Source organism: Rhizobium binae, from assembly GCF_017357225.1.
Taxonomy (GTDB): Bacteria; Pseudomonadota; Alphaproteobacteria; order Rhizobiales; family Rhizobiaceae; genus Rhizobium; species Rhizobium binae.
The window spans coordinates 2,031,027-2,086,157 of sequence record NZ_CP071604.1; the positions used below are offsets into that span (position 1 = coordinate 2,031,027).

Here is a 55,131-nt window from a genome sequence, read left to right on the forward strand (position 1 = left end):
TATTCGAAGAAGTCCTTTCAGGATGCGGTGACGCATTTCGAAACGCTGGCCGGCGCCAAGAGCTTCGAGGCCGTGTTCGAACTGCAGACGAGCTACGTCAAGTCCAGCTATGACAGCTTCGTTTCCGAAGCCACCAAGCTCGGCGAAATGTACGCCGATCTCGCCAAGTCCGCCTACAAGCCCTACGAGGCTCCGATCGCCGCTGCCGTCGCCAAGACGGGCAGACAGTCGCAGCCGGCAACGCCCGCCGCCGCTTGAGTTAATTGCGACGGCGCAACCTGCGCGACATATTGAAATACCGGGGCCGGCTACGCATCTGTAGCCGGTCTTTTTTGTTTCCACTTTCGCCACAGCGTCCGCTTGGATCGGCCGGGGACTTTTTTAGTCTTTCCCGTGCATGCCGCCATTTCTTGATTGCAGTGTCTGACAGGGGGCTTAAAATCGGCCTATTATGAACTAAGTTAGTGTTTCAGATATTCGGTGGGAAAAGCACCCTCCCATGCTCCGCCGGATTGATTGAGGAATGAATGACAATGATCGCAAAGCCGATCCGGATGCAGAACGATAGCGAAAGGAACGGGGACAACGGAAATCGCGGAACCTCGGTCATCACGCGCACTAAGCCGAAGACCAAGAAGCCCAACCTCTATCGCGTGCTGCTTTTGAATGACGACTACACACCCATGGAATTCGTCATTCATATTCTGGAGCGTTTTTTTCAGAAGGATCGTGAAAGTGCCACCCGCATCATGCTCCATGTCCACAATCACGGCGTCGGCGAATGCGGAATATTCACATACGAGGTAGCGGAAACGAAGGTCAGCCAGGTGATGGACTTCGCCCGGCAGCACCAGCATCCGCTGCAATGCGTCATGGAAAAGAAGTGAGGATCTGAACGTGCCAACATTTTCGCCTAGTTTAGAGAAGGCGCTCCATCAGGCACTGACCTTTGCCAACGAGCGGCATCACGAATATGCGACGCTCGAGCATCTGCTGCTCGCCCTGATCGACGATGCCGATGCGGCCGCGGTCATGGGTGCCTGCAATGTCGATCTCGACGCGCTGCGCAAGACGCTCGTCGAGTATGTCGATAACGAACTATCCAATCTGATCACCGGATATGACGAGGATTCGAAGCCGACTTCCGGCTTCCAGCGTGTTATCCAGCGCGCTGTCATCCATGTGCAGTCGTCCGGCCGCGAGGAAGTGACCGGCGCCAATGTGCTCGTCGCGATTTTCGCCGAGCGCGAAAGCCACGCCGCCTATTTCCTGCAGGAGCAGGAGATGACCCGCTACGACGCCGTCAACTACATCTCGCACGGCATCGGCAAGCGGCCGGGCGCCTCTGAGGCTCGACCTCCGCGCGGCGCCGAAGAGGAGGCCGAGAGCAAGCCTACCGCACGCGGCAGCGAGGAAGAGGGCGGGCCCAAGAAGCAGCAGGATGCGCTCAAGGCCTATTGCGTCAATCTCAACGAGAAGGCCAAGGGCGGCAAGATCGATCCGCTGATCGGCCGTCATGCCGAGGTGAGCCGTACCATCCAGATCCTGTGCCGCCGTTCGAAGAACAATCCGCTCTATGTCGGTGATCCCGGCGTCGGCAAGACGGCGATCGCCGAAGGCCTTGCCAAGCGCATCGTCGAAGGCAAGGTTCCCGAGGCGCTCGCCGATGCGACGATCTTCTCGCTCGACATGGGCACGCTGCTTGCCGGCACGCGCTACCGCGGCGATTTCGAGGAGCGCCTGAAGCAGGTCGTCAAGGAACTGGAAGAATATCCGGGCGCTGTGCTGTTCATAGACGAGATCCATACGGTGATCGGCGCCGGAGCCACGTCGGGCGGGGCGATGGATGCATCGAACCTTTTGAAGCCGGCGCTGTCATCCGGCGCGATCCGCTGCATCGGTTCGACGACCTACAAGGAGTATCGCCAGTTCTTCGAGAAGGACCGGGCGCTGGTGCGTCGTTTCCAGAAGATCGACGTCAGCGAGCCGTCGATCAGCGATGCAATCGAGATCATGAAGGGTTTGAAGCCCTATTTCGAAGAGTATCATCACCTGCGTTATTCGAACGACGCGATCAAATCGGCCGTCGAACTCTCGGCCCGCTACATTTCCGACCGCAAGCTGCCGGACAAGGCGATCGACGTGATCGACGAAACTGGCGCAGCCCAGATGCTGCTGCCGCCGTCGAAGCGCCGCAAGCTGATCACCGAAAAGGAAATCGAGGCAACGATCGCCACGATGGCGCGCATTCCGCCGAAAACCGTCTCCAAGGATGACGAAGCGGTGCTGGCCAATCTCGAGCAGGAACTGCGCTCGGTCGTCTATGGCCAGGATATCGCCATCGAAGCTCTTTCGACCTCGATCAAGCTGGCGCGTGCCGGCCTGCGCGAGCCGAACAAGCCGATCGGCTCCTATGTTTTCTCTGGTCCGACCGGTGTGGGCAAGACCGAGGTGGCAAAGCAGCTGGCGTCGTCGCTCGGCGTCGAGCTTCTGCGCTTCGACATGTCGGAATATATGGAGCGGCATACGGTCTCGCGTCTGCTCGGTGCACCTCCCGGCTATGTCGGTTTCGATCAGGGCGGTCTTCTCACAGATGGCGTCGACCAGCATCCGCATTGCGTCGTCCTGCTTGACGAAATCGAGAAGGCGCATCCTGATATTTACAACATCCTGCTCCAGGTCATGGATCATGGCACGCTGACCGACCATAACGGCAAGAAGATCGACTTCCGCAACGTCATCCTGATCATGACGACCAATGCGGGCGCGTCCGAAATGGCCAAGGCCGCGATCGGCTTCGGCTCGTCCAAGCGCACCGGCGAGGACGAAGAGGCGCTGACCCGTCTGTTCACGCCGGAGTTCCGCAACCGTCTCGACGCGATCATTCCCTTCGCGGCGCTGCCGACGGCTGTCATTCACAAAGTCGTGCAGAAGTTCATCATGCAGCTGGAGGCCCAGCTTTCCGAACGGAACGTCACCTTCGACCTGCATGAGGACGCAATCGCTTGGCTGGCGGAAAAGGGTTACGACGAGAAGATGGGCGCCCGCCCGCTTGCCCGCGTCATCCAGGACACCATCAAGAAGCCGCTTGCCAACGAAATCCTCTTCGGCAAGCTGAAGAAGGGCGGTGTCGTCAACGTCACCGTCGGTCCGAAGGAAGACGGCAAGCCCGGCATCGTGCTGGAAGCCGTACCGGATACAGCGCCGATCAAGCCGAAGCCGGAAGCCGAGGTTGTGCATCCTGAAGCCGATGACGAGGGCGACGGCGAACTGAAGACGAAGACGGCCCGCAAGACCCGCGCCAAGACGGTGCCGCAGGCAGAGCCAGAAGTTCGCGACGCCCCAAAGAAGGGAAGCACGGTCCCCAAGGTTCCGCGCAAGAAGTGAGATCTTGCCACTGAATTGGAAAAGGCCGCGTCATCCGCGGCCTTTTTGATATTCCGCTCTGTCTTGCTGGCTAAGGGCACAATGTAAGATCGCGTACGAAATCTGCGAAAAAGGCTGAGGCATGAACGAATCTTTTATGCACGGCGATCGTCTGGGGGATTTGGGAGAATGTTCCTTCCACGAGCCGGAAGCCTGATATTCTTTCCGAAGTTTGGATCAGATATTCGGTCAGTCCAGCAGCCGCAGTGCACCGCGACTCGACAAGCAGATTGATGGCCGTTGCAGGGCTATCAGTGTGGGAGACTGAAGCTCTTTGAAGGATTCGTTCGAGCTGCTTCGTATAGGCTGCACTCCTTGCAGAGGCGATCTGGACTCCTTCGACGTCAACATCCTGGACACTCTGGAAGGATGAACTGTCTGGCACCAGATAGGTCGCTTCGACGGAGATGTATGGAGGTGAGAAGGAGAAGCGGTCGACTCTTGATGGATCCGAGGCAATGAAAGCGATGTCCCATTCGTCGCCGTCGGCATTGGCAAGTATGTCGGCAGCCGAGCCATATTGGATTAGAGAGAGGCCGCAATCCAATTGTTCGGCAATCTTGTGGGCTATCTGAGCGCTGGGCCCGACCAACGCGCCCGCCTTATCATCCCATCGGACCAACGCCGCATTTGACATATTGATGGCGGCCCTGATAGCGCCGGTAGGCGCTATCTCAGCCAAAATCTGCTTGCGCGTCGACATCTTCGAACTCCCTAAGATGCGAACCTGGCCGCGAGCGCTTCGGACCCTCTTGCGAGTAGGGCGACATCTACACCGACTGCGGTAAACAGCGTCCCCAGCGAAACGCAGCGGGCCGCGAACTTCTCGTCGGGGGTGAGTATGCCCGTCGGCTTTCCAAGCGCCTTCAAGCGCCGTATCGCGTCCTCGATCGCCACAACCACTTCAGGGTGGCCCGGTTGACCGGGATGGCCAAAGCTCGCCGCGAGATCAGCCGGGCCGATGAAGATGCCGTCCACTCCTTCGACAGCGGCGATGGACTCGAGATGATCGAGCGCTTCCCTGGTCTCGATTTGAAGAAGCAGGCATATCTCCTGCTCCGCCATCTGTGCGTAGTTCGAAACGCGCCCGAAGCGTGTGGCCCGCGTCAAGGCGGAGACACCGCGAATCCCGCGCGGCGGATACCTTATGGCTGCTACGGCGGCCATCGCCTCCTCTTCATTCTGCACATAAGGAACGAGCAGTGTCTGCACGCCGATGTCCAGGAACCGCTTGATCAGCACAGGGTCGTTGAAGGCAGGGCGTACGACGGGAGAAACGCTGTAGGGTGCCACCGCCTGCAATTGGGGCAGGACGGTGAGGACGTCGCTGGGAGAGTGCTCGGTGTCGAACAGCAACCAGTCGAAGCCCGCCGGCGCCACGATTTCGGCTGCGTAGCTTCCCGGAAGGCCGCACCATAGACCGATCTGGCTTTGCCCAGCCATAAGCTTCCGCTTAAAGTGATTGACGGGGAGTTCCATCGCCACCTCACACGAACGAAACGCCGATGGAGCCGACCGGCCCGTAATCAGCCTGGATGACATCGCCCTTGGCGATATCCACGGGGCGGGTGAACGAACCGGCAAGAACGATCTGGCCCTTCTTCAAGCCGCCTCCGACAGCATGGAGCTTGTTCACGAGCCATGCGATCCCGGCGGCTGGATGCCCCATGATGGCTGCGGAAACGCCCGACTCCTCGATGATGCCATTTTTCGAAAGCGTCGCGCCGACCCAGCGGATATCGACATCCATGGGCCGAACGATACGACCACCCACGACGATCGCTCCGAAGGCCGCGTTGTCGGCGATCGTGTCGGTGATCGCTCTTGGCACTTCGGTTCGATAGTCGATGATTTCGAGAGCGGGAACGACAAATTCGGTCGCCCTCATGACGTCATAGATACGGGTGCCTGGGCCTTCAAGATCCTCGCTCATTACGAATGCGAGTTCGACTTCGAGACGAGGCTTGATGAACAGATCCGCTTTGATCTGCGCGCCATCATTGAAGAGAGCGTCGTCGAGAATGACGCCGTAATCGGGCTCCGTCATCTTCGAGGCCATCTGCATTGCCCGCGACGTCAGTCCGATCTTGTGGCCGACGATCCGTGCACCTTTCGCAATCCGCGCCTGCGCCCAGAGCGCTTGTATGATGTAGGCGTCTTCGAGTTCCAGGTTCGGGTATGTCTTGCTTGGCTGGATGATTGGCTTGCGTTCGACTTCGGCCCTCAGCAGCGCGTCGGCTGCCTCCTGGCGTTCCTTTTCCGTGATCATGATTTGGCTCTGCTGGTTCGTTATTTGATCGGAGGGCGCGGCAAGACGGCTTCGCCGGGCTCCATGACATAGGTGTAGTCAAGCGAGAACCACGGTCCTGCGACGTCTGCGTCGGACGGGTGCGGTTGTTCATGCCGGACGAAGTTGCCCGTCAACGCCGCGGTCACGCCAAACTGCACGTCGGAGTCGATATTCGGATCGCTCGGGTCGAAGACCTGGGAGATGAGTGTCTTGTACCCGCGCTTAAAGATGAGAGCGTGCAGATGGGCGGGGCGATAGGGGTGACGGCCTTGCGCCTTGAGCAGGCGACCCACGACCCCGTCGACCGGGATCGGATAACCAACCATCTTGACCGTTCTGAACCAGAAGCGGCCTTCTTCGTTCGTGGTGAGCTTCCCACGGAGATTCATTTCTGCCTGATCGGGATCCTGGTTTTCGTAAAGACCGACAGGCGACGCATGCCACACGTCGACCTCGGCGCCTGCTATAGGCTTGCCGTCCCGATCGACCACCTTCGCATGGACGAACAAGGGCGTGCCTGGCGTCTCGGACCTGATGATGGTTCCGCCGTTCTCGACACGCGGCGAGTTAAGCCGCCAGAATGGTCCGAGCAGCGATTGCGACGTCTCCGTCTGCCCCCTGTCCCCGTTATTGAGCAGGCAGACGAGCGAAGAGACGCCGAGCGAACCTGCCATCAGCACGAACTCGTTGTGACTGTCGGTCTGCAGTTGGCCTATTTCGTTGAGGACCGCCGTGGCCTCGCGGAATTCAGCTTCCGAAAGCCTGACCTCTCGTACGAACGCGTGGAGATGCTTCACCATTGCGACGAGTATTTCACGCAGCCTAGGATCCCTGGTGCGGTTCATCACGGCGAGGACGGCAGGCGTCAACTCGCTCTCAGTTCTGATTGGCATGCTGCCACCTCCTCATGGCGCCCAGTATCAAAATAATCGATTATTTGTCAAGCTGACTGAGTGTATCTCAAGCGCTGTGTTTTGCTTATGCATCTGTTGGATGGTAGTTAAATTGTTAAAAATAAAGAGTAAAGTGGTTTGATGTGATGTGTTTGCTGGAAAATGAGCTGCTTTTTTGCATGGGCAAGTTGACACCAATAATCGTTTATTATATCGATCATCGAAAGTTTGATTGTCCGGGAGGAGAGATGGACTCGAGCGACGACGCCGCCCTTGGCGCACTGGCAGAAGAAGGCGCGCCGTCTGCTGCTTTCGCCGACAATGGAAAAAATACCATCGGCAGCCAGCTCGCATCGCGTCTTCGAGAGGCGATCATTTCCGGGGAACTGGAGGCGGGCAGCAAGATCAATCTCGACAAGGCGCGAAAGACGTTCAACGTCAGCCTGAGTCCGTTGCGCGAAGGCCTGGCCCGACTCATTTCCGACGGCTTGGTTGAGTTTCAGGACAATCGAGGCTATCGCGTCGCCCCGATTTCGCTTGCCAATCTCGAAGAAGTTACGACCCTCCGGGAGGAGCTCGAGGTCTTCGCGCTACGCGAATCCATTCGCGTCGGCGATGTCGAGTGGGAGGGCAACATCATGCGTGCGCTCCATCGTCTGAACCGTACCGAGCGCGATGCCGCCCGTCCCGAAACGCTGGAATATTGGGAAGCGCTGCACCGCGAATTCCACCTCACCTTGATCTCGGGCTGTGGCAAGCCCCTGCTTCTTCACTTCTGCAATCTCCTGCTAAATCTGAACGACCGATACCGTCGCGCCTTCCTTGTCCGCACATCCGGGGACCGCAATGTAGGTCAGGAACACAGCGAGATTGCGCAGGGCGCCGTGGCACGCGACGTTGAATATGCCTGCGAGAAGCTGCGACAGCACATCCACCGCACCGGAACCAATCTTCGAAATCATCTTGCGGCGAAAGGTGTCGTATGATGGCCGCCTCAAGACCAAAATCGGCGCTCCCGATCGGCATCGCGCACTTCTCGTCTATAATGCTGCCCCCCGCGGAGTTCGCGAAGATTGCCGGACGCGCAGGTTTCTCCAGGATCGGCCTCCGGCTCCATCCGGCCTTTCCCGGTGCGCCGTACTATGAACTGCCTGTCGGTAGCGCGGCCGCCGGAGAGTTGAAGTCTGTGCTTGCCGGTGAAGAAGTAGAGGTCTTCGATATCGAGTTCTTCGTCATCGATCCCTCTTTCGACGCGTCGTCGGTGGAGGCGACCCTGGCGGCGGCGGCGAACGTTGGAGCGCGACGGCTCAGCGTCTGTGGCGACGATCCCGATCATGCCAGACTGTTATCGAACTTTTCGGATTTCTGCGTCCTCGCGGAACGGTACGGCTTGGCGGTCGACATCGAAAACATGGGCTGGCGGGTGGTCAAAGCCTTTGAGGATAGCATCGACCTCGTGACAGGGGCGAGGATGGAGAATGCCGGCGTTCTCGTCGATGGCATCCATTTCTTCAGGAACGGCGCGGCCTTGGCAGACTTGCGGGCCAACCTCGACAAAGTGAAACATGTTCAACTATGCGATGTAGCCGGCCCAGCGCCGACAAAGCAGGAGGAAATGATCGCGGAGGCAAGAAGCGGCCGACTGCCTCCGGGCGAGGGGGAGCTGCCGCTGAGGGATTTGGTTGCTGTGGTCGGCACCGCCGCTTCCATCTCGGTGGAGGTGCCGCTGGTCGGATCCATCGCGCCGGAGACCCACCTTAAACATCTTTTCAACTGCGCGGAAAGAATGGTCGGACCGAATCGATAGTCCGGCGCGGGTGCAAATAATCCGCACCGGAAGGAGGAAAATCATCCATGGGTTATACGTTCGATTTTGGTGCGGTCTTTGACCGCGCCCCGGAGTTGCTTTGGGGTTCGCTCGGCACGATAGGGCTGGCGCTCGCGGGAATGCTCCTCGCGCTTTTAATCGGCATTCTTGGCGTTGCCGCCAGAACGTCCAAGATTCCGCTCGTTCGAGCTCCCGTCATCGGGTTCGTCGAAGTCGTCCGGAACACGCCTTTCCTCGTGCAGATTTTCTTCATCTACTTCGCGCTCCCCTTGATGGGGATACGTCTGAACCCGACCGTCACCGCGATCATCGCGCTGGGCATCAACGGCGGTGCCTATGCGATCGAGATCATCCGCGGCGGCGTCGAGAGCGTCAGCAAAGGTCAGATCGAGGCAGGGTTCGCGCTTGGCCTCCATAAGGGCGACGTCTTCCGGTTGATCGTGCTGGAGCCGGCTCTCCGGGCAATCTATCCGTCGCTCACAAGTCAGTTCGTGATGCTGACCCTCACGACCTCCGTCTGCACCTCGATCGCAGCCTACGAGCTGACATCGGCGGCGCAGAGAATCGAATCCGATACGTTCCGCAGCTTCGAGGTCTACTTCACCGTAACCGCCATCTACCTCGTCATTTCGACCCTGATGATGGGTATGTTCGCCCTGATCTCCCGCCACCACTTCAACTACCCAACGCGATAGGAGGGACTTTATGGGTCCCATCGGCGAAAACGAATTTCTATTCATCTTGCAGGGTCTGAAATGGACCGTACTGCTAGCGATCATCGGCTTTGTAGGTGGGGGCCTGTTCGGGATATTGATCGCCCTGGCGCGCACTTCAAGGAACCGAACTGTGCGCGTCGCGACTTCGGGCTACATCGCACTGTTCCAGGGCACGCCGCTCCTGATGCAGCTTTTCGTCGTGTACTACGGCGTGGCGCTGCTCGGTATTGATGTCAATGCCTGGATCGCGGTGGCTATCGCCTTCACTCTTCATGCGAGTGCCTTCCTCGGCGAGATCTGGCGCGGCTCTATCGAAGCCGTTCCGAAAGGTCAGAACGAAGCAGCAAATGCACTCGGCCTGCACTACGTATCGCGGATGAAGGACGTGATCCTTCCGCAGGCCCTGAAAATCTCCATGCCTGCGACCATCGGCTTCCTTGTCCAGCTCATCAAAGGGACGTCGCTCGCCGCGATCGTGGGCTTCATCGAGCTGACCCGAGCTGGTCAGATTATCTCGAACCAGACCTATCGGCCGCTCCTCGTCTTCGGGATCGTCGGCCTGATCTATTTCATCATTTGCTGGCCGCTGTCGCACCTTGGAAGCGGCCTCGAAAAACGGATGGCGAAAGCAGTCCGCTAACTGCTTCGTTCGAAGCAAACCAAAGAGGAGGAGTAAGCAATGCAGATCAACCGTAGGAAATTTCTCGGAATAGCTTTTGCGACGGCCGCTTTCGCGACCATCGGCGCCGCCGCCGCATCGGCCGCCACTGTCGAAGAGATCAAAGCCAAGGGCACTCTCGTCGTCGGCATCCAGGGCGACAACGCACCATGGGGCTTTGTGAATACGAGCGGCAAGCAGGACGGCTTCGACGCCGACATCGCGACGCTGTTCGCCAAGGAACTCGGCGTGAAGGTCGAGTTCCAGCCGCTCGCCGTCGCGAACCGAATTCCGGCGCTGACGACGGGGAAGGTGGATATCCTGTTCGCCACAATGGCCATGACTGAGGAGCGCGCGAAATCGATCCAGTACAGCAAGCCGTATGCGGCGAACACAATCTCTCTCTATGCCGCGAAGGCCGATGCCGTAAAGGCGCCGGCCGATGTGGCCGGCTGGGAGATCGGTGTGCCCAAGTCGAGCTCGCAGGATAAGGCTGTGACGGACGCCGTGGGATCGACTGCAACGATCCGCCGCTTCGACGATGACGCCGCCACTATCCAGGCTCTCATTTCGGGTCAGGTGAGGGCTGTCGGCGGCAACCAGTTCTACGGACAGAGGCTCGATGCGGCCAGCGCCGGGACCTACGAGAGTAAGATTGACTTCCTGAAGACCTACAACGGCGTCGGAACGCGCCTTGGCGAGAAGGACTGGAACGAAGCCGCCAACAGCTTCATCGACAAGATTAAGGCAAGCGGGGAACTGGCGACCATCACCAAGAAGTGGATGGGCATCGACCTCCCGACTTTCCCCGAATCCATCCCCAACATCCCGTTCACCGTCAAGTAAAGATACAGGGAGGGCGCCGTGCTCAATTCTTCAAACGATCAGTCGACATTGATTTCACTTGAGAAGCTGCAGAAATGGTACGGCTCCTTCCACGCTCTGAAGAACATCAGCCTGTCGGTTCGCAAGGGCGAGAAGATTGTCCTTTGCGGCCCGTCAGGTTCTGGCAAATCGACTTTGATCCGCTGCATCAATGCGCTTGAGACGATCCAGGATGGGAAGATCGTCGTCGAGGGACAGCTGCTGGATGGCAGCACCAAGGCTGTGGACACGATCCGACGCGAAGTGGGGATGGTGTTCCAGAGTTTCAATTTGTTCCCTCACATGACCGTGCTTCAGAACTGCACGCTAGCCCCCATGCGCGTTCGCGGCACCGGCCGCGCCGACGCCGAACGACTGGCACGAAAATATCTGGAGCGTGTCAGGATTCTTGATCAGGCGGAGAAATATCCCGCCCAGCTTTCCGGCGGCCAGCAACAGCGCGTCGCAATCGCGCGTGCGCTCTGCATGGAGCCGAAAGTGATGCTGTTCGATGAGCCCACGAGCGCGCTAGACCCGGAGATGGTCAAGGAAGTGCTGGATACAATGATCGGGCTCGCACGCGACGGCATGACCATGATCTGTGTGACCCATGAAATGGGCTTCGCCCGCCAGGTGGCAGACAGGGTCATCTTCATGGCCTCCGGTGAGATTATCGAAGAGGCTAAACCCGAGATTTTCTTCAAGTCTCCGCAGCACGAGCGCACCAAGGCGTTTCTCGGCGAAATACTTGCCCATCACTGATCCGGTAGAGCTATCAAAATGGACAACAGGAAATTTCATGTCGGGCTGGTCGGAGCGGACATTCAGATGTCGAAGTCGCCGGCTCTCCACGAGACCGAGGCATATCATCTTGGACTGGAATATCGGTACGAGCTTCTCGATCTGACCGAGCGTGGTCTGCCTGCATCTGCGCTGCCAGACCTTCTCGACGAGATCGAACGCCGGGGCTTTGCGGGAAGCAACATCACTCACCCGTGCAAGCAGACCGTCATCGCTCACCTTACCGACCTGTCGGAAGATGCCCGGATGCTCGGTGCAGTCAACACGGTCGTGCTTCGCAATGGAAAGCGGATTGGGCACAACACCGACTGGTACGGCTTTTATAAGAACTTCGAGCGCGGATTACCCGAGGTTGCCAAAACACATGCGGTTCTGCTCGGCGCAGGCGGCGCCGGGGTCGCAGTCGCACACGCAGCCATCAAGCTCGGAATCGAGGTGCTTTCGATCTTCGACCAGGACGCAAATCGCGCCGCAATGCTTGCCGATCAGCTCAATCAGCGCTTCTCCAAAAGGTGCGCGCAGCCGATCAGCGATGTCAGCGCCACGCTCGCTTCAGCCGACGGGCTGATCCACGCCACGCCGACGGGTATGCGAAGCCATCCTGGCATTCCAATCGACCCGGAAGCGCTTCAGTCACGTCACTGGGTCGCTGATATTGTCTACATGCCACTCGTGACCGAACTTCTGGCTTTGGCCGAAAAGAAGGGCTGCAGAACACTGCCCGGTGGTGGAATGACGGTATTCCAGGCCGCCGCGGCGTTCGAATTGTTCACGAGCGTGCAGCCGGACGCGGAACGAATGTTGCATCATTTCGAAGAGTTGCCATGAGCCGGAGGACATGCGATGCCGCACATCATCATTGACTATAGCCGGGGCGCTGCCGAGCGCGTCCTTATCGACGAGCTCACCAGAGCAGTGCATCGCCGAGTCCGCGACGCGGGCCTGGTAAAGCCTACTATAGTTCGCACATTCGCCAGAGAAGCGACTTTCTCCTGCGTCGGTGACGAACATGCCGACAATCACTTCATTCAAATAATTGTGCGCCTGGCTCCCGGACGGACGAAGGAGATCAAAAGAGAACTGCTGAGAGCGGTTCTCGACGCCGCGCAGAATGTCGCAGCACCCGCACTGCAGGAAGGTCGGCTTGGGCTTCGCGCCGATCTCTACGAGTCCGATCCGAATTTCGCATTCCAGGAAATAGCACTCGCCTGAACTCGCCGGTGCTTTCACAAGGGTAAATGCAATGAGCCTGATCTATGTTCTTAACGGTCCAAACCTCAACCTCCTGGGCAAGCGCCAGCCTCACATCTACGGCCACGAGACACTGGCCGACGTAGAGACCTCCTGCCGGAAGCTGGCATCCGAACTCGGACACGAGCTCCGCTTCCACCAGAGCAACCGCGAATATGAAATCATCGACTGGATCCATGAAGCGCGTGAGAATGGAGCCGGCATCGTGATCAATCCAGCTGCATTCACGCACACGTCGCTTGCCATCCTCGACGCTCTGAATACGTTCGAAGGTCCCGTCATCGAGATCCATATCTCCAACGTGCATAAGCGCGAAAGCTTCCGCCATCACTCCTTTGTCTCTCATCGGGCAGACGGCGTAATCGCCGGGCTTGGAACGGAAGGCTACCAGCTCGGTATCCGCCGCGTCGCGACAATGCTGAAGACCCCGAAAAACGATTGACGCAAAATGGTCGACCGGGTCAAACTAGCGGTCCTCGGCGCGGGGCTGATTGGAAAGCGTCATATTCGGCATGTCCTGGAAGAACCCGCGGCCGAGCTAGTCGCCGTGGTGGATCCCACGTCGCTTGGGCAGGAGATCGCACGCAACGCCGGCGTCAGATGGTTCCCAAGCTTTGGCGACATGATCAGCGCGCAGCGTCCGGATGGCGTCATTATCGCGACTCCCAACCAGATGCATGTCCGGAACGGCATGGACGCAGTGGCAGCTGGAATCCCGGCTTTGATTGAGAAGCCGATCGTCGACGATGTCACGGCCGGCGAGAAACTGATCAAGATGGCCGAAGCCAAGGGTATCCCGCTTCTGACGGGGCATCATCGCCGACACGCGCCGATGATGCAGAAAGCCAAGCAGATCATTGAAAGCGGAGAGCTCGGTCGGATACTGGTCGTCAATGCAATGTTCTGGCTGTTCAAGCCGGACAATTATTTCGACACGCCCTGGCGGCGCGAGCGGGGCGCAGGGCCGGTCTTCCTAAACCTCATCCACGACATCGACAATCTTCGCTACCTGTTGGGGGATATCGCGGCTGTCCAGGCGCGCGAGTCCAACGCAATGCGCGGATATGCCGTCGAGGAGACAGCTGTGATCCTCATCGAATTCAAGAACGGAATTCTGGGCAGCGCGTCGGTTTCGGATTCTGTTGTGGCGCCATGGAGCTGGGAGATGACGACTGGAGAGAACGCGGCCTATCCGAAGACGGAAGAAGCCTGCTACATGATTGGCGGAACCCGCGGATCACTCGCCGTTCCCTCACTGGACATATGGCGCAACCCGGCGGAGCGGAGCTGGCTGGAGCCCTTCGCCCGGAAGCGCATCGACGTCGAGAACCAGGACCCGCTCGTCCTTCAGATACGGCAGTTCTGCAACGTCATACGAGGTCACGAAGAACCCCTGGTCAGTGGGCGAGAGGGATGGGAAACCCTGAGGGTGATCGATGCCGTTAAACGGTCCGCGGCCACGCTCCAGCGCGTTGCGCTGCCGTGAAGCACGTCGCGTGCTACCTATCCAAGGCTGCCCTGATCTTTTCGGCATTGGTGGCCAGCACCGCCCCGTCCTCCATCTTGCCGGAATGCGGCTTCAGCGCGACGCCTTCATGACGGGGAATGACGTGGAAATGCAGATGGAACACCGTCTGCCCGGCGGCCGGTTCGTTGAACTGGGCGATAAACACACCATCGGCATCGAAGACTTTTTCGAGCGCCTTGGCGACCTTCTGAACGACGGTGATGGCATGGGCGAGGGTGGCGGGATCGGCATCGAGGATATTGCGGGAAGGCGCCTTCGGAACGACGAGCACATGGCCCGGCGCCTGCGGCATCACGTCCATGAAGGCGACCGTATGCTGATCCTCGTAGATCCGGTGCGAGGGGATTTCGCCGCGCAGGATCTTGGCGAAGATATTGTTGTCGTCATAGGCGCTGGTCATCGCGAAATCTCCTCACTTTCCATTTGATCGGGTAGCGCGGCCGGCAGGGCGGCGTCAATCCTCCTGCTGGCGCTCGCCCTTGCGGAAGGGGCTGTGCTCGGCCAGCAGCTCGTTCATCTGTTCGACATCGGCGCGCTCGCGGGCGAGATAATCGCCGATCGCCCGGCGAAGGCCGGCATGGGCGACATAATGGGCCGAGTGCGTCGTCACAGGCAGGTAGCCGCGGGCAAGCTTGTGTTCGCCCTGGGCGCCGGCCTCGACCCGCTTCAACCCTTTGGAAAGGGCAAAATCGATGGCCTGGTGATAGCAGACCTCGAAATGCAGGAAGGGATGATCCTCGGTGCAGCCCCAGTGACGGCCGTAGAGCGTATCGCCGCCGATGAAGTTGATGGCGCCGGCGACATAACGCCCGTCGCGCTTGGCCATGACGAGCAGGATGTCGTCGGCCATGCGCTCGCCGATCAGCGAGTAGAATTTGCGGGTGAGGTAGGGCCGGCCCCATTTGCGCCCACCGGTATCCATGTAGAATTTGAAGAACTGGTCCCAGATGCGTTCCGTCAGGTCGCGGCCGGTCAGCCAGTCGATGCTGAGGCCGTTTTCCAGTGCAGCCCGGCGCTCCTTGCGCAAAGCCTTGCGTTTGCGCGAAGCGAGCGTTTCGAGGAATTCCTCGTGATTGGCATAGCTGTCATTGATGAAATGGAACTGCTGGTCGGTGCGGTGCAGATAGCCGTCCATCTCGAAGACGCCGATCTCCTCGTCGGGCACGAAGGTGACGTGGGCCGAGGAGACGCCGAGCCGGCGCACGACCTCCTTCAGGCTTTCGGCGATCGCGCTCTGGATCGGCAGCCGCTGCAGCCCCTCGGCGACGAGAAGTCGCGGACCCGTCGCCGGAGTGAATGGAATTGAGCATTGAAGTTTGGGATAGTAGCGCCCGCCGGCCCGCTCGAAGGCGTCGGCCCAGCCATGGTCGAAGACATATTCGCCCTGGCTGTGGTTCTTGAGGTAGCCGGGCAGGGCGCCGATCAGCTCGCCGTGATCGGTCTCGAGAAGCAAGTGATGGCCGAGCCAGCCGGTCTCGGCGGTGGCCGAACCGGATTCTTCCAGCGACGACAAAAAGGCGTGCGAGACGAAGGGATTGTAAGCGATCGTGGTGCCGCTCTTCGACGCCCCGGAAAGCCTGGACCAGCTCTCCGGGGAAATCGCTGTGAAGGAGCGTTCTACGCGAATGGTGAGGTCATCGGTCATGGGGCAAATGCGAAGCCTGTGGAGGAATGGTTCGGCTCTCCCTCAATCTGCGCATGATCTTGGCCAAAAAGCGAGCGTCAAACCACCACACGCGGATCGAAGCCTTCGAAGGTCATCTGATCTGCGTGGGCGAAGGTCCGACGGCGCGCCTCTTCGTCGCGCACCGTCCAGGTGATGACGGGAATGCCCTTTTCGTGTTCGCCGGTAATGAAGGCGTTCGGCAGATCATCATAATAATAGGAGATGAAATCGAGACCGATCTCCATCGCTTCGGCGTGCGTTCTAAACTCCTCCGGTGTGTTGCCGTTGGCGGTCAGCCCAAGCGGGTAAGGGGCGCCAAGCGCCTTGAGATCGCGCAGCAGCCAGTGGTCGAAGCTCATCAGCGCCACCTTGCCCTCATAACCCTCAAGCACCTCGAGAACGGCCTCGGCAAACCCCTCGTCATCAGCTTCGCGGCCCTTCAGTTCCAGGACCAGCGGAACCTTGCCCCGGACGAGATCGAGAAGCTGGCTGAGCGTCGGCACCTTGTCGCTCGTGCCGCCGACGGCGATCAGTCCGAGTTCCCTGGAGGTGCGCTCCCTGACGTCGCCGGTGAGACTGCACAGGCGCTGCAGGTCCTCGTCGTGAAAGATGATCGGAACGCCGTCGGAGGCATAATGCAGATCGCATTCGATCGCAAAGCCCGCTTCGACGGCGCGCGAAAAGGCCGAAAGCGTGTTTTCCCAGACGAGGTTATTGAGATCGTGAAAGCCGCGATGGGCGACCGGCACGTCCTTGATCCAGGCCGCATTCGTCATTCTGCGATTTCCATGATAGCATCGATCTCGACGGCGGCGTTCAGCGGCAGGGCGGCCATGCCGACGGCGGCGCGGGCATGTTTGCCGGCCTCGCCGAGCACGCCGGCAATGAGGTTCGACGCGCCGTTGATGACGAGATGCTGCTCGACAAAGTCGGGCGCCGAGGCGACGAAGCCGTTCAGCTTGATGACGCGCCGGATGCGGCCGAGATTGCCGCCAAGTGCAGCCTTCGCCTGGGCGAGGATGTTGATGGCGCAGAGCTCAGCGCCGCGCTGGCCGCTTGCAACGTCAACCGTCTTGCCGAGATGACCGGCGACGGCGATCTTGCCGCCTTCGAGGGGCAGCTGGCCGGAGATGTAGAGAAGATTGCCGCTGATAACGTAGGGAACGTAATTTGCGGCTGGGGCTGCGGCTTCGGGAAGGGTTATCCCCATCTCAGTCAGGCGCGCTGCAATTTCATCGGACATTTTCGTCTCCGCTTTTGTTGTCAATGTTTCAAAAATTATGCATCAAGACTAGAATCTTTAATATGACAGCTTCGAGCCTCGATTTGGCCGAAAGAGTTCATATAACATCGCGGCCGAGTCCAACAGGAGTGAATGAATGTTCCGATCGAGTCTTGCCGCTCTGCTTCTTGCCGGCGTATCCGCCAATGCATGGGCGGGGGCGCCTGCGGCAAGCGCTGCGGCCGCGACCGGCCTCATCGCCCATCGCGCCGTCTACGATCTCGAATTGAAGGACGCTTCGGACCGCTCCGGCATCGCCGGCATGTATGGCCGTATGGTCTATGAGTTCGACGGCAGCTATTGCCAGGGCTTTACCACCAATTTCCGCTTCGTGACGCAAATCGACACCGGCGACAGCGTGCGCGTCAGCGACCAGCAGACGAAGACCTTCGAGAATTTGAAGGACGGCAAGTTCACCTTCGACACAAAATCCTTCACCGACGACCAGCTCGACAAGGAGGTCAACGGTGCCGCTCAGGACCAGCCTGATGGTGTCAGGGTCGATCTCAAGCAGCCGGCCAGCCGCGAACTGCAGCTGGCCGAAAGCCGCTTTCCCACGGAACACATGCTGGACGTGATCCAGAACGCCAAGAACGGCAAGCGCTTCTTCGAGGCGCGCGTTTTCGACGGTTCCGATGACGGCGACAAGGCGCTGGTGACGACGACGATCGTCGGCAAGCAGCAGACGCCGGTTGCCGAAGAAGCCGATGCCGGCAATGCCGGCGCGTTCTCGAAGACCGCGTTCTGGCCGGTGACGATCGCCTATTTCAACGAGAATGCGAAATCGGACGCGCTGCCGGTCTATCGCATGTCCTTCAAGCTCTATGAGAACGGCATCACCCGCGACCTGACGATGGATTACGGCGATTTCGTCCTGACCGGCAAGCTTGCCAAGCTGGAACTGCTCGAGCGCAAGGCCGAGACTTGTCAGTAAGCTGCGGCTTTTTCACTGTCATAAAACTGTATGGCCGACCACCGATGATTGAGTCGCCTTTGTCGTCCTGCGCTTCGGAACGGTGCAATCCCAGCGGCCAGTACGTCGCGACGGGGCCTTTCATTGCAAAATATCTGGCCGGGGGCCTCGGCGGCGAGCCGATGATCGTCGGTTATGAGAATCAGCTGGTCGAATGGATCCTCGCCGATCCCACGCGCTGGGATCGCATCAAGGCGAGCACGGGCGCAAAGCCGGTGGTGCTCTATCCGCGCCCGACCGTCTATTCCGCGCATCCGCTGATCGTCGTCGACGAGAATGCCAACCGGCTGATCGAGGCCCTGACCAGCCCGCGGCTACAGGAACTTGCCTGGACCAAACACGGCTTCCGTGGTCCCTTGGGCACCGCGACCGGTAATGCCCACAGCGCCATCGCCAGCCTGCTGCCGGCCGAGGTCGATGCCATTCTGCCGATGCCGGACGCAGGCGTCATGCTGTCGCTGCTGTCGACGCTGGCCGGCTGAGCGGCGGCACTTGCAGGGCAGGCAGCGTCGGGATGCGCGGCGGAATCCTTGTTTTTATGCCCAATGGAATCTTTTCCTTGCTTTTATGCAGAACGGAATGTATGGGCACCGGCATTCCACACGCAAGGCATGGGATTGTCCGGGAGAAATCCGGGCTGTTCCGCCGGTGGCGTCCTCGAAGAGGATGCTGTTCGCCTTGCGGGGGTTCAACCGGAAAAGGAGTAACAAGGCATGGCATTGCCTGATTTTTCTATGCGTCAGCTTCTTGAAGCAGGCGTTCACTTCGGCCACCAGACGCATCGCTGGAACCCGAAGATGAAGCCGTACATCTTCGGCGATCGTAATAACATTCACATCATCGACCTGGCCCAGACCGTTCCGATGCTGTCGCGCGCCCTTCAGGTCGTCAGCGACACCGTTGCTCGCGGCGGCCGCGTTCTCTTCGTCGGCACCAAGCGCCAGGCCTCCGAGATCATCGCCGACAGCGCCAAGCGCTCGGCCCAGTACTACGTCAACTCGCGCTGGCTCGGCGGCATGATGACGAACTGGAAGACGATCTCCAACTCGATCCAGCGCCTGCGCAAACTCGATGAGATTCTCGGCGGCGAAGCACAGGGCTTCACCAAGAAGGAACGTCTGAACCTCGAGCGCGAGCGTGAAAAGCTCGACAAGGCTCTCGGCGGTATCCGCGATATGGGCGGCACCCCCGACCTGATGTTCATCATCGACACCAACAAGGAAAAGATCGCGATCGACGAAGCCAAGCGCCTCGGCATCCCGGTTGTCGCCATCATAGACTCGAACTGCGATCCCGACATGATCGACTATCCGATTCCGGGCAACGACGACGCATCGCGCGCAATCGCTCTTTACTGCGAGCTGATCTCCCGCGCTGCCATCGACGGCATCGCGCGTCAGCAGAGCTCTTCCGGCCGCGATCTCGGCGCATCCTCCGAAGTTCCGGTCGAGCCGGCTCTCGAAGAAGCAGCCGAAGGCTGATGAAAGCGGGCGGATCGAAAACTCCGCCAAAGCTTGCATAGACTGGGAAGGCCGCTCGCGACTCATCGAAGTTCGGCGGCCTTACCTGTTTCAGGCGGAGGCATCAGCGCTTCGCCAGACAAGTTTTCGTTGTGACGCGTCTTCATCACGCTGTCATACATACAGGTACATTTCGTGCCTCAATCCGGTGCCGCGCCGCGCTTTGCGGTCCACCGTTTGAACCGACAAGAGGAAGATAATGAGCGAGATTACGGCTGCAATGGTGAAGGAACTGCGCGAAAAGACCGGCGCAGGCATGATGGACTGCAAGAAGGCGCTCGCCGAAACCAATGGCGACATGGAAGCGGCGATCGACTGGCTGCGCGCCAAGGGCATCGCCAAGGCCGACAAGAAGTCCGGCCGTACCGCTGCCGAAGGCCTCATCGGCGTTTCGAGCGAAGGCACCAAGGCCGTCGTCGTCGAAGTCAACTCCGAAACCGACTTCGTCGCCCGTAACGACGCCTTCCAGGATCTCGTCCGCGGCATCGCCAAGGTTGCCGTCTCCACCAACGGCAGCGTCGATGCCGTTGCGGCCGCGACCTACCCGGCATCCGGCAAGTCGGTTTCCGACACGATCAAGGATGCGATCGCAACGATCGGCGAGAACATGAACCTGCGCCGTTCGGTCGCTCTCTCCGTCGAGGACGGCGTTGTTGCCACCTATATCCACAATGCCGTTTCCGACGGTCTCGGCAAGCTTGGCGTTCTCGTTGCGCTGAAGTCGACCGGCGACAAGGAAGCCCTGAACGCGATCGGCCGCCAGGTCGCCATGCATATTGCCGCGACCGCGCCGCTGGCGATCCGCCCCGAGGAAGTCGATGCCGCCGTCGCCGAGCGCGAGCGCAACGTCTTCATCGAGCAGTCGCGCGCCTCCGGCAAGCCGGACAACATCATCGAAAAGATGGTGGAAGGCCGCATGCGCAAGTTCTTTGAAGAAGTCGCCCTTCTCTCGCAGGCTTTCGTCATCAATCCCGATCTGACCGTCGCAGCCGCCATCAAGGAAGCTGAAAAGGCTGTCGGCGCTCCGATCGAAGTTGCCGGCATGGCCCGTCTTCTGCTCGGCGAAGGCGTCGAGAAGGAAGAGACCGACTTCGCAGCCGAAGTCGCGGCTGCCGCCAAAGGTTGATCTTCCAGCCATAATTCTGAAAACAAGAAGGGCATCGCGTGACAACGCGGTGCCCTTCGTGTATCGGGCATTCACGGCAATTTACGAGGAGCCAAGATGTCTTTAGAGCCTGTCTATAAACGCGTTCTGCTCAAGGCTTCCGGCGAAGCGCTCATGGGTGCCCAGGGTTTCGGGATCGATGTCGCGGTGGCGGACCGCATTGCATCCGATATCGCCGAGGCAAGGCATATGGGCGTGGAAGTCGGCGTCGTCGTCGGTGGCGGCAATATCTTCCGCGGTGTCGCGGTGGCTTCCAAGGGCGGCGACCGGGTGACCGGCGACCATATGGGCATGCTCGGCACCATCATCAACGCGCTGGCGCTGGCGACCTCGCTGCGCAAGCTCAGCATCGACACGGTGGTCCTTTCGGCCATTTCCATGCCGGAGATCTGCGAGAGCTTTTCGCAGCGCGCGACCCTCTATCATCTGTCGATGGGACGCGTGGTGATCTTTGCAGGCGGCACCGGCAATCCCTTCTTCACCACCGATTCCGCCGCGGCACTCCGCGCCGCCGAAATGGGTGCGCAGGCCATCTTCAAGGGCACACAGGTCGACGGCATCTATACCGCCGACCCGAAGAAATATCCCGACGCGACGCGGTTTGATCGTCTGACGCACCAGGAAGTGCTGGACAGGGGGCTTGCGGTGATGGACGTTGCCGCCGTGGCGCTCGCCAGGGAGAATTCCATTCCGATCATCGTCTTCTCGATCCACGAGAAGGGCGGTTTTGCCGAAATCTTGACGGGCGGTGGCCTCAAAACCATCGTCTCCGACAATTGATAATAGTTAGAGCATGATGGTGTCCGAAAGCGCTGACGCTTTTTCGGCATCATGCTTTGAGACGGGAGCATCGACATGAGTGAAGGTATCGATATCAAGGAATTGAAGCGCCGCATGGATGGCGCGGTTTCCGCATTCAAGAGCGACATCGCATCGCTGCGCACCGGCCGTGCCTCGGCCAACATCCTCGATCCGGTGACGATCGAGGCCTATGGTTCGCGCGTGCCGCTGAACCAGGTCGCTAACATCACCGTGCCCGAGCCGCGCATGCTGACTGTCTCCGTCTGGGACAAGTCGATGGTCAGCGCCGTCGAGCGCGGCATTCGCGAATCCAATCTCGGTCTCAACCCGATCGTCGACGGCCAGAGCCTGCGCATCCCGCTGCCGGAGTTGAACGAGGAGCGTCGCAAATCGCTCGTCAAGGTGGCTCACGACTATGCCGAAAAGAGCAAGGTCGCGATTCGCCATGTCCGCCGCGACGGCATGGACGGCCTCAAGAAAGCCGAAAAGGATGGCGTAATCGGACAGGACGAGAGCCGTGCACAGTCGGAACGCGTCCAGAAGATGACGGACGAGACGATTTCCGAAATCGACCGCTTGCTTGGCGAGAAGGAAAAGGAAATCATGCAGGTCTAGTGTATCTGTGCCTTTGCCTGGAAAGACCGGACGGGAAATGTCGGAATCTGTATTTTTGACTGTGCCAGAGCATGTTGCCATCATCATGGATGGCAACGGCCGCTGGGCCAAGCAGCGTGGCCTGCCGCGCACGATGGGCCATCGCAAGGGCGTCGAGGCAGTGCGCGAGACAGTGCGCGCGGCTGGCGCGGCCGGCATAAAATATCTGACCCTCTTTGCCTTCTCCTCGGAGAACTGGCGCCGGCCCGAGGCTGAGGTCTCCGATCTGCTGGGTCTGCTCAAGGCTTTCATCCGACGCGACCTGGCCGAGCTTCATCGCCAGAATGTCCGCATCAGGGTGATCGGCGATCGCCACAGCCTGCGCAGCGACATCCTCGGCCTGCTGCTCGAGGCGGAGGAGACGACCAAGGACAATACGGCACTGACGCTGGTCATCGCCTTCAATTACGGCTCGCGCGATGAAATCTCCCGCGCTGTGGTGAGCTTGGCCAAGGACGTCGAGGCCGGTCGCCTCAGGGCGCAGGACATCACGCCTGCGCTGATCGACGCCCGTCTCGACACGGCCGGCATCCCCGATCCGGATCTGATCATCCGGACCAGCGGCGAGGAGCGGCTTTCCAATTTCCTGCTGTGGCAGGCCGCCTATTCGGAATTCATCTTCGTTCCGGAATATTGGCCGGATTTCAGCCCCGAGATTTTCCGCTCGGCGCTTGAGAAATTCGCCTCCCGCGACCGGCGCTTCGGCGGCCTGTCGTCGCAGGCAGCCGCGGTCGGCACCTGATGCAGCAGGAACTGAAACTGCGCATCGCTTCAGGGCTGATTCTCGCGGTCATGGTTCTTGCCGCCACCTGGTATGGCGGCCTTGCCTTCCGCATCCTGGCGGTCGTGATCGGTCTGCTGATCTATTATGAATGGTCGAACATCACCGGCGTCGCGCGTGACTGGGTTGCCAATGTCGTTGGCTGGACCGGCGAGGCGGCGATTGCTTTCCTGGTGCTTGCCGGCAATTTCGAATTCGCCGCCGGCATGCTGGCCGGCGTGACGGCCGTCGGCATCGCCCTGATCATCCTGCACGGCACCAGCCGCTGGTTCCCGGCGGGTCTGTTTTATGCCGGTGCCACTGGCGTGGCGCTCGCCGCGATCAGGGGCGGCGATCTGCCTGGCCTTTATGCCATGCTCTTCGTCTTTGCCGTCGTCTGGGCAACCGATATCCTGGCCTATTTCGTCGGCAGGGCTCTTCGCGGGCCGAAGCTTGCCCCGTCGATCTCGCCCGGAAAGACGTGGTCCGGCGCTATCGGTGGCGCCGTTTCGGCGGTCGCAGCCGGCGTCGTTCTTGTCCATTTTCTTGTTCCGGGCGCGGAAGTCGTTGCCGCCGGCGTGGCGCTCGTTCTGTCGGTTTGCAGTCAGTCGGGCGATCTATTCGAATCTTTCATCAAGCGAAAATTCGGCGTCAAAGATTCAAGCCATCTCATCCCGGGTCATGGCGGCGTCATGGATCGTGTCGACGGACTGATTTTCGCCTGTTTTTCGGCGTTATTGCTTGCAGGGCTTTTTTCGCTGATAAAGGGGACAGGAATGGCGTCTCTTGGCGCGGCACTGTTCGCCCTCTGATGACCCGGCAGGCTGACGGAAGGAACTTAAGGAAGTGATGAGCGGCCTATATACCTTTCTGATGGGGAATGTCGTCACCTTCATCCTCGTGCTCTCGCTGCTCGTCTTCGTGCATGAGATGGGGCATTATCTGGTCGGGCGCTGGAGCGGCATTCGCATTCTCGCCTTTTCGGTCGGTTTCGGCCCGGAGATATTCGGCTTCAACGACCGCCACGGAACACGCTGGAAGATTTCGGCAATCCCGCTTGGCGGTTACGTTCGCTTCTTCGGCGACGAGGACGCCTCGAGCAAGCCCGACAGCGAGAAGATAGCCGCCATGTCGGAGGAGGACAGGGCGCGCTCCTTTGCCGGCGCCAAGCTGTGGAAACGTGCGGCGACTGTCGCCGCCGGCCCGATCGCCAACTTCCTGCTGGCAATCGCGATTTTCGCCGTTCTTTTCTCGGTTTACGGCCGCATGATCGCCGATCCCGTCGTGGCCGAGGTCACGCCGGACGGAGCGGCGGCGGCCGCCGGGATTCTTCCCGGCGATCTGCTGGTTGCCATCGACGGCAGCAAGGTTGAGACCTTCGACGATGTGCGCCGCTATGTCGCCATTCGCCCGAGCCAGAAAATCGTTGTGACGATCGAGCGCGGCCGCCAGAAGCTCGATGTGCCAATGGTGCCGCAGCGGACCGACCGGACAGACCAATTCGGCAACAAGATCGAACTCGGCCAGATCGGCATCATCACCAACAAGGAAGCGGGCAATTTCCGCCTGCGGACCTACACGCCGCTTGAGGCGGTGCGTGAAGGGGTGATCGAAAGCGCAAGCATCGTCACCGGCACCTTCAAATATATCGCCAATATCTTCGCCGGATCGATGCGGGCCGATCAATTGGGTGGGCCAATCCGCGTGGCGCAGGCGTCCGGCCAGATGGCAAGCCTTGGCATCGGCGCGGTGCTGCAGCTTGCTGCGACACTTTCAGTTTCGATAGGATTGCTTAACCTGATGCCGGTTCCGGTACTTGATGGCGGCCACCTGATGTTCTATGCGGTGGAGGCGGTGAGGGGCAGACCGCTGGGCGCCAAGGCTCAGGAAATTGCGTTTCGCATCGGCTTGGCAATGATACTGACATTGATGGTATTTACGACCTGGAACGACATAAGCCTGAGCTCAGGGTAAACGCGCGAGGCAAGGGAATTACTATTTATTTACGATGTTTCAAGGCTGTAGTGGCGAATGGGTCACGCTTCGAAATGAAGTAAACAGAAATTAACGCCCTCCCTTGCTTGTATGTCAAAAGCGGGTAAAACGACACACGTGACCGGAATCGGGTTCTCCCGGGGACGGGTACGAGGGAAAAAAGGTAATAGGTGAAATGAAGGCTGGTTCAAAGTTTTTGAACGCAGTATCGGCGGTTGCGCTGTCTGCTAGTGTTGTTGCTTCGGGCGCAGGCGCTTTGACGTTCGTTTCCGCTACGGCTGCCGAGGCCGCGGTCATCCAGCGCATCGATGTGCGCGGCGCCAGCCGCGTCGGCGCGGAAGCCGTCCGGTCGAACCTGACGATCACGCCCGGCAAAAGCTTTTCGAACGCCGACATTGATAACTCGGTCAAGCAGCTCTATGGCACCGGTTACTTCTCCGACGTCAAGATTTCCGTCTCGGGCGGCACGCTCGTCGTCAACGTCCAGGAGGCCCAGCTCGTCAATCAGGTGGTCTTCAACGGCAACCGCAAGATCAAGGACGACAAGCTCGCGGCGATCGTCCAGACCCACGCTGCCGGTCCCTACAGCGACACGCAGATCCAATCAGACATCCAGGCGATCAAGGACGCTTACGCCGCTACCGGCCGCAGCGAAGTCGAAGTGACGACGCAGGTGGTGCCGCTCGGTGAAGGTCGCGTCAATCTCGCCTTCGTCATCAACGAAGGTGACCGCACCAAGATCGATTCGATCAATTTCGTCGGCAACAATGCATACAGCGCCGGCCGTCTGGCTGCCGTCATCCAGACCAAGCGTTCGAATTTCCTTTCGTTCCTGACCCGCAAGGACGTCTATAACGAAGACAAGCTTCACGCCGACGAAGAAGCGCTGCGCCAGTTCTATTACAACCGCGGCTATGCCGATATGCGCATCGTCTCTTCGGATGCGAGCTTCGACGAGGCAACCAACAAGTACACGCTCACTTTCAACATCGAGGAAGGTCAGCGTTACGACTTCGGACCGGTAACCGTCCAGTCGACCGTCGAAGGCGTCGGCTCGGATCAGTTGCTGCCGCTGGTGCGCACGAAGGAAGGCCATATCTACAGCGCCAAGGAGGTGCAGAAGTCGATCGAAGCGATCTCCGATCAGGTGGCCTCTGCCGGTTATCCCTTCGCGCGCGTCACGCCGCGCGGGAACCGCGACCTCAACAACAACACGATCGGTGTCGAATATCTGGTCGACCAGGGCGAGCGCGCCTATGTCGAGCGCATCGAAATCCGCGGCAACAGCCGCACGCGCGATTACGTCATTCGCCGCGAATTCGACATGAGCGAAGGCGATGCCTTCAACCAGCAGATGATCACCAAGGCCAAGCGCCGCCTTGAAGCGCTCGGCTATTTCTCCTCCGTCAATATCTCCACCCAGCCGGGCAGTTCGCCGGATCGCGTAGTGGTGGTCGTTGACGTGCAGGATCAGTCCACCGGTTCGTTCGGCGTCGGTGCAGGTTATGCCGCCGGCGGTGATGGTCTGTTGCTCGAAGCGTCTATCGAAGAGAAGAACTTCCTCGGTCGCGGCCAGTACATCCGCGTCTCGGCCGGCGGCGGTCAGGAAGGTTCGCGCGCCTACGGCGTCAGCTTCACCGAACCCTATTTTCTCGGCTATCGTCTTGCGGCGGGCTTCGACGTCAACCACAGCGAGACGTCGAGCAATGACAATTACGATTACCAGGAAACCAGCGTCGTCCTGCGCGTCACCGCGCCGATCACCGAGGATCTGGCGACGACCTTCCGTTATAACTACAAGCAGATGAAGTATGATGCTGATAACAACGATCTTTCCGATCTGTCGGCTCCTTATCAGCACCTCGTCGAGGACAGCCCCTGGACGCGGTCGTCCATCTCGCAGACGCTGACCTACAACACGCTCGACGACACCGTCCTGCCGCGCGAAGGCATCTACGCGACGGCGACGCAGGAAATTGCCGGTCTCGGCGGTGACTCGCAGTTCTACAAGATATACGGCAAGGCCCGTTACTATCACCTGCTCGCTGACGATGCCGATATCATCGGCTCGGTTTCGGCCTCGGCCGGTTATGTCGTCGGCTTCGGCGAGCATCTGAACGTCTTCGACCAGTTCACGCTGACCAACGGCGACATACGCGGTTTCGAAAACAAGGGTATCGGCCCGCGCGTTGCAGGCACCAACGACGATCCGCTGGGTGGTACGACCTATTTCACCGCATCGGCCGAAGCAACCTTCCCGATGCCTGGCTTCCCGCGTGACTTCAATCTGCGCGGCGCGGTCTTCGCCGATGCAGGCACGTTGTTCGGCAACGACGTCGACCTCAGGGGCGACGGCATCGAGGGCGAAGACGCCTCGCTTCGCGCTTCCGTCGGTGTCGGTGTGGTCTGGCAGTCTCCTTTCGGTTCATTGCGTCTGGATTACGCAATCCCGGTCCTCAAGGAAGACTTCGACAAGACGCAGAACTTCAAGTTTGGCATCAACAACCAATTCTGATATCGGCAGTCCGGAACTGTAAGACTCAATTCCGTTCTGGAGCATTGCCGATGGAGCAAAACGTTTTTTTTCTGCCCCATGAAGGTCTGAAGCTCGCTGAGCTGGCAGAGTTTCTTGGGGCGGAACTTGCCAATTCCGACCATGCCGATGTCATCGTTCGTTCCGTCGCTCCCATCAACCGGGCGCGGACGGGCGACGTCTGTTACATCCTGTCGCGCCGCAGCCGGGATGAGTTACTCACCTGCCAGGCTTCAGCGGTGATCTGCGACAAGGCGCTCGCCGACCTCGTACCTCCGCATATCCCGATCATCCTGTCGTCCAATCCGCATGCGGCTTTCGCCATGGCAGGCGGCCTGTTCTACCCCGCAGCTCTGCGTCCGGTCGCGATTTCGCCGAGTGAAGACGGGATCGCGCCGAGCGCGGTGATCGATCCGAGCGCCAGGCTGGAAAAGGGCGTGATCGTCGAGCCGCTGGCGGTTATCGGCGCGCATGTCGAAATCGGCGAGGGCACCCGTATCGGTGCGCACAGCATCATTGGCCCCGGCGTCAAGATCGGCCGGGATTGTTCGATTGCCGCCGGCGCCAGCATTCTATGTGCGCTGATCGGCAACGGCGTCATCATCCACAACGGCGTTCGCATAGGCCAAGACGGTTTCGGGTATGCGCCCGGTCCGCGCGGCATGATCAAGATCGTCCAGATCGGCCGGGTGATCATCCAGGATAATGTCGAGATCGGTGCCAATACCACGATCGATCGCGGCGCCATGGACGATACGGTGATCGGTGAGGGCACCAAGATCGACAACCAGGTTCAGATCGGCCACAACGTCCAGATGGGCCGCCATTGCGCCATTGTCGCGCAGGTCGGCATCGCCGGCAGCACGAAGATCGGCAACGGCGTGCAGATCGGCGGCCAGGCCGGCATCAAGGGTCATGTGACGATCGGCGACGGCGTGCAGATCGCCGCCAAAAGCGGTATCATGACCGATCTTGCCGCCGGCGGGCAATATGGCGGCGTACCGGCTCGTCCGCTGAAAGACTATCTGAGAGAGGCGGCGCAACAAGTCTCGAAGGCCAAGTTGCGCGGGCGGAACCCTGGAGGCAAGGAAAATGACTGAGGAAGCCACGACGACGCTTTCTTCGGCTGACATCATCGAGATCATGAAGCTGTTGCCGCATCGCTATCCGTTTCTGATGGTCGACAAGATCATTGAGATCGATGGCGACAACACGGCGATCGGCATCAAGAACGTCACCGTGAACGAGCCGCATTTCACCGGCCATTTTCCGGAATCGCCGATCATGCCGGGCGTGCTGCTGATCGAAGGCATGGCGCAGACCGCGGGTGCGATCTGTGCCAAGAAGGAAGGCCAGCCCGGCAACCTTGTCTACTTCATGACCATTGAGAATGCGCGCTTCCGCAAGCCGGTTGTGCCCGGCGATCGCGTCGAATTCCACGTCAAGAAGCATAAGCAGCGCGGCAATATCTGGAAATTTCATTGCGACGCCAAGGTGGATGGCACGCTGGTCGCCGAGGCCGATATCGGCGCGATGATCGTTCGTAAGGATCAGGCATGAGCACGATTGCCGAAAGCGCCCGCATTCATCCGATGGCCGTCGTCGAAGACGGGGCAACCATTGGTGAGGGCGTCAAGATCGGTCCCTTCTGCCATGTTGGGCCGCACGTCGTCCTGCATGAAAATGTCGAGCTCCTGGCGCATGCGGTCGTCACCGGCCGGACGGTAATCGGCAAGGGCACGCGCATCTTCCCGATGGCGGTGGTCGGCGGCGATCCGCAGAGCGTTCATCACGCCGGCGAAGAGACGACGCTTTCGGTCGGCGCCAACTGCACGATCCGCGAAGGCGTGACAATGAACACCGGCACGGCCGATTTCGGCGGCCAGACCATCGTCGGCGACAACAATCTGTTCCTGGCCAATTCGCATGTGGCGCATGACTGCCGGGTCGGCAACCACGTGATCATGTCGAACAATGTCATGCTCGCCGGCCACGTCGTCATCGAGGATCGCGTCATTCTCGGCGGCGGTTCGGCCGTTCACCAGTTCACCCGCGTCGGCCGCCAGGCCTTCGTCGGTGGCCTGTCGGCAGTAAGCTACGATGTCATTCCCTACGGTATGCTGAACGGCAACCCCGGTCTGCTGAGCGGCCTCAATGTCGTCGGCATGACGCGCGCCGGCATCGACCGCGCCGTCATCCATAGGGTACGCCGCGCCTACAAGGCGATCTTCGAGGGAACGGCCTCCGTGCGTGAAAACGCTGCCGCCATCCGCGAGGAATATGGTGATTGCGCAGAGGTGATGCAGATCCTGGATTTCATCGCGGCCGAAAGCGACCGCGCCCTGTCCTCGCCGACCCGGGGTCAGAAGGGCTAGTCCGTGGCTTTCTCCGGCGACAGCGCAGCAGGCCGGCTGGCGATCATCGCCGGCGGCGGCCTTCTGCCTTCCTATGTCGCGGAAGCCGCACGCGCAGCGGGCGAAAATCCTGTTATCGTTGCCCTGAAGGACGAAAGCGACCGGCGTTGGGAAGGCTACGACCACGCCATCATCGGTATCGGTGATTTTGCCGCCCTCGATGGTCTTCTCAACCGTTATGGCATCGGCCGCGTGGTGATGTCGGGCAGCGTGCGCCGCCGGCCGGAATGGCGCGAGGTGCGCCCGACACTGCGCATCCTGATGAAGGTGCCGGCCGCGATCCGCACCTTGCTCTCCGGTGGCGACGATACTGTCCTGCAGATGGTGATTCGGTTGATCGAGGGAAATGGCCGGCGCGTCGTCGGCGCCCACGAGATCGCTCCCGACCTGCTGGCTTCCGTCGGTCCGCTTGGTGCCGTGGCGCCCGGCGAGGAAGATCGGCGCGATATCAGCCGCGCTGCCGAAGCCGCCGAAACGCTCGGTCGGCTGGATGTCGGGCAGGGCGCCGTCAGCATCGGTGGGCGCCTTGTCGCGCTGGAAGGTCTTGAGGGCACCGATGACATGCTTGACCGTGTCGCCGGCCTCAGAGCCGCCGGGCGCATCTCGACGCGCCGCCGCGGCGTGCTCGTCAAGCTCTGCAAGCCGCAGCAGGACATTCGCGCCGACCTGCCGGCGATCGGCTTATCCACTGTGCTGAACGCCGGCAAAGCCGGCCTTGCCGGCATCGCCGTCGAAGCCGGGCGCTCGCTGGTGCTCGATCGTGCTGCCGTCATCCGCGCCGCCGACGAGGCCGGGCTTTTCGTCTGCGGCCTTGATCGCGGCCTGCCGGGATGGGGGCTGGAATGAACAGTGCGCCGCTGAAGATTGCGGTTATTGCCGGTGAGGTGTCGGGCGATCTCCTCGGTGCCGACCTCATCGCCGCGCTGAAGCGGATCCATGGCGGGCCGGTGGAACTTGTCGGCGTCGGCGGCGAGGGTCTGCAGGCGCAGGGCCTGATATCCCTGTTCGATTTTTCCGAACTGTCGATTATGGGAATCACCCAGGTGCTGAGCCGGCTGCCGAAGCTGTTTGGCCTGATCCGCCGGACAACGGCTGAGATCATCGCCGCAAGGCCGGATATTCTCGTCATCATCGACAGCCCGGATTTCACCCATCGCGTGGCAAAGCGCGTCCGCACGGCGCTGCCAGATTTGCCTGTCGTCAATTATGTCTGTCCGAGCGTCTGGGCCTGGAAGGAGTATCGCGCCAAGCGCATGCTTGCCTATGTCGATCATGTACTCGCCGTCCTCCCTTTCGAACCGGCGACGATGCAGCGCCTCGAGGGACCGGCAACGACCTATGTGGGGCATCGCCTGACCGCCGACCCTGCGCTCCTGGAGACCCGACGCCTGCGCGCCGGACGACGGCCCGGCAACGGCGCAATTCTGCTTCTGCCCGGTTCACGCTCCTCGGAAATCCGGAAGCTGCTGCCGTATTTCGAGGTGGCGGTGAACGAACTTGTCGCCCGCAATGGACCGATGCGCTTCATCCTGCCGACGATGAGACACAAGGAAGTGCTTGTGCGCGGCTTGACGGCGAATTGGGCGGTAAAGCCGGAGATCGTTGTCGGCGCGGAAGCAAAGTGGCAGGCGTTCGTTGAGGCCGATGCAGCCATGGCGGCATCCGGAACGGTTATTCTCGAACTTGCGCTTGCCGACGTTCCCGTCGTCTCTGCCTACAAGGTCGACTGGATCATGCGGCTGCTGACATCGGGCATCAAGACCTGGACAGGGGCGCTGCCAAACCTGATTGCCGATTACGCGGTCGTGCCGGAGTATCTGAACGATGTCGTTCGCGGGGCAAGCCTCGCACGCTGGATGGAGAGGCTGTCAGCCGACACTTACCAGCTCAAGGCGATGAAGGAGGGTTATGAGCTGGTCTGGCAGCGCATGCAGACCGAAAAGCCGCCGGGCGAACATGCTGCCGAAATCCTTCTCGACGTGCTGAGAAAGAAAAAACCCGGTCGTTTCTGACCGGGTTTTCTTTTGAGCCGATTGGCCTGAAGCGATCAGCGCTTCGAAACCGGGATGTAGTCGCGCTTCGGTTCGCCGACATAGAGCTGGCGCGGACGGCCGATGCGCTGCTCCGGATCCTCGATCATCTCGTTCCACTGCGCGATCCAGCCAACGGTGCGGGCGAGCGCGAAGAGTACGGTAAACATGGTCGTGGGGAAGCCGAGCGCCTTCAGCGTGATGCCGGAATAGAAGTCGATGTTCGGATAGAGCTTCTTTTCGATGAAATATTCGTCGGTGAGCGCGATGCGCTCCAGCTCCATCGCCACTTCGAGCAGCGGATCGTCCTTGATGCCGAGCTCGCCGAGCACTTCATGCGTCGTCTTCTGCATGATCTTGGCGCGCGGATCGTAATTCTTGTAAACCCGGTGACCGAAGCCCATCAGGCGGAACGGATCGTTCTTGTCCTTGGCGCGGGCAATATATTCCGGAATGTGATCGACAGTGCCGATTTCTGTCAGCATGTTGAGCGCCGCTTCGTTGGCGCCGCCATGTGCCGGGCCCCAGAGGCAGGCAATGCCGGCCGCGATGCAGGCGAAGGGGTTGGCGCCCGACGAACCGGCGAGGCGGACGGTCGAGGTCGACGCGTTCTGCTCGTGGTCGGCGTGCAGGATGAAGATGCGGTCCATGGCGCGGGCAAGCACCGGGTTGACCACGTATTCCTCGCAGGGAACGGCAAAGCACATGCGCAGGAAGTTCGACGCATAGTCGAGGTCGTTCTTCGGGTAAACGAAGGGCTGGCCGATATGGTACTTGTAGGCCATGGCGGCCAGCGTCGGCATCTTGGCGATCATCCGCAGGCTGGCGACCATGCGCTGGTGCGGATCGGTGATATCGGTCGAGTCGTGATAGAAGGCCGATAGCGCGCCGACGCAGCCGCACATGACGGCCATCGGATGCGCATCGCGGCGGAAGCCGGTGAAGAAGCGGCTCATTTGCTCGTGCACCATGGTGTGATGCGTGACGCGATAGTCGAAGTCCTTCTTCTGCGCTGCCGTCGGCAGCTCGCCGTAAAGCAGGAGGTAGCAGACCTCGAGGAAGTCGCCATGTTCGGCGAGCTGCTCGATCGGGTAGCCGCGGTGCAGCAGCACACCTTCGTCGCCATCGATATAGGTGATTTTCGATTCACAGGATGCGGTCGAGGTGAAGCCCGGATCATAAGTGAAGGAAGCGGTGTTCTTGTAGAGGGCACCGATATCGATGACGCTTGGACCGATCGTGCCGCTTTTGACCGCGAGGTCGACCGATTTGTCACCGATTTTTATTGTTGCGCTTTGATCCGTCATGCTGATCCTCCGAAATGTCGGTGGCGCCACAAAAGCGCCATAGGGGTTAAGCGTCCTCACCGATAGCTATATGATCGCGAGGCTAATGCCAAGTTACCGTGACGGCATTTTGTGCATTGCGGCATCACCTTTTAGGCACTGCAGCGATGAGCCGCACGCATAGCGGAAACCGATGATTCGACTGACATTTCGCATTTGCGATTTTCTCTCGCATTTCAATCGATTATGCTTGCCGGAATTGCCCGAAGGTTGCATTCTGGTGCCTGGGCAAGGTGACTTCGGGCGGCGCATGCAGGAATTGACGACAGTCGAATTGCGGCCACAAGGCGTCGGTCTTGCCGATCCCGCGGAAGGTCCTGCCCCTGCCGCGGCAATGCGGCCGTCAAGAACCCAGTCCGCGATGTCGGTGCGCCACCGGCTGCCGGCGGCAATGGGACAATCGCTGCGTGCCGGCGGCCGGATGCTGAGCGAGGAGTTCGATCACGGCCGCCTGCTCCTGTTCTCGCCGGTCTTCCTCGGCGCCGGCGCGGCGTTCTGGTTTCTTGCTGCAACGGATGTTCCTCTCGTTCCATCGTTGCTCTGCCTGTCGGTGTCGATGCTTGCGGGGCTTGTCGCCGGCCGCAGCCGGCCGGCCTTGCGGGCAACGCTTCTGGCGCTTTCCCTGGTCGCATGCGGCATGCTCTGCGCGCAGTTCGAAAGCTGGCGGGCCTCGACGGTCATCCTCGATTCATCCGTGACGACAACGGTGACCGGCCGCGTCGAGCGGCGCGAAGGCGATGATCGCGGGCGGTGGCGCTATATTCTTGCCGTCACCGGCACCGAGGCGCCAGAGGTGAAGCGGCCGCCGCGGCGCATCACCGTGATCGCGCGCGGTGCCGATGCGCCTTTCGAGATCGGTGACATCATCACCGGCCGCGCGCGGTTGACGCCGCCGGCAGGGCCGGCGCTTCCTGGCCTCAACGACTTCTCCTTCGGTGCCTATTTCGATGGCATCGGCGCCAACGGCTTCTTCTACGGTGCTCCGGAGAAAGTCGATTTGCCCGCGGGCCCGCAAGCTGCGACATCGACGCCCGAAGCTCTGCTCGAATGGCTTTACCGGTTGCGCAGCGGCATCGGCGATCGCATACGCTCTATTCTGCCCGGTGACACAGGCGCTTTTGCCGCCGCTCTGGTGACTGACGAGCGGCGCGCCATCTCGAAGGAAACGACGGAGGCGCTGCGCCAGTCCGGCCTTGCTCATATCGTGGCGATCTCAGGCCTCAACATGGCGCTGTCGGCCGGCATCTTCTTCGTCGGCTTCCGGATGCTGCTCAGCCTCTTTCCCGGTGTCGCCCAAGCCTATCCGACAAAGAAGATCGCCGCCGCCGGCGCACTCATCGCCGTCACCGCCTACTTCCTGATCTCAGGATTCGGGGTTTCGGCCGAACGCGCTTTCATCATGATGGCGATCATGCTGATTGCCGTCTTCTTCGATCGGCCGTCGATCAGCCTGCGCAATGTCGTGCTCTCGGCGCTCGTCATCATCACCATTTCACCCTCCGAGGTCCTGGGTCCGAGCTTCCAGATGTCCTTTGCTGCGACTTTGGCACTGGTATCGGGCTATCAGCTGTGGAAGGACCGGCGCGTCCGGGAAAGCCCGTTGCCGAAGCTGCCGTTCCTGCGGCCGGTCGCGGCCGTCGCCGGTTTCTTCGGCGGCATCTTCCTGACTTCGCTGATCGGCGGCTTCTCCACGGCGCTGTTTTCGATCGAGCATTTTCATCGCCTGACCGCTTATGGCCTGCCGGCAAACCTTGCGACGATGCCGATCATCTCCTTCATCGTCATGCCGGCCGGGTTGCTGGCCATGTTGCTCATGCCGTTCGGTCTGGACGCTCCGCTCTGGACGGTGGTCGGCTTTGGCCTCGATCTGGTGATTGCAGTCGCCAAGACGGTGTCCGGCTGGGGTGGCGATATCGGTTTCGGCCGCTTGCCCGGCTGGTATTTCATCATGGCTGTGGCAGGCTTTCTGCTGCTGATGCTGCTCCGCACCCGGTTGCGCCATGCCGGCACATCGATCCTCGCTGTCGCAACGCTCATCCTGCTCACTCTGCCGGGGTCCCGGCCGCCGGATCTGGTGATTTCCGAAGATGGTGGTCTAGTCGCGCTCGTCGCGTCGACGGCAATGGCTTCTAACCGCGAAAACCCGCCGGACTTCATCTTCGACCAGTGGCAGAGAGCGCTGGTGTCGCCGACGCACCAGCCGCCGAAGATGCTGGATGGCCCTGCCATTCCGCCCCAGGGTGAGGACCGCCGCCTCAGGCTTTCCGGCGACCAGCAGAATGAAGCGAGGACGGCAATGGTGGCCGCAGCAGCTGGCGGTGAGGCAAATCGGTTTTCCTGCGTCAAGAAAGCCTGGTGCATAGCCAGGCTCGGCAATGGCCATGTCGTCGCGGTCATCGACAATGCCGCCTATCTCGGCCCGGCCTGCGACGCCGGCGAGATCGTCGTGACCGCGGTGCGCCTGCGTTTCGACCGTTGCCGCTCCGGTGCGACACTCTTCACCGGCGAGACGCTGCGCAGGACCGGTTCCATTGAATTGCGCTTTGTGCAGACGGGACTCGAGATCGCAACCGCATTCGATGCCTGGTCACGTCCATGGATGCGCCATCGCGCCTATGATTGGCGCAAAGGCGGTTTCGCCGAATCCGGCCCGTCTGCTGTCAGTGATAACGGCGAATGAGGCCGACCAGCTTGCCCTGCACCTTGACCCGGTCGGGCCCGAAGATACGAGTCTCATAAGCCGGGTTGGCGGCTTCGAGCGCGATCGAGGCACCCTTGCGGCGAAAGCGCTTCAGCGTCGCTTCCTCGTCGTCGACGAGCGCAACGACGATATCGCCGGGACTTGCGGTGCTGCCATTGCGGATGATCACCGTGTCGCCGTCGAAGATCCCGGCGTCGATCATCGAATCGCCCTTGACCTCCAGCGCGTAATGTTCGCCCGAACCGAGCATATCCGCGGGAACGACGATGTCGTGTGTATTGTTCTGGATTGCCGAGATCGGAACACCGGCGGCGATCCGGCCCATGACCGGCACGGAGACGGAGTTGCCGTTGTCGGCGATCGGCCTTGCGGCAGCGGGGGCGGCGACCGGCTGGGGCTTGCCGAGGCTGCCTTCGATAACACTCGGGGAAAACCCGCGGCGCGGCTGAAGGCTGGGGCTATAGGCCTCCGGCAGCTTGATCACCTCCAGCGCCCGGGCCCGGTTCGGTAGGCGGCGAATGAAACCGCGTTCCTCGAGCGCCGTGATCAAGCGATGAATGCCGGATTTCGAGGCGAGATCCAGGGCGTCCTTCATCTCGTCGAAAGAGGGAGGAACGCCGGATTCCTTCATGCGCTCATGAATGAAAAGGAGAAGCTCCTGTTGTTTGCGCGTGAGCATCGACGTCAGACCCCGTGATTGAAACAAATCCAGAACAGACACTATATGTTCCATATGTGTTCCGCAAGTAGCTAAATTTCCGTAAAAATTCACGCCAACTCGTCGAGATTTTTATTTTCATTTGCCGGATCGGCACACACGTCTTGCATTGGGGGTGGTGCTGTCGCACATCTCTTGGCGTGTCAGGAGGGATCTCATGATCGCACATTCCGCCAAGCCGCACCCGCTGGATCATGTCGTGCTGCCCGTCGTCAATATCGACCTGGCGCGCGAAAGGCTCGGCAAGCTCGGCTTCACCGTCGCCGCCGATGCGCGCCATCCGTTCGGAACGGAAAATGCCTGCGTCTTTTTCGCCGACAAGACCTACATCGAGCCGCTGGGGGTGGCGAGCGTCGAGGAAAGCGAGATAGCGGCCCGCCAGGGGAATGTCTTCATCGCCCGCAATCGCGCCTTCCGCTTCCGCTGCGGCGAGGAGGGACTTTCGGCGCTGGCCTTCCGCACCGAAGATGCCGGCCTCGATCATCGGCGATTCTTCGGCAACGGTGCGAGTGCCGGCGAGATGTTGCAGTTCAGCAGGCCGATACGGATGCCGGACGGTTCGGAAAGCGTCGGCAATTTCAAACTGGCCTTTTCAGGAGATCTGCGCGCGCCCGACTTCTTCCTATTCACCTGTCAGCGCATCAATGCCTTCCCCGCCGATCGCGCCGCGCTGGAGACACATGCCAACGGCGTGACCGGCATTTCCGAGATCGCGCTTTGTACGCCGGAGCCGGCTGCGTTTGCCGCCTTCGTCGGTCTTGCGGTCGGGCAAACGGCGGTGGAGAAAACTGGTTTCGGCATGAAGATCGCAGCCTCGAATGCCAAGATCAGCCTGATGACGCCGGAAGGGCTAGAGGCCTATTTCGAGCTTGCCGTTTCCGCCGCCGATCGTGGCCTGCGCGGCCAGGCAATCCTCTTCACCGTCACCGATCTTGCCGTGACAGAAGCGCATTTGGCTGCTAACGGAGTGACATATACACGCAAGAACAATCGCATTCTGGTGAAGCCCACGCCCGGGCAGGGCGCGCTTTTTGCCTTCGAGGAAACACGATGAGCACTGATACCAATTCCGAGGTCAAGATCGGCGAAGGCGAAGGCCAGGTCACCTTTTCCAATACCGGCCGCCTGTCGCTGATTGCCGGCCCCTGCCAGATGGAGAGCCGTGATCACGCGTTCATGGTCGCCGGCACGCTGAAGGAGCTCTGCGCAAAGCTCGGCATCGGCCTCGTCTACAAGAGTTCCTTCGACAAGGCGAACCGCACTTCGCTTTCGGCCGAGCGCGGCATCGGGCTTGAAAAAGGCATGGAGGTCTTCGCCGACCTGAAGAGGGAATTCGGCTTTCCCGTCCTGACCGACGTCCACACCGCCGAGCAATGCGCCGAGGTGGCGGAGGTGATCGACGTTCTGCAAATTCCCGCCTTCCTCTGCCGGCAGACGGACCTTCTGATCGCCGCCGCCCGGACCGGCCGCGTCGTCAACGTCAAGAAGGGGCAGTTCCTCGCCCCCTGGGATATGAAGAACGTCCTGAAGAAGCTCAATGCCAGCGGTAATCCGAACGTGCTGCTATGCGAGCGCGGCGCCTCCTTCGGCTACAATACGCTGGTTTCCGACATGCGCTCGCTGCCGATCATGGCGGCGATGGGCGCGCCCGTCATTTTCGATGCGACCCATTCCGTCGCCCAGCCGGGCGGGCAGGGCGAATCCTCGGGCGGTCAGCGCGAATTCGTCGAGACGCTGGCGCGCGCAGCCGTGGCGACAGGCATTGCCGGCGTGTTCCTCGAAACCCACCAAGACCCTGACAACGCACCGTCCGACGGCCCGAACATGGTCTATCTCAAGGACATGCCGCGGCTGCTTGAGAAATTACTTGCGTTTGATGCGGTCGCCAAGGCCTGACGTTCAACAGGTTGACATGATGGTGGTTTAGGCCACGTCGGAACGCCGGTTCGAAGGCTGGAAATTGCGGCTTTGTAATTTGCACGCCTTCGATTATGACAGGCTTCGAACGATTGATCACCCACCGAGCAGGAAGAACCCATGACTGCAATCACCGATATCATCGCCCGCGAGATTCTCGATAGCCGTGGCAACCCCACCGTCGAAGTCGATGTCTATCTCGAAGACGGCAGCATGGGCCGCGCGGCCGTTCCCTCGGGCGCTTCGACGGGCGCTCATGAGGCGGTCGAGCTGCGCGACGGCGGCAAGCGCTACCTCGGCAAGGGCGTCGAGAAGGCGGTCGAGGCGGCCAACACCGAGATCTTCGACGCTATCGGCGGTATCGACGCCGAAAACCAGATCCAGATCGACAACATCATGATCGAACTGGACGGAACGCCGAACAAGTCGCGTCTCGGCGCCAACGCCATTCTCGGCGTGTCGCTGGCCGTCGCTAAGGCGGCCGCCCAGGCCTCCGGCCTGCCGCTCTACCGTTATGTCGGCGGCGCTTCGGCCAGCCTGCTGCCGGTGCCGATGATGAACATAATCAACGGCGGCGCGCACGCCGACAATCCGATCGACTTCCAGGAATTCATGATCCTGCCGGTCGGCGCCGATACAATCGCCGAAGCCGTTCGCATGGGTTCGGAAGTCTTCCATACGCTGCGCAAGGAGCTTGCAGCCCAGGGCCACAACACCAATGTCGGTGACGAAGGCGGTTTCGCACCGGGCCTGAAGAGCGCTTCAGAGGCCCTCGACTTCATCGTCAAGTCGGTTGAGAAAGCCGGCTACAAACCGGGTGAGGACATCTACCTCGGCCTCGACTGCGCCTCGACGGAATTCTTCAAGGACGGCAAATACGTACTCGAAGGTGAAGGTCGCACGCTCGAATCGGGCGCCATGGCCGAATATCTGGCCGAGCTGGCCGCCAAGTACCCGATCATCTCGATCGAAGACGGTATGGCCGAAGACGACTGGGACGGCTGGAAGGCGTTGACCGATCTGGCCGGCAAGAACATTCAGCTCGTCGGCGACGATCTCTTCGTCACCAACTCCGCCCGTCTTCGCGACGGCATCCGCATGGGTGTCGCCAACTCGATCCTGGTCAAGGTCAACCAGATCGGCTCGCTGACGGAAACGCTCGATGCGGTCAATACGGCGCATAAGGCCGCCTACACCGCCGTCATGTCCCACCGCTCCGGCGAAACCGAGGATTCGACCATCGCCGATCTCGCGGTTGCCACCAACTGCGGCCAGATCAAGACCGGCTCGCTGTCGCGTTCCGACCGTCTCGCGAAGTACAACCAGCTGATCCGCATCGAGGAAGGCCTCGGGCCCCAGGCCCAGTATGCCGGCCGCTCGATCATCCGCGGCTGATCGAATTTGATGTCAATGGCTTAACCCGCGCCCTCCCGGCGCGGGTTTTTTATTGCCTGATTTTTACGGTCAACGAACGGTTAATCTCTGCGCATTATGCTGAACGAATTGGTAATGCGTTCAAGAGCATACGTGTATGTGGACAAGGCATCATAAAAAGAGAAAGCTTGGCCGCTTCGTCATTCCGGCCATGACGGTCGCCTTCCTTTCCTATTTCGGCTATCATTGCATCCATGGCGATTACGGCTTGCGGGCGACGGAGACGTTCGAGCGTCAGCGCGTCGCGCGCGAAAAAGAGCTTGCGGTTTTGAAGGCGAAGCGCGAACATCTGGAAAGTCAGGTCGCGCTCCTCAGTGACGGCTCGCTCGACAAGGATATGCTGGACGAAAAGGCGCGCTATCAGCTGAATATGTCGCGCGCGGACGAGATCGTCATATTCAACCATTATTCCAATTAACCCAAATTCGGTTAATTGGAATTTATGACGTATTTCCAACGGTTTAGTGCCGAATACTAGCCATGCAATTATGGCATTGCTGTGGTCATATTTCTTCCCTATGGTACGCGCCATCGAGAAACGACAAACCCATAGGGAGGGTTGAATGGCGCCGCGAAAGACCGCGACCGTTTCCAGCCGCAAAACTGCAGCAAAACCAGCAGCCAAATCATCGAATGGAGGCCCGGTAGCCGACTTCGATCGGGATGAGGAACTCAAGGCCTATCGCGAGATGCTTCTGATCCGCCGCTTCGAGGAGAAGGCCGGTCAGCTTTACGGCATGGGCTTCATCGGCGGCTTTTGCCATCTCTACATCGGTCAGGAAGCTGTCGTCGTCGGCATGCAGATGGCGCAGAAGGAAGGCGACCAGGTCATTACCGCCTATCGTGACCACGGCCACATGCTGGCAACGGGCATGGAAGCGCGCGGCGTCATGGCGGAGCTGACCGGGCGCCGCAGCGGCTATTCCCACGGGAAGGGCGGCTCGATGCATATGTTCTCGAAAGAGAAGCATTTCTACGGCGGTCATGGCATCGTCGGTGCCCAGGTCTCGCTCGGAACCGGTCTCGCCTTCGCCAATCATTACCGCGGCAATGGCAATGTCGCGATCGCCTATTTCGGCGACGGTGCCGCTAACCAGGGCCAGGTCTACGAGAGCTTCAACATGGCCGCTCTCTGGAAGCTGCCGATCGTCTATATCGTCGAGAACAACCGCTACGCCATGGGCACGTCGACGGCCCGCGCCACCGCTCAGTCGAACTACTCGCTGCGCGGCTCCGGCTTCGGCATCCCCGGCATCCAGGTCGACGGCATGGACGTGCGCGCCGTCAAGGCGGCGGCCGATGAGGCGCTCGAACATTGTCGCTCCGGCAAGGGCCCGATCATCCTGGAAATGCTGACCTACCGCTACCGCGGCCACTCGATGTCCGACCCGGCGAAGTACCGCACGAAGGAAGAAGTGCAGAAGATGCGCTCCGAGCAGGATCCGATCGAGCAGGTCAAGGCGCGCCTCATCGAAAAGGGCTGGGCCTCCGAAGACGATCTGAAGGCGATCGACAAGGATGTCCGCGATATCGTCGCCGACAGCGCCGATTTTGCCCAGGCCGACCCGGAGCCGGATGCATCCGAGCTCTACACCGACATTCTGCTCTAATCGGGGGAGGGAACCCATGCCTATCGATATCCTCATGCCCGCCCTCTCTCCGACGATGGAAGAAGGCACGCTGTCCAAATGGCTGAAGCAGGAAGGTGACAAGGTCACCTCCGGCGACGTGATTGCCGAAATCGAAACCGACAAGGCGACGATGGAAGTCGAAGCCGTCGACGAAGGCATCATCGGCAAGCTGCTCGTCGATGCCGGCACCGAAGGCGTCAAGGTCAACACCAAGATCGCCGTGCTGTTGCAGGACGGCGAATCGGCCGACGCGATTTCCGCCGCTCCTGCTGCTGCTCAGCCGGCTCCGGTCGCCGCTCCGCAGGTTGCTCAAGAGGAAAAGCCGACAAATTCCGGTTCGGCTGCTGCTCCCGTTCCCGCCGAGCCCAAGGCCGTCATTCCGAACGATCCGGAAATCCCGGCCGGCACCGAAATGGTGTCGATGACGGTGCGCGAGGCGCTCCGCGACGCCATGGCCGAAGAAATGCGCGCCAGTGACGACGTCTTCGTCATGGGCGAGGAAGTCGCCGAATATCAGGGCGCCTACAAGGTCACTCAAGGCCTGCTGCAGGAATTCGGCCCCCGCCGCGTCATCGATACGCCGATCACCGAACACGGCTTCGCCGGTGTCGGCGTCGGCGCCGCCATGGCCGGCCTTCGCCCGATCGTCGAATTCATGACCTTCAACTTCGCCATGCAGGCGATCGACCACATCATCAACTCGGCTGCCAAGACGCTCTATATGTCCGGCGGCCAGATGGGCGCTCCGATCGTCTTCCGCGGCCCCAACGGTGCCGCCGCCCGCGTCGGCGCCCAGCACAGCCAGGATTATGCAGCCTGGTACAGCGCGATCCCCGGCCTGAAGGTCGTCATGCCCTACACGGCGTCCGACGCAAAGGGCCTGCTGAAAGCGGCGATCCGCGATCCGAACCCGGTGATCTTCCTCGAAAACGAAATTCTCTACGGCCAGCACTTCGACGTGCCGAAGCTCGATAATTTCGTTCTGCCGATCGGCAAGGCCCGCATCCATCGTCAGGGCAAGGACGCCACGGTCGTCTCCTTCGGCATCGGCATGACCTATGCGACGAAGGCGGTTGCCGAACTCGAAAAGATCGGCATTGACGTCGAACTGATCGACCTTCGCACCATCCGTCCGATGGATCTTCCGACGGTCATCGAATCGGTCAAGAAGACCGGCCGCCTGGTCACCGTCGAGGAAGGTTATCCGCAGTCATCCGTCGGCACCGAAATCGCCACCCGCGTCATGCAGCAGGCCTTCGACTATCTCGATGCGCCGATCCTGACGATTGCGGGCAAGGACGTGCCGATGCCTTACGCCGCCAATCTCGAAAAGCTGGCGCTTCCGAACGTCGGCGAAGTCGTCGATGCGGTGAAGGCTGTTTGCTACAAATAAGGGGAGGGTATCTCGATGCCGATCAATATCACGATGCCCGCCCTCTCTCCGACCATGGAAGAAGGCAATCTGGCCAAGTGGCTGGTCAAGGAAGGCGACAAGGTCAAGTCTGGCGATGTGATCGCCGAGATCGAGACCGACAAGGCGACGATGGAAGTCGAAGCCGTCGATGAAGGCACGGTTGCCAAGCTCGTTGTTGCCGCCGGCACCGAAGGCGTCAAGGTGAACGCCCTGATCGCCGTTCTCGCGGCCGATGGCGAGGATGTCGCTGCTGCGGCGAGCGGCGCGGCTTCCGCTGCTCCTGCAAAGGCTGAAGCCGCGCCGGCGCCGAAGGCCGAGGCTGCGCCGGTGAAGTCTGAGTCCGCTCCGGCTGCTGCGCCCGCCGCCGCACCCGCGGCAGCTTCAGCAGGCGGCAACCGCACCTTCTCTTCGCCGCTTGCCCGCCGCCTCGCCAAGGAGGCCGGCATCGATCTTTCGGCGGTCGCAGGCTCGGGCCCGCATGGCCGCGTCGTCAAGAGCGACATCGAAGCCGCCGTTGCCGGCGGTGGCGCCAAGGCTGCCGCCGCTGCTCCGCAGGCAGCCGCAGCTCCGGCCCCGGCCGCTGTGCCGAAGGGCACTTCCGATGACGCCGTGCTAAAGCTGTTCGAGCCGGGCTCCTACGAGCTTGTGCCGCATGACGGCATGCGCAAGACGATCGCCAGGCGCCTGGTCGAATCCAAGCAGACGATCCCGCATTTCTACGTCAGCGTCGATTGCGAACTCGACGCGCTGATGGCGCTGCGCGCCCAGCTGAACGATGCGGCGCCGCGCAAGGACAACGCTCCGGCCTACAAGCTTTCGGTCAACGACATGGTGATCAAGGCCATGGCGCTGGCGTTGCGCGATGTTCCCGACGCCAACGTCTCCTGGACCGACAGCAACATGGTCAAGCACAAGTACGCCGATGTCGGCGTCGCCGTCTCGATTCCCGGCGGTCTGATTACCCCGATCATCCGCAAGGCCGAGCAGAAGACGCTGTCTGTCATCTCCAACGAGATGCGCGATCTCGGCAAACGGGCCAAGGACCGCAAGCTGAAGCCCGAGGAATATCAGGGCGGCACCAGCTCGGTCTCGAATATGGGCATGATGGGCGTCAAGAACTTCGCAGCCGTCGTGAACCCGCCGCATGCGACGATCCTCGCGGTCGGCGCCGGCGAGCAGCGGGTCGTCGTCAAGAACGGAGAAATGGCGATCGCCACGGTCATGAGCGTCACACTGTCGACCGACCATCGCTGCGTCGACGGTGCGCTCGGCGCCGAGCTGCTCCAGGCCTTCAAGGGCTACATCGAAAACCCGATGGGCATGCTTGTCTGATAGCGAAGCGGAGGCGGAAATGACCAAGACCGTTCTTTGCTATGGCGACTCGCTGACCTGGGGGTATGACGCCGAGACGATCGGCCGTCATGAGTACAAGAATCGCTGGCCGAGCGTGCTTCAGGCAGCGCTCGGCAGCGAGGCGCGCGTCATCGCCGAAGGCCTGAACGGTCGCACGACCGCTTTCGACGATCACCTCGCCGATTGCGACCGCAACGGGGCGCGGGTTCTGCCGACGATCCTGCAGACGCATGCGCCGCTCGATCTCGTCATCCTCCTGCTCGGCACCAACGACATGAAGCCGGTCGTGGCGGGTTCGGCCTTTGCCGCCTGCCAGGGCATCAGCCGCCTCGTGCGGCTGATCCGCAATCATGCGTGGCCCTTCGAGTTCGACGGGCCAGAGATTCTGATCGTGGCACCGCCGGCGATCTGCGCGACGGGCAATGTGCCTTTCGCCGCCTCCTTTCCCGGCGGCATCGAAGAATCGGCCAAGCTTGCGACACTCTATCGTGACCTTGCCGACGAACTCGGCTGCGGCTTTTTCGACGGCAACTCCGTCGCCAAGACCACGCCGATCGACGGCATTCATCTCGATGCGGAGAACACGCGTGCGCTGGGGCGCGGCCTGGAATCGATCGTGCGGATGATGCTGGGGATCTGAGGATATGACCGCCTTCATCGCTCTGCGGCAGGCCTCACGGCGGGATGCCTCGGAGCTGGCGATTCTGGCGGATATCGCATCGCATGGGTTTGCCTCCTGGCTCTGGTTTGCCGATGTGGCGAATGGTGTCAGCGACACGCCGTTGGAGCGGGGGCGGCTGAAAATGAGCGAGGAGGAGGCTGTTGGCGGCTGGCGGGATGCTGTGATCGCCGAGGCTTACGGCGAAGTTGCAGGTGTGGCCATCGGCCATGCGCTCGATGAAGGCATAGGCGATATTGAGGCGACGATCCCGGCGACAGAGCCGATGCTCGCCTTGCAGAAGACGGTGGTGGGAAGCTGGTTCATCGGCAGTCTCGGCGTCTATCGCCATCTGCGCGGCATCGGCATCGGACGCAGGTTGCTGGAGGATCAGATCGACAGGGCCGATCGCCGGCCTGTCAGTCTCATTACCGCAAGCGATAACGAAGCGGCTTTGTCGCTTTATGGAAGAAACGGATTTTTGGAGGCTGCGCGCGCCGATGCCGTGCCGCTCTTCGACAACAGCAAGAGCCACGCGTGGGTGCTCATGACCCGCAGCGCAGCGTAACAAAGGGCAGAACACACATGGCTGAATCCTACGACGTCATCATCATCGGCTCGGGCCCTGGCGGCTATGTCGCCGCCATCCGCGCCAGCCAGCTCGGCCTCAAGACCGCTATCGTCGAGCGCGAGCATATGGGCGGCATCTGCCTGAACTGGGGCTGCATCCCCACCAAGGCGCTGCTGCGCTCGGCCGAAGTGCTCGATCACGCCAATCACTTCAAGGATTTCGGTCTCGTTCTCGAAGGCACGGTCAAGCCGGACGCCAAGGCCGTCGTCGGCCGCTCGCGCGCCGTCTCCGCCCGTCTCAATGCCGGCGTCGGCTTCCTGATGAAGAAGAACAAGATCGATATCATCTGGGGCGAAGCGAAGTTGACGAAGCCCGGCGAGATCGTCGTCGGCAAATCGTCGAAGCCTGTCGTCGAGCCGCAGCATCCGCTGCCGAAGAACGTCAAGGGCGGGGGCACCTATAATGCCAAGCACATCATCATCGCGACCGGCGCCCGCCCGCGCGCGCTGCCGGGCATCGAGCCAGATGGCAAGCTGATCTGGACCTATTTCGAGGCGCTGAAGCCCGACGCGCTGCCGAAGTCGCTGATCGTCATGGGCTCGGGCGCGATCGGCATCGAATTCGCTAGCTTCTACCGCTCGATGGGCGTCGATGTGACGGTTGTCGAAGTCATGCCGACCATCATGCCGGTCGAGGATGCCGAAATCACCGCCATAGCCCGCAAGCAGCTGGAAAAGCGCGGCCTGAAGATCTTCACCAGCGCCAAGGTGACGAAGGTCGAGAAGGGTGCGGGCAGCATCACCGCCCATGTCGAGACGTCAGACGGCAAGGTCCAGCAGATCACCGCTGACCGGATGATCTCCGCCGTCGGCGTCCAGGGCAACGTCGAAAATCTCGGCCTGGAAGCGCTCGGCATCAAGACCGACCGCGGCTGCGTCGTCGCCGACGGTTACGGCAGGACCAATGTCGCCGGCATCTATGCGATCGGCGACGTCGCCGGCCCGCCGATGCTGGCGCACAAGGCCGAGCATGAAGGCGTGGTCTGCGTCGAAAAGATCGCCGGCCTGCCGAACGTGCATCCGACCGACAAGGGCAAGGTTCCCGGCTGCACCTATTGCAACCCGCAGGTCGCCTCCGTCGGTCTCACCGAGGCCAAGGCCAAGGAGCTCGGCCGCGACATCCGCGTCGGCCGTTTCTCTTTTGCGGCCAACGGCAAGGCGATCGCGCTCGGCGAAGACCAGGGCATGGTGAAAGTGATCTTCGACAAGAAGACCGGCGAGCTGCTCGGCGCCCACATGGTGGGCGCCGAGGTCACCGAACTCATCCAGGGCTTCGTCGTCGCGATGAACCTAGAGACGACAGAGGAAGAGCTGATGCACACGATCTTCCCGCATCCGACCGTCTCCGAAACGATGAAGGAAGCGGTACTCGATGCCTACGGCCGTGTGCTGAACGCTTGATAATTTCCAGGGCTGCCCTCTATCCCGAGGCGGCGAGCCCGTCCTCCGAGGCGGCGAGCCCGTCCTCCGAGGCGGCAAGCCGTCCTCCAGGAGTGGCGTGAGCCGCACGGGGTAGAAAAAACGAAAGGAAATCCTCATGTCTATGGAGACGCAGGCGTTGCTGGTGTTTTTGCTGATCGGACTGGTGGCAGGCTTCCTTGCAAGTCTGGTCGTCGGTGGCGGCGGCTTGATCCGATGCCTGCTCAGCGGCATCATCGGCGCCTTCGTCGGCGGTTATCTGTTCAGCGCGCTCGGCATTTCGCTGGGCATTGACAATGCGTTGGTCGTACAGATCATCCACGCCACCGTCGGCGCCATTATCGTGGTTCTGATCGCCAGAGCGGTCGCTTGAGGGTAAGGGCAGGCATGGAAGGCGTGGGCTGGATTTCGGCAATCATCATCGGCGGGCTTGCGGGCTGGCTCGCCGGCAAGCTGATGGAGGCGCGGTACGGGATTTTCCTGAACATCGTGCTCGGCATTGTCGGTTCGGTCGTCGCCACCGCCATCCTCGCCCAGTTCCATGTCCAGCTCGCCGGCGGACGGCTCGGTTATTTCGTGACGGGTTTCCTCGGCGCCTGCCTGCTGATATTCCTTGCGCGGCTGGTGCGGCGCTAGATCAAGAGATGATGCCGCTTGAAGGGCGGCGGAAAGCTGAAACTGCAATGGTGACCATTCTCGACACGATCAATCCCGACGCCAAGCGCGTGCGCCATCCCGAGAAGGCGCATCGGCCGGATACGGAAGTCATGCGCAAGCCGGACTGGATCCGCGTCAAGGCGCCGACCTCAAAGGGCTATGTCGAGACGCGCGCGATCGTGAAGGAGCACAAGCTCGTCACCGTCTGCGAGGAGGCCGGCTGCCCCAATATCGGCGAATGCTGGGACAAGAAACACGCCACGTTCATGATCATGGGCGAGATCTGTACCCGCGCCTGCGCCTTCTGCAATGTCGCCACCGGCAAGCCGAACGCGCTCGACATGGCCGAGCCGGAGAATGTCGCCAAGGCGGTCAAGGAAATGGGCCTCAGCCACGTCGTCATCACCTCGGTCGACCGCGACGACCTCGAGGACGGCGGCGCCGAACATTTCGAAAAGGTGATCTGGGCGATCCGCGCCGCCTCGCCGGCAACGACGATCGAGATCCTGACGCCGGACTTCCTGAAGAAGCCGGGGGCGCTGGAGCGTGTTGTCGCCGCCAAGCCCGACGTCTTCAATCACAACATGGAAACCGTTGCCGGCAACTATCTGACGGTTCGCCCTGGCGCCCGCTACTTCCATTCCATCCGTCTCTTGCAGCGGGTGAAGGAACTGGATCCCACCATGTTCACCAAATCGGGCATCATGGTTGGCCTCGGTGAGGAGCGCAACGAAGTGCTGCAGCTGATGGACGACCTGCGCACCGCCGATGTCGACTTCCTGACGATCGGCCAGTACCTGCAGCCGACCCGCAAGCATCACAAGGTCGAAAGCTTCGTCACCCCCGACGAGTTCAAGTCCTACGAGACGGTCGCCTACAGCAAGGGCTTCCTGATGGTCGCCTCCAGCCCGCTGACCCGCTCCTCCCACCATGCCGGCGACGACTTCGCGCGGCTACGTGCGGCGCGTGAGAAGAAGCTGCTAATGGCAGCTGAGTAAGGCTTGGGTGCTGCGACGGGAGGATATCCTCGCCCCCCTCCGAGATCGCAGTATGCCCCTCATCCGCCGGCACCTTCTCCCCGCTGCGGGGCGAAGCGGGTATGCCGCACCCGCCTCTTCAATCTTAACGTTGCGTTTGGCACGTCCCCTCTACCCGTTTACGGGGAGAGGGTTAGGGTGAGGGGCAGTCTTCGGCGCAATCAAACGTCGTGGCACAGTGTCGAGGATGACACGATGGACCAGAGAGCAGAGCTGCCGCCGTGCCAGCAGATCACCCACCTCGAGCAGGCGGCGGAGCATATCCGAAGAGCCCGACGCATTCTCGTCGGCCTGCTCCGGCGGCGGCAAGTCCACTCTGTCGCTGTAAGTTGTCAAGCGCTTCGGGCTTCCCTACATTTCGCTCGACCGGGACGTTTTCTGGCTTCCCGGCTGGGTGGCGCGCGAGAGGGCGGAGCAGCGAAGCATCATCGCCAGCCGGATCCTCGAAGACCGCTGGGTCATGGACGGCACCAACCCGTCGTCGCTGGACATCAGGCTGCCGCGGACCGATTTCGTCATATGGGTCCGGATGACGCGACTTCTCTGCATCAGGGGTGCTATCAGCCGATGGGCGAAATGGATTGGCCGCACACGCCCGGAAATGGCCCCAGGTTGAATCGAGAGGATCGATTTAGAATTCCTGCGCTTCATCTGGACCTTCAAGGAGAAATTTTCCCCGCGCATCGCCGCCGGCATCGCCGAACATGGCCCCGCTGTGCCGGTTCTTCAGCTAAAATCCCGCCGCCAGACGCGCGAGCTTCTTGATCTTCTCGGCCGGCCCGCTTAATTGCCGGCTATGCCGCAATTCGAAACCCACCGTTCCGTTCCGCACACGCCCGATCAGATGTTCGATCTCGTTGCCGATGTCGAACACTATCCCGAGTTCTTGCCGCTTTGCGAGGCGCTGTCGGTCAGGAGCCGCAAGGAGCGTGACGGCAAGATACTGCTCGTGGCGGACATGACTGTCGGCTACAAGGCGATCCGCGAAACTTTCACGACCCAGGTGCTCTTGAACCGGGCCGAGAGGGTGATCGAAGTCAAATATATCGACGGCCCGTTCAAATATCTCGAGAATCGCTGGCATTTTGCCGAGACGCCGTCTGGCGGCTGCACGATCGATTTCTTCATCGATTACGAGTTCAAGAGCCGCATTCTCGGCGCGCTGATGGGCTCGATGTTCGACCGTGCCTTCCGCATGTTCACCGAAGCCTTCGAAACGCGCGCCGGCAAGATCTACGCTCCGGTCTGACGGCTGGTTGCAGGCGTGATCAACGCGTGAGCAGCGAACGCACCATCTCCAGCGCCGTCCGGACCGTTGCCAGCCGCACCTCAGCGCGGCCGATGTCACCGTAAAGCATTTTCCGATGGATGAGCGCGCCGCTGCGCGATTTGACGGTAAGATGCACCAGGCCGACCGGTTTTTCGGCCGATCCGCCGCCGGGGCCGGCAATGCCGGTGACGGCGACGGCGATGTCGGCGCGCGAGCGGAAGAGGGCGCCGTGCACCATTTGCCGAGCGGTCTCCTCGGAGACTGCGCCGAAACGCAGCAGCGTTTGCTCCTGCACCCCGAGCAACTCTGTCTTGGCGCTATTCGTGTAGGTGACGAAGCCGCGGTCGACGACGGCGGATGAGCCGGATATCTCCGTCAGCGCGCCTGATATCAGCCCGCCGGTGCAGGATTCGGCGGTTGACACCATCAGCCCTGCCGCGGTGAAGTCACGGATGATCGCCTCTGCCGCCGAAAGGATATCGGAAGGGAAAAGGCCCATCATTTCCTCCCGCGATAGACGACGGTCGCGGTGGCGATCGCCGCGATGCCTTCGCGCCGGCCGACGAAGCCGATCGTCTCGTTGGTTGTCGCCTTGACCGAGCAGCGATCGAGATCGATCCCGAGATATTCCGACAGGTTCGCCCGCATGGCCTCGCGATGCGGACCGACCCTCGGCGCCTCGGCGATCAGCGAGACATCGGCATTCATGATCGTGCCGCCGCGTTCGCGCACGATCCGGGCGGCATGCTCGATGAAGATGCGCGAAGCCGCTCCCTTCCATTGCGGGTCGGATGGCGGGAAATGATCGCCGATATCGCCGGCGCCGCAGGTGGCGAGCAGCGCGTCGGTCAGCGCATGCAGCGCAACGTCGGCATCCGAATGGCCTTTCAGCTTCTGGTCGTGCGGAATGAATACGCCGCAGAGCGTCACGCCGTCGCCCGCTTCGAGCTGGTGCACGTCGTAGCCGTTGCCGGTGCGCACATCAGGAAGCAGCGAGGCCGACAGCTTGTCATCGGCCATGGCGATATCCTTCTTGACCGTCAGCTTGACGTTGTCGCCCGTGCCCTCGACGATCGTCACCGGAATGCCCAGCCATTCGGCGATCGAGGCGTCGTCGGTGAAATCGCTGCGGCCGCTCGCCGCCGCCTTTTCATGGGCGTCGAGAATGGTTTCGAAGGCGAAGGATTGCGGCGTCTGCGCCGCATAAAGCTGCTCGCGCGATACCGTCGTCAGCACTGTGCCGGCGCCGTCGGCGCGTTTCAGCGTATCGGTTACCGGCATCGCCGGCAGCACTGCCGCCGCGCCGTTGCCAAGGCTTTCGGCAATGCGGTCGAGAAGCGCGTGGTCGAAAAAGGGCCGCACCGCATCGTGGATCAGCACATGGCTGACATGCTTGTCCTTGAGGTATCGAAGGCCGGCCAGCACCGATTGCTGCCGGGTCGGGCCGCCATGCACCGTTGCGATCGGCGTTGTAGAAATGATATGGCGGAATGCCTCGGCAAACAGCGCCTCGTCATGGGGATGAATGACGACAACGATCGCAGTCGCCGGCTCCCATGTCATGAAGTTTTCAAGCGTATGGACGATAACCGGCTTGCCGCCGATCGGGCGATATTGCTTGGGGCCTTCCTTGGGGGATCCGGCACGTTCGCCGCGGCCGGCGGCAACGATGACAATTCCAGCCGATATCGGTTGCTTGGACGGCATTTGCAGCATAAATCCCCTAAAATATGCGGAATTGACCGGAGTGCTCTAACCTCTTGCTCGGGCCTTTTCCAGCATCTGCCCAAAAAATATCGATTCCGATACGAGCCCCCTTGGCAAAGCCATGGATCTATGGCTAAAAATAATGCAGTTACATGGTGTGCCTGAAAGATAATCATTTGATTTGCAACGACCTCGCAGCGCCTTTCCGAATCGGATCCGTATCCGTGCGGAACCGCGTTGTGCTGGCGCCGATGTCCGGCGTCACGGACATGCCCTTCCGCGAACTGGCATGGCGATTCGGCGCTGGGCTCGTCGTCACCGAAATGGTGGCGAGCCGCGAACTGGTCAATGATACTGCAGAATCCTGGTCGCGGCTCAAGACCGCCGGCTTCCGGCCGCACATGGTTCAGCTCGCCGGCCGCGAGGCGCACTGGATGGCGGAGGCAGCCAAGATCGCTGCCGATCATGGCGCCGACATCATCGACATCAATATGGGTTGCCCGGCAAAAAAAGTGATCGGCGGTTATTCCGGCTCGGCGCTGATGCGCGATCCCGATCACGCGCTCGGCCTCATCGAGGCGACGGTCAAGTCCGTCGATATTCCTGTGACGCTGAAGATGCGTCTCGGCTGGGATGAAAACTCGATCAATGCGCCCGACATTGCCCGCCGCGCTGAGGCGGCTGGCATCCAGCTCGTCACCATCCATGGGCGCACCCGCATGCAATTCTACGAAGGCCGCGCCGATTGGGATGCGATCCGTGCCGTTCGCGACGCCATCTCTCTCCCGCTGATCGCCAATGGCGATGTCGAGACCGCGGAAGATGCACAGGAAATATTACGCCGTTCCGGCGCCGATGCCGTCATGATCGGCAGGGGCTGCCAGGGCAGGCCGTGGCATGCCGGCGTGCTTGCCGGTGCGGCGGAGCCGCGACGGGAAGACATTGCCGATATCGCCGTCGAACATTACCGGATGATGCTCGATTTCTACGGCGAGGCGGTGGCGATCCGCCATGCCCGCAAGCATCTCGGCTGGTATCTCGAGCGTTTTGCCCCAGCACTACCCGGTAGCGAGAAGGCTGCGATCATGACCTCGCGGGATCCGGGCGAGGTGGCCGCACGCCTTTACGATGCGCTTGATGCAGCTGTCGTCGACAGCAGGGAGGCGGCATGACGAAGGATACGATATCTCCGCCCGATCAGACCGGCGGAACCGTTGCCATGGCCGTGCTGAACGCCATCCAGAACCCGGTCGTCATGGTCGACGAGTCCGGCTTCGTCGCCTTCGCCAATTGGGAAGCGGAGGCATTTTTCGGCGCCAGCGCCTCGCATCTGGCGCGTTACCGGATCTCGACCTTCATCCCCTTCGGCAGCCCGCTGCTCGCCCTGATCGACCAGGTGCGCGAGCGCAAGGCGCCGGTCAATGAATACCGCGTCGATCTGAGCTCGCCCCGGCTCGGTCAAGACAAGCTGGTCGACCTCTACGTCGCCCCCGTGATCAGCGAGCCCGGCGCCGTCGTCATCGTCTTTCAGGAGCGATCGATGGCTGACAAGATCGACCGGCAATTGACACATCGCGCCGCCGCCCGCTCGGTGACTGGTCTTGCCTCGATGCTGGCGCATGAGATCAAGAATCCGCTCTCCGGCATCCGCGGCGCCGCCCAGCTGCTCGAACAGTCTGCGGTCGACGACGACCGGGCGTTGACCCGGCTGATTTGCGACGAAACCGACCGCATCGTCTCGCTGGTCGATCGCATGGAAGTCTTTTCCGACGAACGCCCGGTCGATCGCATGCCGGTCAATATCCATTCCGTGCTCGATCATGTGAAGGCCGTCGCCAAGGCCGGTTTTGCCCGCAACATCCGCGTCACTGAGAGCTACGACCCGTCGCTGCCGGCCGTCTATGCCAATCGCGACCAGCTCGTCCAGGTCTTCCTCAATCTGGTGAAAAACGCCGCCGAAGCGGTCGGCGATCGGCCGGACGGCGAGATCATGCTGACGACCGCCTATCGCCCGGGCATCCGTCTTTCCGTCGCCGGCACCCGTGAAAAGATCTCGCTGCCCTTGGAATTCTGCGTTCACGACAACGGCCCCGGCGTTCCCGCCGATCTGCTGCCGCATCTCTTCGACCCCTTCATCACCACCAAGACGAACGGCAGCGGCCTCGGCCTGGCGCTGGTCGCCAAGATCATTGGTGATCATGGCGGCATCATCGAATGCGACAGCCAGAACAGCCGCACGACTTTCCGCGTTCTCATGCCGGCGTCGAAGGACGTTTCGCTCGAGGATGCTTCTTCCGTAAGCTCGACAGGACCTTCTCGATGACAGCCACGATCCTCGTTGCAGATGATGATGCGGCCATCCGGACCGTGCTCAACCAGGCTTTGAGCCGCGCCGGCTACGACGTTCGCATCACTTCCAACGCCGCTACCCTCTGGCGCTGGATTTCGGCGGGCGAGGGTGATCTGGTCGTCACCGACGTGGTGATGCCCGACGAAAACGCCTTCGACCTGCTGCCGCGCATCAAGAAGGCGCGTCCCGATTTGCCGGTCCTCGTCATGAGCGCGCAGAACACCTTCATGACCGCCATCAAGGCTTCCGAGAAGGGCGCCTACGACTATCTGCCGAAGCCTTTTGACTTGACCGAGCTGATCGGCATCATCGGCCGGGCGCTCGCCGAGCCGAAGCGCAAGCCTGCCAAGCTCGAGGAGGATATGCAGGACGGCATGCCGCTCGTCGGCCGGTCGGCGGCGATGCAGGAAATCTACCGCGTGCTCGCCCGCCTGATGCAGACGGATCTGACGCTGATGATCACCGGCGAATCCGGCACCGGCAAGGAGCTTGTCGCCCGCGCGCTGCATGATTACGGCAAGCGCCGCAACGGCCCCTTCGTGGCGATCAACATGGCGGCCATTCCGCGCGATCTGATCGAATCCGAGCTCTTCGGCCATGAGAAGGGCGCTTTCACCGGCGCGCAGACCCGCTCGACCGGCCGCTTCGAGCAGGCCGAAGGCGGCACGCTGTTTCTCGATGAAATCGGCGACATGCCGATGGATGCCCAGACCCGTCTGCTACGCGTGCTGCAGCAGGGCGAATACACCACCGTCGGCGGCCGCACGCCGATCCGCACCGATGTGCGCATCGTCGCCGCCACCAACAAGGATCTGAAGCAGGCGATCAATCAGGGGCTCTT

The 55,131-nt window shown here is 61.0% G+C and carries 57 protein-coding genes and 2 pseudogenes (2 of these 59 running past the window's edge); 47 read left to right on the forward strand and 12 right to left on the reverse strand.

Annotated features, from left to right (window positions below; translation table 11 throughout):
• The 3 genes from J2J99_RS09900 to clpA all read left to right on the forward strand — a co-directional run.
• Window positions 1-258, forward strand: the 3' portion of a protein-coding gene (locus tag J2J99_RS09900) for a phasin family protein (protein WP_168294809.1). It extends 114 nt beyond the left edge of the window; only the last 258 of its 372 coding nucleotides appear in the window; the start codon falls outside the window, past its left edge; its stop codon occupies window positions 256-258.
• A 275-nt stretch (window positions 259-533) separates the two neighbouring features.
• Complete coding sequence (gene clpS, locus J2J99_RS09905; RefSeq protein ID WP_008526939.1) at window positions 534-887, forward strand: ATP-dependent Clp protease adapter ClpS; 354 nt, start codon at window positions 534-536, stop codon at window positions 885-887.
• A 10-nt stretch (window positions 888-897) separates the two neighbouring features.
• Window positions 898-3,387, forward strand: coding sequence for an ATP-dependent Clp protease ATP-binding subunit ClpA (gene clpA, locus J2J99_RS09910; protein WP_168294808.1), 2,490 nt, complete (start codon window positions 898-900; stop codon window positions 3,385-3,387).
• Between the two features lie 70 nt (window positions 3,388-3,457).
• Here the strand turns inward: clpA and J2J99_RS09915 are convergent, their stop codons facing one another.
• From J2J99_RS09915 to J2J99_RS09930, 4 genes are read right to left on the reverse strand one after another with little or no spacing between them, the layout of a single operon-like run.
• A complete protein-coding gene (locus J2J99_RS09915) occupies window positions 3,458-4,129 on the reverse strand; it encodes a transporter substrate-binding domain-containing protein (RefSeq protein WP_168294807.1) in 672 nt (223 codons plus the stop codon).
• Window positions 4,130-4,140: 11 nt separating this feature from the next.
• The gene (gene hpaI / locus J2J99_RS09920) at window positions 4,141-4,905 is read right to left on the reverse strand and encodes a 4-hydroxy-2-oxoheptanedioate aldolase (protein WP_168294806.1); all 765 of its coding nucleotides are present in this window, start codon (window positions 4,903-4,905) and stop codon (window positions 4,141-4,143) included.
• A gap of 7 nt (window positions 4,906-4,912) precedes the next feature.
• On the reverse strand, window positions 4,913-5,695 hold the full coding sequence (hpaH, locus tag J2J99_RS09925) for a 2-oxo-hept-4-ene-1,7-dioate hydratase (protein ID WP_168294805.1): 783 nt from the start codon (window positions 5,693-5,695) through the stop codon (window positions 4,913-4,915).
• Window positions 5,696-5,715: 20 nt separating this feature from the next.
• Window positions 5,716-6,609, reverse strand: coding sequence for an intradiol ring-cleavage dioxygenase (locus J2J99_RS09930; protein WP_168294804.1), 894 nt, complete (start codon window positions 6,607-6,609; stop codon window positions 5,716-5,718).
• A 248-nt stretch (window positions 6,610-6,857) separates the two neighbouring features.
• Here J2J99_RS09930 and J2J99_RS09935 point away from each other — a divergent pair, with 248 nt between their 5' ends.
• From J2J99_RS09935 to J2J99_RS09980, 10 genes are read left to right on the forward strand one after another with little or no spacing between them, the layout of a single operon-like run.
• Window positions 6,858-7,595, forward strand: coding sequence for a GntR family transcriptional regulator (locus J2J99_RS09935; RefSeq protein ID WP_168294953.1), 738 nt, complete (start codon window positions 6,858-6,860; stop codon window positions 7,593-7,595).
• Window positions 7,595-8,416: a sugar phosphate isomerase/epimerase family protein gene (locus J2J99_RS09940; RefSeq protein WP_168294952.1), complete on the forward strand. Its 822-nt coding sequence runs from the start codon at window positions 7,595-7,597 to the stop codon at window positions 8,414-8,416. The genes J2J99_RS09935 and J2J99_RS09940 overlap by 1 nt, the downstream gene beginning before the upstream one ends.
• A gap of 47 nt (window positions 8,417-8,463) precedes the next feature.
• Complete coding sequence (locus J2J99_RS09945; RefSeq protein ID WP_168294803.1) at window positions 8,464-9,132, forward strand: amino acid ABC transporter permease; 669 nt, start codon at window positions 8,464-8,466, stop codon at window positions 9,130-9,132.
• 10 nt (window positions 9,133-9,142) lie between these two features.
• Window positions 9,143-9,793, forward strand: a complete 651-nt coding sequence (locus J2J99_RS09950) for an amino acid ABC transporter permease (RefSeq protein WP_168294802.1) — start codon at window positions 9,143-9,145, stop codon at window positions 9,791-9,793.
• Window positions 9,794-9,832: 39 nt separating this feature from the next.
• Window positions 9,833-10,657, forward strand: a complete 825-nt coding sequence (locus tag J2J99_RS09955) for a transporter substrate-binding domain-containing protein (RefSeq protein ID WP_168294801.1) — start codon at window positions 9,833-9,835, stop codon at window positions 10,655-10,657.
• Window positions 10,658-10,675: 18 nt separating this feature from the next.
• The gene (locus J2J99_RS09960; protein WP_281438370.1) at window positions 10,676-11,437 is read left to right on the forward strand and encodes an amino acid ABC transporter ATP-binding protein; all 762 of its coding nucleotides are present in this window, start codon (window positions 10,676-10,678) and stop codon (window positions 11,435-11,437) included.
• An 18-nt stretch (window positions 11,438-11,455) separates the two neighbouring features.
• Window positions 11,456-12,304 (forward strand): shikimate dehydrogenase, encoded by an 849-nt coding sequence (locus J2J99_RS09965; RefSeq protein ID WP_168294800.1) that lies wholly within the window; start codon window positions 11,456-11,458, stop codon window positions 12,302-12,304.
• Window positions 12,305-12,319: 15 nt separating this feature from the next.
• The gene (locus tag J2J99_RS09970) at window positions 12,320-12,688 is read left to right on the forward strand and encodes a 5-carboxymethyl-2-hydroxymuconate Delta-isomerase (RefSeq protein ID WP_168294799.1); all 369 of its coding nucleotides are present in this window, start codon (window positions 12,320-12,322) and stop codon (window positions 12,686-12,688) included.
• Between the two features lie 31 nt (window positions 12,689-12,719).
• Entirely contained in the window at window positions 12,720-13,169 is a 450-nt protein-coding gene (aroQ, locus tag J2J99_RS09975; protein ID WP_168294798.1) for a type II 3-dehydroquinate dehydratase, read from the forward strand.
• 6 nt (window positions 13,170-13,175) lie between these two features.
• Window positions 13,176-14,213, forward strand: coding sequence for a Gfo/Idh/MocA family protein (locus J2J99_RS09980; RefSeq protein WP_168294797.1), 1,038 nt, complete (start codon window positions 13,176-13,178; stop codon window positions 14,211-14,213).
• A 13-nt stretch (window positions 14,214-14,226) separates the two neighbouring features.
• On the opposite strand, the gene J2J99_RS09985 is transcribed toward J2J99_RS09980, so the two are convergent.
• The 4 genes from J2J99_RS09985 to J2J99_RS10000 all read right to left on the reverse strand — a co-directional run bounded on the left by J2J99_RS09985 (window position 14,227) and on the right by J2J99_RS10000 (window position 17,164).
• Window positions 14,227-14,655, reverse strand: a complete 429-nt coding sequence (locus J2J99_RS09985; RefSeq protein WP_168294796.1) for an HIT family protein — start codon at window positions 14,653-14,655, stop codon at window positions 14,227-14,229.
• A gap of 54 nt (window positions 14,656-14,709) precedes the next feature.
• Complete coding sequence (locus J2J99_RS09990) at window positions 14,710-15,900, reverse strand: GNAT family N-acetyltransferase (RefSeq protein WP_168294795.1); 1,191 nt, start codon at window positions 15,898-15,900, stop codon at window positions 14,710-14,712.
• Between the two features lie 77 nt (window positions 15,901-15,977).
• On the reverse strand, window positions 15,978-16,697 hold the full coding sequence (locus J2J99_RS09995) for a glycerophosphodiester phosphodiesterase (protein WP_168294794.1): 720 nt from the start codon (window positions 16,695-16,697) through the stop codon (window positions 15,978-15,980).
• Entirely contained in the window at window positions 16,694-17,164 is a 471-nt protein-coding gene (locus tag J2J99_RS10000) for a RidA family protein (RefSeq protein WP_168294793.1), read from the reverse strand. The genes J2J99_RS09995 and J2J99_RS10000 overlap by 4 nt, the downstream gene beginning before the upstream one ends.
• A gap of 136 nt (window positions 17,165-17,300) precedes the next feature.
• Here J2J99_RS10000 and J2J99_RS10005 point away from each other — a divergent pair, with 136 nt between their 5' ends.
• The 15 genes and pseudogenes from J2J99_RS10005 (at window position 17,301) to lpxB (ending at window position 32,030) form a co-directional block, all read left to right on the forward strand.
• Window positions 17,301-18,137 carry a cell envelope integrity EipB family protein gene (locus J2J99_RS10005; RefSeq protein WP_168294792.1) on the forward strand — a complete coding sequence of 279 codons (837 nt, stop codon included), beginning with the start codon at window positions 17,301-17,303 and terminating at the stop codon, window positions 18,135-18,137.
• A gap of 128 nt (window positions 18,138-18,265) precedes the next feature.
• Window positions 18,266-18,658: pseudogene (locus tag J2J99_RS10010) on the forward strand (hypothetical protein); the annotation flags it as partial.
• Window positions 18,659-18,889: 231 nt separating this feature from the next.
• Window positions 18,890-19,657, forward strand: coding sequence for a 30S ribosomal protein S2 (rpsB, locus tag J2J99_RS10015; protein WP_168294791.1), 768 nt, complete (start codon window positions 18,890-18,892; stop codon window positions 19,655-19,657).
• A 238-nt stretch (window positions 19,658-19,895) separates the two neighbouring features.
• Complete coding sequence (gene tsf / locus J2J99_RS10020; RefSeq protein WP_168294790.1) at window positions 19,896-20,822, forward strand: translation elongation factor Ts; 927 nt, start codon at window positions 19,896-19,898, stop codon at window positions 20,820-20,822.
• A 96-nt stretch (window positions 20,823-20,918) separates the two neighbouring features.
• On the forward strand, window positions 20,919-21,641 hold the full coding sequence (pyrH, locus tag J2J99_RS10025) for a UMP kinase (RefSeq protein ID WP_168294789.1): 723 nt from the start codon (window positions 20,919-20,921) through the stop codon (window positions 21,639-21,641).
• 75 nt (window positions 21,642-21,716) lie between these two features.
• Complete coding sequence (gene frr / locus J2J99_RS10030) at window positions 21,717-22,277, forward strand: ribosome recycling factor (RefSeq protein WP_004678618.1); 561 nt, start codon at window positions 21,717-21,719, stop codon at window positions 22,275-22,277.
• A 37-nt stretch (window positions 22,278-22,314) separates the two neighbouring features.
• The gene (locus J2J99_RS10035; RefSeq protein WP_097667402.1) at window positions 22,315-23,058 is read left to right on the forward strand and encodes an isoprenyl transferase; all 744 of its coding nucleotides are present in this window, start codon (window positions 22,315-22,317) and stop codon (window positions 23,056-23,058) included.
• The gene (locus J2J99_RS10040; protein WP_168294788.1) at window positions 23,058-23,888 is read left to right on the forward strand and encodes a phosphatidate cytidylyltransferase; all 831 of its coding nucleotides are present in this window, start codon (window positions 23,058-23,060) and stop codon (window positions 23,886-23,888) included. The genes J2J99_RS10035 and J2J99_RS10040 overlap by 1 nt, the downstream gene beginning before the upstream one ends.
• Before the next feature lie 37 nt (window positions 23,889-23,925).
• Complete coding sequence (rseP, locus tag J2J99_RS10045; protein ID WP_168294787.1) at window positions 23,926-25,050, forward strand: RIP metalloprotease RseP; 1,125 nt, start codon at window positions 23,926-23,928, stop codon at window positions 25,048-25,050.
• A gap of 196 nt (window positions 25,051-25,246) precedes the next feature.
• A complete protein-coding gene (gene bamA, locus J2J99_RS10050) occupies window positions 25,247-27,586 on the forward strand; it encodes an outer membrane protein assembly factor BamA (RefSeq protein WP_168294786.1) in 2,340 nt (779 codons plus the stop codon).
• Between the two features lie 50 nt (window positions 27,587-27,636).
• Window positions 27,637-28,704 (forward strand): UDP-3-O-(3-hydroxymyristoyl)glucosamine N-acyltransferase, encoded by a 1,068-nt coding sequence (gene lpxD, locus J2J99_RS10055; protein WP_168294785.1) that lies wholly within the window; start codon window positions 27,637-27,639, stop codon window positions 28,702-28,704.
• Window positions 28,697-29,164, forward strand: a complete 468-nt coding sequence (gene fabZ, locus J2J99_RS10060) for a 3-hydroxyacyl-ACP dehydratase FabZ (protein WP_168294784.1) — start codon at window positions 28,697-28,699, stop codon at window positions 29,162-29,164. The genes lpxD and fabZ overlap by 8 nt, the downstream gene beginning before the upstream one ends.
• On the forward strand, window positions 29,161-29,979 hold the full coding sequence (gene lpxA, locus J2J99_RS10065; RefSeq protein ID WP_168294783.1) for an acyl-ACP--UDP-N-acetylglucosamine O-acyltransferase: 819 nt from the start codon (window positions 29,161-29,163) through the stop codon (window positions 29,977-29,979). The genes fabZ and lpxA overlap by 4 nt, the downstream gene beginning before the upstream one ends.
• Before the next feature lie 3 nt (window positions 29,980-29,982).
• Window positions 29,983-30,864 (forward strand): LpxI family protein, encoded by an 882-nt coding sequence (locus tag J2J99_RS10070; protein ID WP_168294782.1) that lies wholly within the window; start codon window positions 29,983-29,985, stop codon window positions 30,862-30,864.
• Window positions 30,861-32,030: a lipid-A-disaccharide synthase gene (lpxB, locus tag J2J99_RS10075; RefSeq protein WP_168294781.1), complete on the forward strand. Its 1,170-nt coding sequence runs from the start codon at window positions 30,861-30,863 to the stop codon at window positions 32,028-32,030. Before J2J99_RS10070 ends, lpxB begins: the two co-directional genes overlap by 4 nt.
• Before the next feature lie 35 nt (window positions 32,031-32,065).
• On the opposite strand, the gene gltA is transcribed toward lpxB, so the two are convergent.
• The gene (gene gltA / locus J2J99_RS10080; RefSeq protein WP_004678636.1) at window positions 32,066-33,355 is read right to left on the reverse strand and encodes a citrate synthase; all 1,290 of its coding nucleotides are present in this window, start codon (window positions 33,353-33,355) and stop codon (window positions 32,066-32,068) included.
• A 289-nt stretch (window positions 33,356-33,644) separates the two neighbouring features.
• Between gltA and J2J99_RS10085 the strand changes: the two genes are divergently transcribed.
• Window positions 33,645-36,074: a ComEC/Rec2 family competence protein gene (locus tag J2J99_RS10085; RefSeq protein ID WP_168294780.1), complete on the forward strand. Its 2,430-nt coding sequence runs from the start codon at window positions 33,645-33,647 to the stop codon at window positions 36,072-36,074.
• On the opposite strand, the gene lexA is transcribed toward J2J99_RS10085, so the two are convergent.
• A complete protein-coding gene (gene lexA / locus J2J99_RS10090) occupies window positions 36,055-36,774 on the reverse strand; it encodes a transcriptional repressor LexA (RefSeq protein WP_168294779.1) in 720 nt (239 codons plus the stop codon). The genes J2J99_RS10085 and lexA overlap by 20 nt on opposite strands.
• 196 nt (window positions 36,775-36,970) lie before the next feature.
• Between lexA and J2J99_RS10095 the strand changes: the two genes are divergently transcribed.
• The 15 genes and pseudogenes from J2J99_RS10095 (at window position 36,971) to J2J99_RS10160 (ending at window position 50,212) form a co-directional block, all read left to right on the forward strand.
• Window positions 36,971-37,867, forward strand: a complete 897-nt coding sequence (locus J2J99_RS10095) for a VOC family protein (protein ID WP_168294778.1) — start codon at window positions 36,971-36,973, stop codon at window positions 37,865-37,867.
• Window positions 37,864-38,709 carry a 3-deoxy-8-phosphooctulonate synthase gene (gene kdsA / locus J2J99_RS10100; protein ID WP_168294777.1) on the forward strand — a complete coding sequence of 282 codons (846 nt, stop codon included), beginning with the start codon at window positions 37,864-37,866 and terminating at the stop codon, window positions 38,707-38,709. The genes J2J99_RS10095 and kdsA overlap by 4 nt, the downstream gene beginning before the upstream one ends.
• A gap of 141 nt (window positions 38,710-38,850) precedes the next feature.
• Entirely contained in the window at window positions 38,851-40,125 is a 1,275-nt protein-coding gene (gene eno / locus J2J99_RS10105; RefSeq protein ID WP_168294776.1) for a phosphopyruvate hydratase, read from the forward strand.
• A gap of 136 nt (window positions 40,126-40,261) precedes the next feature.
• Window positions 40,262-40,582 (forward strand): FtsB family cell division protein, encoded by a 321-nt coding sequence (locus J2J99_RS10110; protein ID WP_168294775.1) that lies wholly within the window; start codon window positions 40,262-40,264, stop codon window positions 40,580-40,582.
• A 145-nt stretch (window positions 40,583-40,727) separates the two neighbouring features.
• Complete coding sequence (gene pdhA, locus J2J99_RS10115; RefSeq protein ID WP_168294774.1) at window positions 40,728-41,774, forward strand: pyruvate dehydrogenase (acetyl-transferring) E1 component subunit alpha; 1,047 nt, start codon at window positions 40,728-40,730, stop codon at window positions 41,772-41,774.
• A 16-nt stretch (window positions 41,775-41,790) separates the two neighbouring features.
• Window positions 41,791-43,188: a pyruvate dehydrogenase complex E1 component subunit beta gene (locus J2J99_RS10120; protein WP_168294773.1), complete on the forward strand. Its 1,398-nt coding sequence runs from the start codon at window positions 41,791-41,793 to the stop codon at window positions 43,186-43,188.
• 15 nt (window positions 43,189-43,203) lie between these two features.
• Window positions 43,204-44,541, forward strand: coding sequence for a pyruvate dehydrogenase complex dihydrolipoamide acetyltransferase (locus J2J99_RS10125; protein ID WP_168294772.1), 1,338 nt, complete (start codon window positions 43,204-43,206; stop codon window positions 44,539-44,541).
• A gap of 19 nt (window positions 44,542-44,560) precedes the next feature.
• Window positions 44,561-45,202 carry an SGNH/GDSL hydrolase family protein gene (locus tag J2J99_RS10130; protein WP_012483686.1) on the forward strand — a complete coding sequence of 214 codons (642 nt, stop codon included), beginning with the start codon at window positions 44,561-44,563 and terminating at the stop codon, window positions 45,200-45,202.
• Between the two features lie 4 nt (window positions 45,203-45,206).
• Window positions 45,207-45,788 carry a GNAT family N-acetyltransferase gene (locus J2J99_RS10135; protein ID WP_168294771.1) on the forward strand — a complete coding sequence of 194 codons (582 nt, stop codon included), beginning with the start codon at window positions 45,207-45,209 and terminating at the stop codon, window positions 45,786-45,788.
• Window positions 45,789-45,805: 17 nt separating this feature from the next.
• Window positions 45,806-47,251, forward strand: a complete 1,446-nt coding sequence (gene lpdA, locus J2J99_RS10140; protein WP_168294770.1) for a dihydrolipoyl dehydrogenase — start codon at window positions 45,806-45,808, stop codon at window positions 47,249-47,251.
• A gap of 136 nt (window positions 47,252-47,387) precedes the next feature.
• Window positions 47,388-47,642, forward strand: coding sequence for a GlsB/YeaQ/YmgE family stress response membrane protein (locus J2J99_RS10145; protein WP_003573335.1), 255 nt, complete (start codon window positions 47,388-47,390; stop codon window positions 47,640-47,642).
• A gap of 14 nt (window positions 47,643-47,656) precedes the next feature.
• Window positions 47,657-47,905 carry a GlsB/YeaQ/YmgE family stress response membrane protein gene (locus tag J2J99_RS10150; RefSeq protein WP_012483689.1) on the forward strand — a complete coding sequence of 83 codons (249 nt, stop codon included), beginning with the start codon at window positions 47,657-47,659 and terminating at the stop codon, window positions 47,903-47,905.
• 47 nt (window positions 47,906-47,952) lie between these two features.
• Entirely contained in the window at window positions 47,953-48,924 is a 972-nt protein-coding gene (gene lipA, locus J2J99_RS10155; protein WP_168294769.1) for a lipoyl synthase, read from the forward strand.
• Window positions 48,925-49,158: 234 nt separating this feature from the next.
• Window positions 49,159-49,750 (forward strand): annotated as a pseudogene (locus J2J99_RS33935) (P-loop NTPase family protein).
• Between the two features lie 9 nt (window positions 49,751-49,759).
• Window positions 49,760-50,212 carry a type II toxin-antitoxin system RatA family toxin gene (locus J2J99_RS10160; RefSeq protein ID WP_168294768.1) on the forward strand — a complete coding sequence of 151 codons (453 nt, stop codon included), beginning with the start codon at window positions 49,760-49,762 and terminating at the stop codon, window positions 50,210-50,212.
• 19 nt (window positions 50,213-50,231) lie between these two features.
• On the opposite strand, the gene J2J99_RS10165 is transcribed toward J2J99_RS10160, so the two are convergent.
• The gene (locus J2J99_RS10165; protein WP_205918625.1) at window positions 50,232-50,735 is read right to left on the reverse strand and encodes a CinA family protein; all 504 of its coding nucleotides are present in this window, start codon (window positions 50,733-50,735) and stop codon (window positions 50,232-50,234) included.
• A complete protein-coding gene (locus J2J99_RS10170; protein ID WP_168294767.1) occupies window positions 50,732-51,949 on the reverse strand; it encodes a bifunctional 2-C-methyl-D-erythritol 4-phosphate cytidylyltransferase/2-C-methyl-D-erythritol 2,4-cyclodiphosphate synthase in 1,218 nt (405 codons plus the stop codon). The genes J2J99_RS10165 and J2J99_RS10170 overlap by 4 nt, the downstream gene beginning before the upstream one ends.
• A gap of 143 nt (window positions 51,950-52,092) precedes the next feature.
• On the opposite strand from J2J99_RS10170, the gene dusB reads away from it, so the two are divergent.
• The 3 genes in view from dusB to ntrC are tightly spaced (each overlapping or abutting the next) and all read left to right on the forward strand, a layout consistent with a single transcriptional unit that may run on beyond the window.
• Entirely contained in the window at window positions 52,093-53,112 is a 1,020-nt protein-coding gene (gene dusB, locus J2J99_RS10175) for a tRNA dihydrouridine synthase DusB (RefSeq protein ID WP_168294766.1), read from the forward strand.
• Window positions 53,109-54,263 carry a two-component system sensor histidine kinase NtrB gene (locus tag J2J99_RS10180; RefSeq protein WP_096477877.1) on the forward strand — a complete coding sequence of 385 codons (1,155 nt, stop codon included), beginning with the start codon at window positions 53,109-53,111 and terminating at the stop codon, window positions 54,261-54,263. Before dusB ends, J2J99_RS10180 begins: the two co-directional genes overlap by 4 nt.
• Window positions 54,260-55,131, forward strand: the 5' portion of a protein-coding gene (gene ntrC / locus J2J99_RS10185; RefSeq protein WP_012483696.1) for a nitrogen regulation protein NR(I). It continues 580 nt past the right edge of the window; only the first 872 of its 1,452 coding nucleotides appear in the window; it begins with the start codon at window positions 54,260-54,262; its stop codon lies beyond the right edge, outside the window. The genes J2J99_RS10180 and ntrC overlap by 4 nt, the downstream gene beginning before the upstream one ends.

Excerpts from the sequence above, each read along its gene's own strand:
- J2J99_RS09955 (WP_168294801.1), top strand. The coding sequence starts at position 9,833 with ATGCAGATCAACCGTAGGAAATTTCTCGGAATAGCTTTTGCGACGGCC.
- J2J99_RS10125 (WP_168294772.1), top strand. The coding sequence starts at position 43,204 with ATGCCGATCAATATCACGATGCCCGCCCTCTCTCCGACCATGGAAGAA.
- J2J99_RS09940 (WP_168294952.1), top strand. The coding sequence starts at position 7,595 with ATGGCCGCCTCAAGACCAAAATCGGCGCTCCCGATCGGCATCGCGCAC.
- J2J99_RS10130 (WP_012483686.1), top strand. The coding sequence starts at position 44,561 with ATGACCAAGACCGTTCTTTGCTATGGCGACTCGCTGACCTGGGGGTAT.
- lpxD (WP_168294785.1), top strand. The coding sequence starts at position 27,637 with ATGGAGCAAAACGTTTTTTTTCTGCCCCATGAAGGTCTGAAGCTCGCT.
- clpS (WP_008526939.1), top strand. The coding sequence starts at position 534 with ATGATCGCAAAGCCGATCCGGATGCAGAACGATAGCGAAAGGAACGGG.
- J2J99_RS10085 (WP_168294780.1), top strand. The coding sequence starts at position 33,645 with ATGCAGGAATTGACGACAGTCGAATTGCGGCCACAAGGCGTCGGTCTT.
- J2J99_RS09945 (WP_168294803.1), top strand. The coding sequence starts at position 8,464 with ATGGGTTATACGTTCGATTTTGGTGCGGTCTTTGACCGCGCCCCGGAG.
- lpxA (WP_168294783.1), top strand. The coding sequence starts at position 29,161 with ATGAGCACGATTGCCGAAAGCGCCCGCATTCATCCGATGGCCGTCGTC.
- kdsA (WP_168294777.1), top strand. The coding sequence starts at position 37,864 with ATGAGCACTGATACCAATTCCGAGGTCAAGATCGGCGAAGGCGAAGGC.
- aroQ (WP_168294798.1), top strand. The coding sequence starts at position 12,720 with ATGAGCCTGATCTATGTTCTTAACGGTCCAAACCTCAACCTCCTGGGC.
- J2J99_RS09980 (WP_168294797.1), top strand. The coding sequence starts at position 13,176 with ATGGTCGACCGGGTCAAACTAGCGGTCCTCGGCGCGGGGCTGATTGGA.
- rpsB (WP_168294791.1), top strand. The coding sequence starts at position 18,890 with ATGGCATTGCCTGATTTTTCTATGCGTCAGCTTCTTGAAGCAGGCGTT.
- J2J99_RS10170 (WP_168294767.1), bottom strand. The coding sequence starts at position 51,949 with ATGCTGCAAATGCCGTCCAAGCAACCGATATCGGCTGGAATTGTCATC.
- J2J99_RS10165 (WP_205918625.1), bottom strand. The coding sequence starts at position 50,735 with ATGATGGGCCTTTTCCCTTCCGATATCCTTTCGGCGGCAGAGGCGATC.
- J2J99_RS09935 (WP_168294953.1), top strand. The coding sequence starts at position 6,858 with ATGGACTCGAGCGACGACGCCGCCCTTGGCGCACTGGCAGAAGAAGGC.
- J2J99_RS09970 (WP_168294799.1), top strand. The coding sequence starts at position 12,320 with ATGCCGCACATCATCATTGACTATAGCCGGGGCGCTGCCGAGCGCGTC.
- hpaI (WP_168294806.1), bottom strand. The coding sequence starts at position 4,905 with ATGGAACTCCCCGTCAATCACTTTAAGCGGAAGCTTATGGCTGGGCAA.
- J2J99_RS10145 (WP_003573335.1), top strand. The coding sequence starts at position 47,388 with ATGTCTATGGAGACGCAGGCGTTGCTGGTGTTTTTGCTGATCGGACTG.
- J2J99_RS10150 (WP_012483689.1), top strand. The coding sequence starts at position 47,657 with ATGGAAGGCGTGGGCTGGATTTCGGCAATCATCATCGGCGGGCTTGCG.
- J2J99_RS10040 (WP_168294788.1), top strand. The coding sequence starts at position 23,058 with ATGCAGCAGGAACTGAAACTGCGCATCGCTTCAGGGCTGATTCTCGCG.
- J2J99_RS10180 (WP_096477877.1), top strand. The coding sequence starts at position 53,109 with ATGACGAAGGATACGATATCTCCGCCCGATCAGACCGGCGGAACCGTT.
- J2J99_RS10095 (WP_168294778.1), top strand. The coding sequence starts at position 36,971 with ATGATCGCACATTCCGCCAAGCCGCACCCGCTGGATCATGTCGTGCTG.
- frr (WP_004678618.1), top strand. The coding sequence starts at position 21,717 with ATGAGTGAAGGTATCGATATCAAGGAATTGAAGCGCCGCATGGATGGC.
- J2J99_RS10005 (WP_168294792.1), top strand. The coding sequence starts at position 17,301 with ATGTTCCGATCGAGTCTTGCCGCTCTGCTTCTTGCCGGCGTATCCGCC.
- J2J99_RS10110 (WP_168294775.1), top strand. The coding sequence starts at position 40,262 with ATGTGGACAAGGCATCATAAAAAGAGAAAGCTTGGCCGCTTCGTCATT.
- J2J99_RS09995 (WP_168294794.1), bottom strand. The coding sequence starts at position 16,697 with ATGACGAATGCGGCCTGGATCAAGGACGTGCCGGTCGCCCATCGCGGC.
- J2J99_RS09985 (WP_168294796.1), bottom strand. The coding sequence starts at position 14,655 with ATGACCAGCGCCTATGACGACAACAATATCTTCGCCAAGATCCTGCGC.
- J2J99_RS10160 (WP_168294768.1), top strand. The coding sequence starts at position 49,760 with ATGCCGCAATTCGAAACCCACCGTTCCGTTCCGCACACGCCCGATCAG.
- pyrH (WP_168294789.1), top strand. The coding sequence starts at position 20,919 with ATGTCTTTAGAGCCTGTCTATAAACGCGTTCTGCTCAAGGCTTCCGGC.
- bamA (WP_168294786.1), top strand. The coding sequence starts at position 25,247 with ATGAAGGCTGGTTCAAAGTTTTTGAACGCAGTATCGGCGGTTGCGCTG.
- rseP (WP_168294787.1), top strand. The coding sequence starts at position 23,926 with ATGAGCGGCCTATATACCTTTCTGATGGGGAATGTCGTCACCTTCATC.
- J2J99_RS09930 (WP_168294804.1), bottom strand. The coding sequence starts at position 6,609 with ATGCCAATCAGAACTGAGAGCGAGTTGACGCCTGCCGTCCTCGCCGTG.
- pdhA (WP_168294774.1), top strand. The coding sequence starts at position 40,728 with ATGGCGCCGCGAAAGACCGCGACCGTTTCCAGCCGCAAAACTGCAGCA.
- J2J99_RS10000 (WP_168294793.1), bottom strand. The coding sequence starts at position 17,164 with ATGTCCGATGAAATTGCAGCGCGCCTGACTGAGATGGGGATAACCCTT.
- lipA (WP_168294769.1), top strand. The coding sequence starts at position 47,953 with ATGGTGACCATTCTCGACACGATCAATCCCGACGCCAAGCGCGTGCGC.
- dusB (WP_168294766.1), top strand. The coding sequence starts at position 52,093 with ATGGTGTGCCTGAAAGATAATCATTTGATTTGCAACGACCTCGCAGCG.
- hpaH (WP_168294805.1), bottom strand. The coding sequence starts at position 5,695 with ATGATCACGGAAAAGGAACGCCAGGAGGCAGCCGACGCGCTGCTGAGG.
- J2J99_RS09965 (WP_168294800.1), top strand. The coding sequence starts at position 11,456 with ATGGACAACAGGAAATTTCATGTCGGGCTGGTCGGAGCGGACATTCAG.
- tsf (WP_168294790.1), top strand. The coding sequence starts at position 19,896 with ATGAGCGAGATTACGGCTGCAATGGTGAAGGAACTGCGCGAAAAGACC.
- fabZ (WP_168294784.1), top strand. The coding sequence starts at position 28,697 with ATGACTGAGGAAGCCACGACGACGCTTTCTTCGGCTGACATCATCGAG.
- lexA (WP_168294779.1), bottom strand. The coding sequence starts at position 36,774 with ATGCTCACGCGCAAACAACAGGAGCTTCTCCTTTTCATTCATGAGCGC.
- lpxB (WP_168294781.1), top strand. The coding sequence starts at position 30,861 with ATGAACAGTGCGCCGCTGAAGATTGCGGTTATTGCCGGTGAGGTGTCG.
- gltA (WP_004678636.1), bottom strand. The coding sequence starts at position 33,355 with ATGACGGATCAAAGCGCAACAATAAAAATCGGTGACAAATCGGTCGAC.
- J2J99_RS09915 (WP_168294807.1), bottom strand. The coding sequence starts at position 4,129 with ATGTCGACGCGCAAGCAGATTTTGGCTGAGATAGCGCCTACCGGCGCT.
- J2J99_RS10035 (WP_097667402.1), top strand. The coding sequence starts at position 22,315 with ATGTCGGAATCTGTATTTTTGACTGTGCCAGAGCATGTTGCCATCATC.
- J2J99_RS10120 (WP_168294773.1), top strand. The coding sequence starts at position 41,791 with ATGCCTATCGATATCCTCATGCCCGCCCTCTCTCCGACGATGGAAGAA.
- lpdA (WP_168294770.1), top strand. The coding sequence starts at position 45,806 with ATGGCTGAATCCTACGACGTCATCATCATCGGCTCGGGCCCTGGCGGC.
- J2J99_RS10135 (WP_168294771.1), top strand. The coding sequence starts at position 45,207 with ATGACCGCCTTCATCGCTCTGCGGCAGGCCTCACGGCGGGATGCCTCG.
- J2J99_RS09950 (WP_168294802.1), top strand. The coding sequence starts at position 9,143 with ATGGGTCCCATCGGCGAAAACGAATTTCTATTCATCTTGCAGGGTCTG.
- eno (WP_168294776.1), top strand. The coding sequence starts at position 38,851 with ATGACTGCAATCACCGATATCATCGCCCGCGAGATTCTCGATAGCCGT.
- J2J99_RS09990 (WP_168294795.1), bottom strand. The coding sequence starts at position 15,900 with ATGACCGATGACCTCACCATTCGCGTAGAACGCTCCTTCACAGCGATT.